The sequence below is a fragment of the Streptomyces hundungensis genome (genome assembly GCF_003627815.1).
Classification (GTDB): Bacteria; Actinomycetota; Actinomycetes; order Streptomycetales; family Streptomycetaceae; genus Streptomyces; species Streptomyces hundungensis_A.
In genome coordinates this window covers 7,819,544-7,875,619 of record NZ_CP032698.1, presented here as the reverse complement: position 1 = coordinate 7,875,619, position 56,076 = coordinate 7,819,544, and the positions used below count along the sequence as shown (strand labels likewise).

The window sequence follows — 56,076 nt, the reverse complement described above, 5'->3', positions numbered from 1 at the left end:
GGCGGGCCGACCGCCCGCAACGGCGAGCGAGGAGAGATCGTGGACGGCATCGTGCTGCTGAAGGAAGACCACAAGACGGTGGAAAAGCTCTTCAAGGAGTTCGAGAAGGCCGGCGACAACGCCCACGCCGAAAAGCGGAAGATCGCGGACCGGGTGATCGAGGAACTCACCACCCACACCTGGATCGAGGAGAAGATCTTCTACCCGGCGGCCCGCGAGGCCGCCCCCGACACCAAGGACCAGGCTCTGGAGAGCGTCGAAGAGCACCACGTCGTGCTGTGGATGCTCTCCGAACTCAAGGACCTCGACCCGAGCGACGAGCGTTTCGACGCCAAGATGACCGTCCTCATGGAGAACGTCCGTCATCACGTCGAGGAGGAGGAGAAGGACTGGTTCCCCGAACTGCGCAAGGCCATGGGCCGCAACCGCCTGACGGAGCTCGGCGAGGAGATGGAAGCGGCCAAGAAGAAGGCCCCGGCGAGCCCGCTCGCCGTCCCCAGCGCCGAGCACTGAGCCGGCGTCTGGTCGGGGGCTCGCCCGGTGGCCGTGCGGCCCGACGCCGCGCGGCCCGGCGGCCCGTACGCCCGCGCCCTCGACGCGAGGGCCCGAGCGGAAGAACCGCTCAGTCGGTCACGGTGTCCCCATGACGGTGGGCCACCAGCCACCGGCCGTCTTCCCGGCGGTACGTCTGCGTGGCCCGCAACGTGTAGGTGCGCGGCGCTCCGCCGACGGAGGTGGAGGTGTGCTCCAGGCCCGCCGTATAGGCCATGTCTCCCACCACGTCGTACGACAACAGCTCGAACTCGTACGACGTGCAGTGGGAGAAGGTCTTCCCCAACGCGGTGAACAGCTCCGTGACCTCCCGCTGACCGAAGGCGTTGCGCCATGCCCCGAGCACGCTGACGGGCTCCGTGCGTGACCACAGCGCACGGCGGGGGGCCGCGTCGCCGTTGTGCAGGGCGAGCTCCGCCTCGTACAGGTCGGTCTTGATCCACGCCAGGAAGTCGTCGCGCTCGGTCATGTCTTCAGAATGCGCCCGCCCATCGGCGGACGCACACGCATCGGCGCGTACATCCCGCCTCTGATCGACCACGCCCGAGCCCTTCCCTGCGGTGCTGATGGACTGGGGCAGCCGCTTCCGGTCCGGGTCAGAACCAGTGCAGGCAGTGCGGGGAGCGGTCGGTGCGGAACAGGGCGTCGGCCAGGGCGATCGCGCCCGGCCGGTGGGCCCGGATGTGTCCGGCGCGTACGAGCGTGCTCGGGGCGGTGCCCCCCAGGTAGAGCGAGCCCAGGTCGCTCACGTCCAGGGAAAGGTCGGGCTCGCGGTCCGTCGGGACGCAGTCGCCCTTGCCGTCCCGGACGGTCAGCAGGTAGCGGCCGCGTTCGTCGAGGAACGGGTCGTCGACCTCCAGGACGAGCTCGCCGTCCGTGAACCAGCCGCGGGCGGCCAGCGCCCGCGGAACATCCAGCAGCCGCACCCACAGCCAGTCGGTGTCGCCGCCCACCTCGCCGGCCCGGAAGTCCGTCAACTGCCAGCGCAGCGGGTGGTCGGGGGCGATGTGCTTGAACACCACCGTGCTGATCAGGTCGTGTCCGAAGAGGAACCGGGCCAGGGCCGTGAAGACGGCGTCGTCGGTGGCGATCGTCTCGTCGACCGTCAACGTGTGGTCCTCGCCGTGCACGTAGCTGGCGTACCCGTCCGGGACCCCGTCGGCGTCCCGGTGCACCGCGACATAGCGCGGCGCGGCCGAGATCGGGGGCTGCCCGGCTCCCGTGGCCCACCAGGAGTGCGGCCGCGACAGCGCGCCGGGCTGAGTGCGGCGGTACCGGTCGTAGACGTCCTCCAGGATCGCGCCGCATTCGGCGCGACGCAGCAGCTCCACCGAGCCGGTCTCCCCGGTCGTCGTGGCGCCGCTCGCTCCGGGCGCGCGGGGCGGAGCGAGGAGGGCACGGTGGCGGGGCACGGTCAGGCGCCGCGTGTAGGTGGCCGGACCGTAGCCGAACCTGCGGTAGATGAGGGCTTCGGACGCCAGCAGTACGGAGAGGAACTCGCCCCGGTCCCGCAGCTCGCCGAGCTGATGCCGCATCATCGCGCTGAGCACGCCTCGGCGTCGGTGCGAGGGCAGGACGCCGACGCAGGTGATCCCGGACGCCGGGGCGAGGCTCCCCCCGGGCAGGGTGAGTTCGAAGGAGTACGCGCCGGCCGTGCCGACGGGTTTGCCCTCCGCCGTCACGGCGAACAGGTTGCGGTCCATTTCGAGCGCCCCCACCAGGGGCCACCCCCGGCCAGGGTGTCCGGGAAGCGCCCGAACGCGGCGTGGAGCGTGTCGACGAAGACGTCGAGGTCCTGCTCGGTCGTGGAACGGATCTCCATCGCGGCCCTCACCCTCCTGGCATACCGACACCACGCCCTGCGATGTCCCGCCACAGTGCAGTCCCGACTCGGCACCGGGTCAAGCGAATTAGGGCCGCGAGTGGCGGGCGGCGGGGCGCGCGGTGACTGACACGTTCGGGTGGTCCTTCTGTCCGGGCGGGACGCGAAGTGCCGCCATTCATGGGCCATTTGGATCACGGTGGGTGCGCGGGTGCGCGTGGCCGGTCCGATGAGCGGACGCAAAGGCGGCATGGTGACGCCATGCACTCACCTCGAACGTCGCGGCCCTCCGCCACGCCCAACTCCCTGTCCCGGCGCGGCTTTGCCCTCGGTACCGCGGCGGCCGCGGCCGCGGTCGCGGCGACCTCGGCCGCACCCGCTGCCGCCGCCGGAGCCGAAACCGAAACCGTCACGCTCGCGCCTGCCGCTGCGGCGCCCCTGTCCGAGCGCTGCCTCCAGGTCGCGCGAGCCCTGTTGGTGCGCGGCCCCGACGGCCAGGACCTGGTGCCGGGCTACCGCGAGATCCTGGTGGGCGGCGGCCTTCCCCGGTCGGCTGCCCGGCCGAAGAAGGTGCTGGTCGTGGGGGCGGGACCGGCGGGTCTTGTCGCGGCGCTGTTGTTGCGGCGGGCCGGTCACACGGTCACGCTCGTCGAGGCCAACGGCAATCGCGCGGGCGGCAGGATCAAGACGTTCAGGTCCGGCGGTCACGAGCGGGCCAAGCAGCCGTTCGCCGACCCGCGGCAGTACGCGGAGGCCGGCGCCATGCGGATCCCGCAGAGCCACCCCCTGGTCATGGCCCTCATCGACCATCTCGGAGTGCGGCGGCAGAAGTTCCGCCTGGTCGACGAGAACCCGGACGGAACCGCCGCCCAGCAGACCTGGATCCATGTCAACGGCGTTCGCGTGCGCCGCGCCGACTACGCGCGCAGCCCGCGGCGGGTGAACCAGTCCTTCGGTGTGCCGCGCGCGCTCTGGGACGTGCCCGCCGGCAAGATCCTGAGCGACGCCCTGGACCCGGCCCGGGACGAGTTCAGTACGCGGGGCTCCGACGGACAGCGCACCGACAAGCCCGCCGCGGAGCTGCTGGCCGGATGGGCGCGGGTCATCGAGCGTTTCGGCGACTGGTCGATGCGCCGCTATCTGACGGAGTTCGCCAAGCTCGACGAGGCAACCATCGACCTGGTCGGCTGCCTGGAGAACGTCACCTCACGCCTTCCGCTGTCCTTCCTGCACAGCTTCCTCGACGCGGCCCTCATCAGCCCGCGCACCACGTTCTGGGAGCTGACCGGGGGGACCGCGGCGCTGCCCGACGCGCTCCTCAAGGAAGTCCAGCCGTGCATCCGCTTCGACCGCCGCGTCACCCGGATCGAGTACTGGGACCCGCACCGCCCGCACACAGACACCTCCCATGTGAAGGCCGACGGGCCCCATGTGTGGGTCGACACCGTCTCCGAGGGGCGTGAGGGGAAGCCGGTGCGCGAGCAGTTCACGGCGGACCTGGCCGTCATCACCGTGCCGTTCTCCGGGCTGCGCCACATCCAGGTCAACCCCCTCATGTCGTACGGAAAGCGCCGCGCCGTCACCGAGCTCCACTACGACAGCGCGACCAAGGTGGTCCTCGAATTCAGCCGCCGCTGGTGGGAGTTCACCGAGGCGGACTGGAAGCGGGAACTCGCCACGATCGCACCGGGCCTGTACGACTCCTACCGCAAGAGCCTGGCCCCCGACGACGGCAGCCTCCTGGGCCGGCACGACTCCGTCACGGGTGAGCGCCTCTCCGAGAACCAGCGCGCCTACTACGCCGCGTACCGCTCCGTCACCCGCGACCAGCCCGGTGCGGTCGCCGCGCTGGGCGGTGGGTCCGTGAGCGACAACCCGAACCGCTTCACCTTCAACCCCTCCCATCCCGTACCCGGCAGCGCCGGCGGGGTCGTCCTGGCCGCCTACACCTGGGCCGACGACGCCATGCGCTGGGACGCCTTCGACGACGAAGCCCGCTACCCGCACGCCCTGTCCGGACTCCAGGACATCTACGGCCAGCGCATCGAGGTCTTCTACACCGGGGCGGGACAGACCCAGAGCTGGGCCCGCGACCCCTACGCCTACGGCGAGGCGTCGGTCCTCCTGCCCGGCCAGCACACCGAACTGTTCCCCGAGATCGGCACCCCCGAAGGGCCCCTGCACTTCGCGGGGGACCACACCTCCCTCAAGCCCGCCTGGATCGAGGGCGCCGTCGAATCCGGCGTACGCGCCGCACTGGAAGTCCATCGGGCGCACTGATCCGAACAGCGACGGCCCGGGCGTGGCGAGAGGGCCGTTCGGCCCCGCCGTCCGGGTCGTTTCGTCAGGGCCCCCGGCCGCGCCTCCTCGGCGGGGTGGCGCGGACGACGGGGCCCGACGGCGCTGGCGGGGTCGGCTCCGTGCGAAGGATGGGGTCCTCGCCGGGGCCCTTCCGACCGATGCGTACGGGTTTGCCGCGGGGCGGGGCGGGCTACACGCGTAGTGCCACGGTTCCTCTTCCGGGTCGTGGCTGAGCAGCGTTGCACCCCGCACCGTATGACGGAGGGCAGACCGATGACCGACACTCCACGCCCCGCCACCACGTCCGATTCCGGTGCTCCGGTGGAGAGCGATGAACACTCCCTCACGGTCGGCCCGGGTGGGCCGATCCTGTTGCAGGACGCCTATCTCATCGAGCAGATGGCGCAGTTCAACCGGGAGCGCATCCCCGAGCGCCAGCCGCACGCCAAGGGCAGCGGTGCCTTCGGGCACTTCGAAGTGACCCATGACGTCAGTGCCTACACCAAGGCCGCGCTCTTCCAGCCCGGCACCAGGACCGAACTGGTCGCCCGGTTCTCGACCGTCGCCGGGGAGCGCGGCAGCCCGGACACCTGGCGGGACCCCCGGGGCTTCGCGCTGAAGTTCTACACCAGCGAAGGCAATTACGACATGGTGGGCAACAACACCCCCGTGTTCTTCGTCAAGGACCCGATGAAGTTCCAGCACTTCATCCGCTCCCAGAAGCGCCGCGCGGACAACAATCTGCGCGACCACGACATGCAGTGGGACTTCTGGACCCTCTCCCCCGAGTCGGCCCACCAGGTCACCTGGCTGATGGGTGATCGGGGCATTCCGCGCACCTGGCGCCACATGAACGGCTACACCTCGCACACCTACATGTGGATCAACGCGCAGGGTGAGCGCTTCTGGGTGAAGTACCACTTCAAGACCGACCAGGGCATCGAATACTTCACCCAGCACGAGGCCGACCAGATGGCCGCGGCGGACACGGACTACCACACACGGGACCTCTTCGAGCACATCCGCGACGGGGACTACCCGAGCTGGACGCTGCACGTGCAGATCATGCCGTACGAGGAGGCGTCGACCTACCGGTTCAACCCGTTCGACCTGACCAAGGTGTGGCCGCACGGCGACTACCCGCTGATCCAGGTCGGCCGGATGACCCTGGACCGCAACCCCACCGACAACCACGCCGAGATCGAGCAGGCCGCCTTCCAGCCCAACAACCTGGTCCCCGGCATCGGCCCGAGCCCGGACCGGATGCTGCTGGCCCGGCTGTTCTCGTACGCCGACGCGCACCGCCACCGCATCGGGGGCAACTACCAGCAGCTGCCCGTCAACGCCCCGGTGGTCCCGGTGAACACCTACTCCAAGGACGGGGCGATGGCGTACCGCAAGACCACCGACCCGGTCTACGCCCCGAACTCCAAGGGCGGCCCGGCGGCAGACACCGAGCGGTACGGCAACCCGCCGAGCTGGTACGCCGACGGTGAGATCACCCGGGCGGCATACGTCGATCACGCCGAGGACGACGACTGGGGCCAGCCGGGCACGATGGTGCGCGAGGTCTTCGACGACGCGGCCCGTGACCGGCTGGTGGACAACGTGGTCGGCCATCTCCTGAACGGGGTCACCGAGCCCGTGCTGCAACGGGCCTTCCAGTACTGGTCCAACATCGACAAGACGATCGGTCAGCGCATCGAGCAGGGGGTGCGCGCCAAGGCGCACGAAAAGGACCCCAAGGCCGAGGAGCAGGGCAACCCCGCACGGCGGGACATGCAGGCCAAGGCCTGACCCCCGCCCTCCCCGAGGGCGTTCAGGACGCCGGGCGCGCATGAGCCCGGCGTCCTTGGGCACCCGGCGACAAGGGCGCGTCCTCGCGCCCCAGGGACCGGGGAAGGCGAGAGCAGCGTGACGTCGTCACACATACAGAGAAGCCGCGGCGGGGCGGGGAACCGACTGTCGGGAACGGACACGGTGAGCGCCGCGGGCCGGGCCGGATTCGTGGCCCGGGGCGTCGTGTACGTCCTGATCGGCGTATTGGCCATCCGTATCGCCGTCGGAAGCGGCGGCGGCCAGGCGGACCGTGAGGGAGCCCTCGCCGAGGTCTCCACGCGGCCCTTCGGCGCGGCGGTGCTGTGGGCGCTGGCCGTCGGCTTCGGCTGCATGGCCCTGTGGCGCGGGATCCGGGCGGTCCGGGCGCGCGGCGGCAACCGCAAGCTCGCCTCGCGGCTGATGGACGGCGGCCGAGCGGTGTTCTACGCCACGGTGTGCTGGGGAACGGTCACCTTCGCCGCCGGCACCGACCGCGGCTCCAACGGCAACGCCAAGTCCCGTGACTGGACCCGCACGGCACTCCAACTCCCTTACGGGCAGCCCTTGGTGGGCGCGGCGGGCTGTGTGCTCGCCGGTATCGGCGTGGTGCTCGCCGTCCGCGCGGCGATGCGCCGCTTCCTGCGCCGCCTCGACCTCGCGGCCACGCCCACCGGAACCCGGCAGGTCGTCACCGCCCTCGGAGTGGGTGGCGGAGTGGCCCGTGGCATGGTCGCGACGGCGGCCGGAATCTTCGTTCTGGTGGCGGCCATCCGTTTCGACCCCGAGCAGGCCAAGGGGGTGGACGCCACCTTGCGCAGCCTGGCCGGCACACCGGCCGGACCGTGGCTGCTGGTGGCCGTCGCGATCGGACTGATGTTGTTCGGCGCCTTCTCGTTCGCCTCGGCACGGTGGCGTCGTATGTGAGACCGCGTCATGGGTGGCCCCGTCGGACCGCAGCGGATCCAAGGTCCCGGGCGCCGTGACCAACGGCCTTGAAGCGTGCGGAACACGGACGGGACCGTTTACGGACAGGGGTCGAGGGCAAACGGACGTTGTGCTTCGGACCGGAGGCGCATCCGCAGGACAGGTCTTCCCTGCGCGGGTCCCTTCCGGCTGTGCCCCGTGCGCGTGTCTCGACGCGGCGGCCACCACAGGCCCGCCCGTCGGAGCGCGTGCGTACCGCCCGGCCCGCGTCAGTGGGCCACGACGCGGGCCGGCCCCGGAACGGACCACGGCGGAACCCCGAGTACACCCCTTCTCGCAGAACGGCGGAGCGTCCATGAACACGACCAGTCACTTCGGCAGAAGCGTCCAGCACTTCCGCGCCCAGATCCGGGAGCTCGGCAAGGCGGCGGAGCGCGCCCGCGACCCCGAGCTGCGTCGGCGTCTTCAGGACAAGGCGCGCCGTCTCCAGGAACGGTGCGAACAGGAGGCGGAGCCGGCCCTCCCGTCGGCCGGCTAGCCCCCACCGGGCGGCAGGGGGGCACCCGTGAGCGGACCGCAGTGCGGTCCGCTCACGCCTGTCCGCGCGCGTCGCCCGGCGGCACACAGGACATGACAGGACATGCCCGCTCCGATCGCAGCGGGCACGGGAGCGGCGCAAGATGGGCGCATGGGTAGTCGCATGGGAAACACGGCGCTGATCGTCATCGACATGATCAACACCTATGAGCACGAAGACGCCCACCTGCTCGTTCCCTCCGTGAAGTCCATCCTGCCCACCGTGGCGGAGCTCCTGGCCGCCGCCCGCCGGAGCGATGTCCCGGTGATCTACGCCAACGACAACTTCGGCGAATGGCGATCCCACCACGGGGAGCTGCTCGACACCGCGCTGCGCGGGCCGCACGCCGATCTGGTGCGGCCGATCGCGCCGGAGAAGGAGTCGTTGTTCGTCGTCAAGGCCCGCCATTCGATCTTCTTCGAGACGCCGCTCGAATACCTGCTGGGCCAGCAGGGCGTCGACCATGTGGTGCTGTGCGGCCAGGTCACCGAGCAGTGCGTCCTCTACTCGGCGCTGGACGCGCACATCCGGCATCTGAAGGTGACGGTGCCGCGCGACGCCGTCGCCCACATCCATGAGGACCTCGCCGAGGCCGCCCTGCGCATGATGGAACGCAACATGGGGGCGCGGATCACGGCCGCCGCCGACCTCCCCTTCTGAGGCCGAGGAGCCCGGAGCGCAGCGGGCCCGTCGGGCCACGGGGCGCCCACCGCCTCCGGTCGCCGTAGCGCGCTCGGCGGGTGAGCCTGGGAGAGGCGCCGACCACGGTCGCGGACGGCGGGCGCAGAGAGGAAGCTCCCATGGGTGTGCGCAAGCGGGCCAGAAGCTGGCCCCTCTACCGTCAGCTCACCGGAGCCGATCCGCTGGGCCGGGGCGTCGCGGCGAAGTCGGAGCACACCGAGCGGCTCAGGCCCCGTACCGAAACCGCCGACCGGGTGGTGCGCTCCATCTGCCCGTACTGCGCGGTCGGCTGCGGCCAGCAGATCTACGTCAAGGACGACAAGGTCGTCCAGATCGAGGGCGATCCCGACTCTCCGATCAGTCGCGGACGGCTCTGCCCCAAGGGGTCGGCCACCCTCCAGCTGACCACGGGCTCCTCCCGCGGGCACCAGGTGCTGTACCGCAGGCCGTATGGCACCGACTGGGAGCCGCTGGATCTGGAGACCGCCATGGACATGGTGGCCGACCGTGTCGTCGAGACCCGGCGGCGCACCTGGGAGTGGGAGCACGAGGGCAAGCGGACCGCGCGCACCCTCGGCATCGCGAGCCTGGGCGGAGCGACGCTGGACAACGAGGAGAACTACCTGATCAAGAAGCTCCTCACGGGCCTCGGCGTGGTCCAGGTGGAGAACCAGGCGCGGGTGTGTCACAGCTCCACGGTCACCGGCCTCGGCACCTCGTTCGGGCGCGGCGGAGCCACCACGTTCATGCAGGACCTCCAGCACGCCGACTGCATCGTCATCCAGGGTTCCAACTTCGCCGAGGCGCACCCGGTCGGCTTCCAGTGGGTGATGGAGGCCAAAGCGCGCGGCGCCCGGGTCATCCATGTGGATCCGCGTTTCACCCGGACCAGCGCCCTGGCCGATCTGCATGTGCCGATCCGGGCGGGCAGCGACATCGCGTTCCTGGGCGGGATCATCAACTACGTCCTGACCGAGGAGAAGGACTTCCGCGAGTACGTCCTCGCCTACACCAACGCGGCGACGCTGGTCGGCGAGGACTTCCGCGACACCGAGGACCTCGACGGGGTCTTCTCCGGCCTCGACGAGGACGGCCACCGCTACGACCCGTCGAGCTGGCAGTACGAGGGCGTCGGGGTGCAGGCGCCGGCCGGCGCCGTGGACGAGCAGTACGAGGAGCGGACCCGCCACATGGGCGGGCCCGAGGCGCACGGTTCGGGCGGCGCCCAGACCGGCCACGACACGCCACGCGACGAGACCCTCAGGCATCCGCGCTGCGTGTACCAGGTCCTCAAACGCCACTACGCGCGCTACACACCGGAGTTGGTGGAGCAGACGTGCGGGGTGGAGCGCGCGGCGTTCCTGCGGGTGTGCGAGGACCTCACCGCGAACTCGGGCCGCGAGCGGACGAGCGCGTTCGTGTACGCGGTGGGCTGGACCCAGCACTCGGTCGGCTCCCAGTACATCCGTGCCGCGTGCGTGCTCCAGTTGCTGCTGGGCAACATCGGCCGTCCCGGCGGCGGAATCCAGGCGCTGCGCGGCCACGCCTCGATCCAGGGCTCCAGCGACATCCCCACCCTGTACAACCTGCTGCCCGGTTATCTGCCGATGCCGCACGCACACGAGCACGAGACGCTGGACGACTTCATCAGGGCCAGTCGCACCGAGAAGGGCTTCTGGGGCAACATGCGGGCGTACTTCGTCAGCCTCCTGCGGGCGTACTACGGCGAGGCGGCGACCGCGGACAACGACTTCTGCTTCGATCACCTGCCGCGGCTGACCGGTTCGCACTCAACGTACGACACGGTGATGGCGCAGCTCGACGGGGTGTGCAAGGGGTACTTCCTGCTGGGCGAGAACCCTGCCGTGGGTTCGGCCAACACGCGGTTGCAGCGGCTCGGAATGGCTGAGCTGGAGTGGCTGGTGGTCAGGGACTTCTCGCTCATCGAGTCGGCGACCTGGTGGCAGGACGGCCCCGAGATCGAGACGGGCGAGCTGCGCACCCGGTCCATCGCCACCGAGGTGTTCTTCTTCCCGGCCGCGGCGCACACGGAGAAGTCGGGTTCCTTCACCAACACCAACCGGTGGCTCCAGTGGCATCACGCGGCGGTCGAGCCCGAGGGCGATGCGCGCAGCGATCTGTGGTTCATGTACCACCTGGGCCGGCGCATCAAGGCCAAGCTGGCCGCGTCAAACGACCCGATGGATCGGCCCGTACAGGATCTGACCTGGGACTATCCGGTGGACGGCCCGCTGGACGAACCGGTCGCGGCGGCCGTGCTCGCCGAGATCAACGGCCATGGTCCCGATGGTGCGCCGCTGTCCGCCTACACCGAGCTCAAGGACGACGGCTCGACGCGGTGCGGTTGCTGGATCTATTGCGGGGTGTACGCGGACGGCGTCAACCAGGCCGCCCGTCGCACACCGGGCGCCGAGCAGGACTGGGTCGCCGCCGAGTGGGCCTGGGCATGGCCCGCCAACCGGCGCATCCTGTACAACCGCGCCTCGGCCGCGCCGGACGGAACGCCCTGGAGCGAACGCAAGGCGTATGTGTGGTGGGACGGTGCCGGCGCCAAGTGGACCGGCCACGACGTCCCCGACTTCATTCCCGACCTGGCCCCCGACCACGTCCCCGCCGCCGACGCCACGGGGCCGGACGCGCTGCGCGGTGACGACCCGTTCATCATGCAGGCCGACGGGAAGGGCTGGCTGTACGCGCCCGCCGGCCTGGAGGACGGGCCGCTGCCCACCCACTACGAGCCGCAGGACTCGCCGTTCGGCAACCACCTCCACCCCTCGACGCCCCGCTCCCCGGTGCGTCAACTGCTCCCGAGGGAAGGCAACCGTTACCACCCCAGCGGCGACGAGCCGGGCGCCGACGTCTTCCCGTACATCGTCACCACCCATCGCCTCACCGAGCACTTCACGGCGGGTGGCATGAGCCGCTGGTCGTCCCATCTGGCCGAGCTCCAGCCGGAGTTGTTCTGCGAGGTCTCCCCCCAACTGGCCGCCGAGCGCGGGCTTGAGCACACCGGCTGGGCCACCATCGTCACGGCCCGCAACGCGATCGAGGCCCGTGTGCTCGTCACTGAGCGGATCAGGCCCCTGACGGTGCACGGCCGCACCGTGCACCAGATCGGTCTGCCCTTCCACTGGGGACCCAACGGGATGGTCACGGGGGACGCCGCCAACGAACTGCTCGCGATCGCCCTGGACCCCAACTCGCACATCCAGGAGGACAAGGCGCTCACCGCGGACATCCGCCCCGGCCGCCGACCGCGCGGGCCCGATCTGCCGAAACTGGTGGCGGAGTACCGCAAGCGGGCGGGCATCACCGGTACGACGGGGACGGAGGTACGGAAATGACGGGTCGTCACCCGCTGAGCGGGCCCGAGCCCGATCCGGCGCGCGACGCGGGCCACGCCGAACCGCCGCCGCGCGTGGGGTTCTTCACCGACACCTCGGTGTGCATCGGCTGCAAGGCCTGCGAGGTGGCGTGCAAGGAGTGGAACGCGATCCCCGAGGACGGGCTCTCGCTCACCGGCATGAGCTACGACAACACCCAGGGTCTCGGCGCCTCGACCTGGCGCCACGTCGCGTTCATCGAGCAACAGAGCCCCGCACCCGAAGGACGCACTCAACTCCCTTTGCTGGACGGCCAGTTCACGACCCCGACCCCTCCCGACGGCGTCGCGGGACAGTCCGCCGCCTCGGGTGCGGCCGGCGAACTGCGGTGGCTGATGTCGTCCGACGTGTGCAAGCACTGCACCCACGCCGCCTGCCTGGACGTGTGCCCCACCGGCTCGCTGTTCCGCACCGAGTTCGGCACGGTCGTCGTACAGGAGGACATCTGCAACGGCTGCGGCTACTGCGTGCCCGCCTGCCCGTACGGCGTGATCGAGCAACGGCCGGGCGACGGGCGGGCGTTCAAGTGCACCCTGTGCTACGACCGTCTCGGCGCGGGGCAGGAGCCGGCCTGTGCGAAGGCCTGCCCGACGCAGTCCATCCAGTTCGGGCCGCTGGAGGAGCTGCGCGAGCGGGCCGCGCTGCGGGTCGGCCAGTTGCGGGACTCGGGTGTGGCGGGGGCGCGTCTGTACGGCCATGAGGACCACGACGGCGTCGGCGGGGACGGGGCGTTCTTCCTGCTGCTCGACGAGCCGGAGGTCTATGGGCTGCCGCCCGCGCCCGTGGTCACCACCCGCGATCTGCCCGCCATGTGGAAGCACGCGGGCGCGGCAGCGCTCGCTCTGCTGGGCGGGATGGCCGCGTCCTTCGCGCTGCCCGCGGTCGTACGACGGAGGGACTCACGATGAGCGAGGCAGGCACGGCGCGGGCGTCCGACGGGAAGGGCGCCGGGCGACGACGGGGTCGGCGGGGCGAGCAACTCATGGTGCCGCGCGCCGAGTTCGCGTCGTACTACGGCAGGCCCATCATCAAGGCGCCGTCGTGGGCGCCCCAGGACATCGCCGGGTACTTCTTCCTCGGCGGGCTGGCCGGCGCGGGCTCGGTCCTCGCCGCGGGGGCCCAGCTGACAGGGCGTCCGACTACGGCGTCCGCCATGAAGCTGTCCTCGCTGGCGGCCGTGTCGCTGTCCGCGGCGGCCCTCGTCCACGACCTCGGCCGGCCGGGCCGGTTCGCGAACATGCTGCGGGTGTTCAAGCCGACCTCGCCGATGAGCGTGGGGTCGTGGCTGCTCGCGGTCTACGGGCCGGCCGCCGGCGCGGCCGCCCTGACGAGCGTGACCGGACGGCTGCCCCGCGCCGGCGCGGCCGCCACGGCGGGGGCGGCCCTGCTCGGGCCGGCCGTCGCCTCGTACACGGCGGTCCTCGCGGCCGACACGGCGGTGCCGGCCTGGCACGGCGCCCACCGTGAACTGCCCTATCTCTTCGCGGCGTCGGCGACCGCGGCGGCCGCCGGGATGGCTCTGGTCGTCGGGCCGTCGCACGAGAACACCCCGGCGCGCTGCGCCGCTCCGCTCGCCGCGCTCGCCGAGGCGGCCGCGACCCGGTGTGCCCGGCGCCGTCTGGGCATGGTGGCCGAGACCTACGAAGAGGGCCGGGCGGGGGCTCTGCTCAAGGCGGCCGAGGTCCTGTCCGCGGTCGGCGCGTTGGCGGGCGCGCTGGCCGGCCACCGCCGCCCGGTCGCCGTCGCGAGCGGGGTCGCGCTGCTTGCGGGCTCGGTCTGTACCCGCTTCGGCATCTTCGCCGCGGGCGTCGCATCGGCCGAGGACCCCCGGTACACCGTCGTTCCCCAGCGGGCCGGGCTCGACGCCGCCCCCTGAGGAACACGCGCCCCGCCCGATCCGGGGAACGCCCACGCCGGACGGAACGCCGGGCCCCCGTAGCGGGGCCCACGGCCAGGAGGTCACGATGCTGCTGCCCGACAAGGCGGCCCTCGCCCGCTTGCTCACCCGCTATCGCGCGGAGGAACGCTCGGTGCTGGCGCAACCGCACCGGGCGGAGCTGCACCGCGCCCTCGAGGACACCGCCTACACGCTGTGCGTCCTGATGGACGAGCGGACCGCGCAGGCGGCCGTCCGCGCCGCCGAACGGTATCTGGGCCGAGCGGGGCACGGCCCGGCCCCCGAACGTTCCCCGGCCCGGACCGAATCGGGAGGCGACAGACGCTACTCCCCCGGCGGCCAGACGCGGTGATCGATCGGTGACCCGGCGGTCCAGCCCGTCGTAGCGGGGGTCGCTCGCGATGACGGTCCGGGAGGACTGCTCCCCACCCGGTCGTCGACGCCACCCCCGCGTGCGCGCCCCAACTGCCGCCACGGCGGGGCGAACCGCAGCCGGCTCGCGCCGCCGCGTCACCGGGTCAGGCGAGGCCTGCGGCGATGGCGCGGCGTACCGCGTCGGCGCGGTCCCGCAGGTCCGCTTTGGCGAACAGGTTGTTGATGTGGGTCTTGACCGTGGCCTCGCTGATGAAGAGCTTCTCGGCGATCGCCCGGTTCGGCAGACCCTGGCCGATCAGGGTCAACACCTCGCGTTCTCGCGGGGTGACGTCCGCGGGCAGGGGCTGCTGGGGCGCCGGGGCCTTGGTGCGGATCGTGGCCAGGAGCCGGTCCTGGACCTCTCGGTCGAGCACCGACTGTCCCGCCGCGGCCGCCCGGATCGCCCGTGCGATGTCCTGGCGGCCCGCGTTCTTGGTCAGGTATCCGCGGGCCCCGGCACTGAGCGCGGCCAGGATCGAGTCGTCGTCGGCGAAGGTGGTCAGGACGACCACGGCCACCTCAGGGTGCTCCTCGGTCAGCCGACGCGTCGCGTCGATGCCGTCCATGACGGGCATCCGCAGGTCCATCAGGACCACGTCCACCGGGCCGGCCGCGGCGGCGGCGAGCACTTCCGTTCCGTCGGCGGCGGCCGCTACGACCTCGATGTCCTCGGCAAGCCCGAGGACCGCGGCCAGCGGCTCCCGTACGGCGGCCTGGTCGTCCGCCACCACCACCCTCAACCGCCGTGTGCTGCCTGCCGGTTCACTCATCCCGGGATCACCGCCTCCACCTTCCAGCCGCCCTCGTCCGCGCCGGCCACCACCGGTCCCGCCGTGATCGTCCCGCCCAGCAGGGCGACCCGTTCACGCATGCCGATCAGTCCCATTCCGCTGCCCGCACCCGGGCTCACCCTACGGGCCGCCGGACCGTTGCGTACCACCAGCGTCATGGTCCGGGCGGCGTAGGTGAGCTCCACGCGGACTTCGCCACCGGGCGCGTGCCGGGCCGCGTTGGTCAGGGCTTCCTGAGCGATGCGGAGGAGGTTCTGGGTCACGGGGGACGGCACGTCGCGGGCGCTTCCCGTCACGGTCAGCGCGTCGCGGTGGCCGGACGACTCCAGCATCGCGGTCAGGCTCTCCACCAGCGGCAGCGCGTCCTCACGCAACGCGTGCACGGTCCACTGGGCCTGTTTCAGGCTCTCCTTGACCATGCTGTGTGCCTTCTGGTTCGCCTCGCGGACCTTGTCCAGGTCGCCGGTGTCGATGAGTGCGTCCGCCAGCTCCAGCTGCATGTTGATGCCCGCAAGGGAGTGCGCCAGGACGTCGTGCACATCGCGGGCGATCCGGCCGCGCTCGGTCAGCACGGAGGTGCGGGCCTCGGCCCGGGCGGCCCGCTCGGCGGACTCGGCCGCCGAGATCGCCGCCCGCACGGCGCGCAGGCGACTGCGGTTGAGCATGCCGATCAGCACGGGGGCGCCGGTGGTGAGACCGAGCGTCCAGGGCAGCAGATCGTGGTTCGGACCGAGGCGGAAGTACAGCACCCCGCCGCACAGCAGACTGGACAGGGCCGCGAGGGCGAGGGCCGGCCGGGTCTCCAGGCGGACGCCGATGTGCCCGACGAGGAAGTACGCGAACAGATAGCTCGCTCCACTGCTGCTCACCCCGAGCAGGGCCGCCGCAGCGACGACGCCCCCGGTCAGCCAGACCAGGGCCACCCTCGGGGGGACCCTGGACCCGGGCAGATGCCGGGCCGCCAGGGTGACGCAGTTGATCAGGAGCAGGACGGCGACCGCCAGGCCCCGGCCGCCGAGGCCGAGCGGCCGGACCGTCCAGAGCGCGGACACGACGACGAGCAGGGTCGGCAGCCACTGCACCCACGGGGCTTGACCGGGCTCGGCCCACGGGCCTGCCTCGTGGTGCGAGGCGGGCCCGTGGTCCTGGGCGTTCTGGGCTTCTGGCACGGCGTGACCATAGCCCACGGTCAGACCGTACGGTCGAGTGTCCGGGCGGTGGGCGCCGCCACCGGGGCGAGCCCCTGGCGGGCGGTGACCATGCGGCCGCGGATGAAGATCGTGGCGACCCGCGTGATCACCTCGGTGAGCGCCATCAGGACGAAGGCGGCCACCCAGGCCTGGCCGCTGGTGATGTGGTGGTCGGCGCTGAACCGGGCGACGTGGCCGGCGCCGCCGTGGTCGACCCACACCTGGAAGCCCATCCTGGCGCCCATGCCGAGCACCCACAGGGCCGCGGAGACCGCGCCCGCCTTGATCAGCAGGTGCTCCCCCGCCGCGCGGATCCGGGTGTAGACGCCGCCCGCTATGCCGAGCGCGGCACCCACCGCCATCAGCGCTCCGATGAGCACCAGGTCGTTGCCGGCGGTGGGAATGCCGTCGAGATACGAGGTGGCCACGAAGGTCACGATCCCCAGCGGGATCAGGAAGGACTTGAGGTCGAGGCGGCCTTCCCGCAACTGCCGGAAGACGACGAGGACGAGCGCGATGTCGGTGATCCAGTCGGTCGTTGTCATGCCTCAAGACTGCTGTGGCCGGGTCTCACGCACCTGGACCCACGGGTGGAACAAGGGGTGGAGATGGGCGGACACGGGTGTCCACCGTCGCGCGCCGGCCGCCTCGGCCCCCGTCGTGCGAGGGAACACGTGGGTCGTGCACGGCCAAGGCCTGAGCTCCCTCTGGGCCGACCCGTCGATGGGCCAACGGGGCAGGTGTCCCGCGCCGGGCGGTACGCGCCGTGACGCCGGATCGTTCACGAGGAATGACACGAGGAATGAAACGAGCCCATGGTGTGCGCCTGATGGTGTCCGCTGCCGCGGTCCTGCTCACCGCCGCGCCCGCGTTCGGGGCGGTCGATCCGCCCGTCGGCCCCGCCCCACACCGGACGACGTCGGCCTCCTCCACGGAGATGCCGGCCGTCGGCACCGAAGTGCCGTCGAACATGACCGGCCCCAACAGCGTCATCGAGGTGCCCCAGGGGGTGATCACGGCCGACCTCACCGGCGGCATCAAGCAGAAGGCGGAGATCAACCCGCATCAGCCGAACCCCACCAGGAGCCTGCTGCTGCGCACCACGGGCTTCCACCTCGAAGGCACCTCGCCCGACCGGGAGTTCCTGGTGACGATCGCCCTCAAGGGCACCGACACCCTCGCCGAGAGCAGCCTGCGGATGACGTCCGCGCACCCGCCGCGGTTCGTCGAGCACGACGTCATCCTGGTGACGGTCACCGTCGAGCGCCGCGACGAGCCGCCCCTCACCCTCGAAGCCCACGCCCCGCTGAGTCTGACGTGCACCGGTCTGACCCGTTTCCCGCCCGCCGCCAACCGCTTCGATCTGACGCAGCCGGTGGACCTGTTCGCCCCCGGATCCACGGTGCCCGTCGGCCGCATCCGGGCGCTTCCCACCGTGCGCGGCGCAGGCCCGATCACCCCGTAGTCACCGCCGACCCGATCATCCCGTAGTCACCACGGGGCCGATCATTCCGTAGTCACCGCCGGGCCCTCGCGGCCTTCCGGGACTCGGCACCCCTGCCCCGTGCCGAGCCCAACAGCCTTGCCGTGGAAGGCCGTTGAGGGACGAGCGTGTCAGACCCTGGTGCGGTGGCGGTCGAGGAGCGGCCGTAGGCGCTCGGCGGTCGCCTCGTCCGGGGCGCCGCGCTTGGGCAGGATCGTCAGGCAGGTGGCGTTCTTGTCCGCGCTCAGCAGGACGAACAGCCGGGGCGTCTCGACGTATCGGGGCGCCGCCTGCCAGGTCATGGTCGCGGTTGCCTGCTGGTGGGCGATGGTGACGTCGGAGTCGGTGACGGTGGTTCGGTAATCGCCGTGCTCCTGCGACAACTTGCCGAACTGTCGGGACTGGAGGCGGGGCGTGCCCCACACAAGCAGCCCGAAGACCACCGGCATCACATAAACCGGCACCGGGATGTCGGAGTCCGTCGCCACCATGAGCACCACGAGGACCACCCCCAGGACACAGCAGGCGATGCTCAGCCGGCGCGAACGGCGGGCCGAGGCCGAGCCTTTCGTCCGGGCGACGAGCGCCTCCTTGTAGTCCGCGACCGTCAACCGGTACCGCAGTACGACGCCGTCGACCGTCAGGTCGTCCACGCTGATCCCCCACCACTCCCCTTGCACCGCACTTTTGCGCGGCGGGCCATCCTAACCGCTGGTCACGGCGTGTCCGCCGGTGCCGGGGGTGCCCGGGAAGCACCCCCGGTACCGGCCCGCCACGGGAGGGGGTCAGGCCTGGCAGACGCCGCGTTCGTAGTCGACCGTCGCGGTCGCGCGCGAGTACTGCCACTGCGGGGAGAGCAGTTGCTCGTCGAGTTGCCGGGCGGCCGCGGGGCTCTCCACCACGTATCCGAAGTCCTGGAGCCAGGCCGGGTAGAGGTTCTTGGAGCCGATGGAGAACGCCGAGCCGTCCACGGAGATCAGCTTGTGGTGCTGGGCGTAGGGGTGGCCGTCCGCCCACGTCGGGTTCGCCGAGCCACGGAACGTGGCCAGTTGCAGGTTCGAGCAGAGGGCGGTGCGCGCCGAGGCCTGGTCGCCGGTGAGCAGGGCGAGTCGGGCGCGCAGGACGTCGCTGATCTCCGAGAGCGACTTGATCTGCGAGTAGCCTCCGCTGCCCACCGCGCCACGGTTGGCAGGATCACTGACGACGATGCGCACCTTGACTCCGGCGGCCAGTTTGGCCGCGAGGGCGTCGTAGGTGCGGATGTCGTAGCGCGGCAGCGGCGGGCACGTCGCGTTGAGGTCCTGCTGCGAGATCTCGATGTGCCGACCGGCGCTGGAGATCAGGGCCCGCAGGGCGCTCTCCTCCGGGTTGACCGTGTCGTAGTCCCGGTCCGCGTTGGTGTTGTCGTGCAGTCCCACGACGCACCGGGTGTCCGAGGCGGTGGGCAGCGTGGGCCTGAACGCCGAGGCGGGATCGCTCTGTTGGATGCCCACGCCGAGCCCGCCGACCGCGATCACCGGCACGCCCGCGCCGGGCGTTTCGGGGGCTGCGGCGCGCGGCATGGAGGGCATGCATCCGGCGCCGTCGGAGGAGGCGAACCAGACGGAGGCGAAGTTGTTCTTGTTCCGGCAGGTCCAGGACCACAGCTCGTCCAGGTACTTCCCCGCGGAGGCGGCGGCCGGCCCGCTCAGGGCGAGGTCGACGTCGGCGACCGGGTGGGTGGTCTCCAGGTAGTCGTCCTTCCAGCTGTTGACGCCTCCGGTGATCACGGACCTGCCGTCGACCACGAGCAGCTTGGAGTGGTTCCAAGAGAACGCGGTCTTGGACGTCGTCATCGACGCGACGTTGAGGGTGACACCGGCCGCGTCCTTGCCGAGCCGCTCGACGAGGTCGTCGCGGTACTTCGACGGCAGCACATTGAGGTGGTAGAGCGGTGCGGCGCCCACGAGGACGCGCACCTTGAGGTGGTGTCCGGCCGCGACGGAGGCCTTGAGGCCGGTCACGACGGCATCCTGGAACGCGCCGTTGGGGAAGGGCGCCAGGGTGGATATGTCGACCGTTCCGGTCGCCCGGGAGATGTTCTCCGTCATCTTCGCGAGCAGCCGCCTGCTCCCGGGACGGTCGGCACAGGTGGCATCGCCCCAGCACCCAGGGGTCTGCAACAACCAGTCGCCACCGCCGGCCACGGAGGCGTCGAGCGTGTTCCCTTCACTGCGCTCCCAGACGCGCCCTTCGAGGCCCGGAGAGACCTGACGGAGCGTCTGCTCGATGGCGTCGAGGTGTGGGGTGGGCGCCGGAGCACCTCCCGTGTCGGCCACGGCGGGGCCCACGGGCAGCAGCGCGGTCAGGAGGGTCGGGACGGCGACACGGAGGACGAAGGCGGAGCGGCGCCTGCGCGGATGACGAGCCAATTCGGGGTTCCTTGTTCGGGCGTACGCGGTCGCCTCCCCGGGCGACCAGCAAGATCAACTCGCGGAAGCTATCAGCCGCACCACGGCAGCACGGATCCGTGCGGGCACGATCCGGCCAAGCACCCCCAAGACGCCGACTCCGCGCGCACGGAACGCGGAATCCGTCAACTCCCGCCTCCCTGTTGGACATTGGCGTCGACGATGTCACGTAGCGTGAGCCACCCGAAGAACTTCGTTAGACACACGAAGGTTATCCGCGCATAATCCTTAGGCATGGGAAAGACTTACGAACGCATCGACGGTCGGCTGCGCACGTTCATAGAGCGGCAGCCCGTCCTCTTCACGGCCACCGCCCCGCTGGTCGCCGACGGCACGGTCAACCTCTCCCCAAGGGCCTCAAGGGCTCCTTCGCGGTGCTGGACGAGCAGCGGATCGCCTACCTCGACTTCGCGGGCAGCACGGCGGAAACCATCGCCCACCTGCGGGAGAACGGCCGGATCACGGTGATGTGGTGCGCCTTCGAGGGACCGCCCACCATCGTCCGGGTGCACGGCCGGGGCGAGCCCGTCTTCCGTGACGATGCGCGCTTCAAGGAACTGCTCGGCCACTTCCCCGCGATCGACCCGTCCCGGCACGGGCTGCGCGCCATCATCGTGGTGACGGCCGAGCTGGTCCGCGACTCCTGCGGATACGGGGTGCCGTTCATGTCCTACGACGAGGATCGCGATCTGCACGGCAGGCGCTTCGCCCGTGAGGACGACACCTCGCTGAGCGCGTACTTCAGCAAGAAGGACCACATCGCGCAGAGCCTCGACGGCCTGCCCGGTCTGCCCCTTCCGCTGCCGCCCGCCAACTTCTGAGAAGCCGCGCCGCTCCCGTCACCGGTCACCTCCTCGCGCCCCTAAACCCCTTGCCGTCTGCGGGCCGTGGTCACTTCTCGCGCAGTTCCCCGCGCCCCCAAAAAACCCGCTTTCACCTGCGGGCCGCAGGTGGCTGGTCGCGCAGTTCCCCGCGCCCCTAACTACTCGATGCTGGCCCGCATCGGCCACCTCAGCCCGTCCGGCGATTGAGGACGAGCGCCCTTAAGGCGCGAACGGGGTCTGGGGCGGAGCCCCAGGAGGGCCGGGGCCATCCAACCCTGCGCTTACGGGCGGGTGGGTGGGAAGGCGCCCCCCACCAACACCAGCGTGCCGTCCGCGTTCCGCGCCGCGAGGACACCCGTACGGAAGTGCCCCTGGCCAGTGAAGGAGCGGGCGTTCTGGTCGGGCGCCCGATAGTAGCCCCGCACCGCGTACGGACCCCGCACGAGGAGCTCGCCCGGTTCACCGTCGGGCACCTCCGTGCCCTCCGCGTCGACGACACGAATCTCGTCGTCGGGCGACAGCGCGCGGCCGTGAGTATGAAGCACGGTGCGCCTCGGATCATCGGGCCGGGTGAGCAGAAGCAGCCCCTCGGGCAGGTCGACGACCCGCTGAAGGCGACAACCCAGCTCGACGCCCAACCGCCCGGCGGATTCCGGCGACAGGTCCACGCCGACGACTTGCACGAGTCGCAGGTCCCTCAACTCGGCCTGGACCGCGGGGAGTACGTCGAGCCAAGTCCCCACGCCGAGGGCCGGCACCGCTGCGACGGTCACGCGCTCCCGCTCGATGAGCGCGAGACAGGCGGCGGGTTCCGGGCCGTCGACCAGGACCACGGTGGCTCCGGCCGACAGCGCGCCGACGATCCCCGGGCCTCCGAAGGCGACAGGGCCGTCGGGTGGCAACGCGGCGAGATACACGTCCTGCGCGGTGAGCGACACCGACTCGGCGGCGGCCCGCGCCTGGTAGGCGTAGTCGTTGTGGGTGCGCGGAACGATCCGGGGCGCCTCGCTGACGTCCCCGGAGAGCAGGAACAGCGCCACTTGGTCCGCGCTCAGCGCGAGCGCCGGACCGGGCGGCGAGTCGAGCGAGCCGAGCGACGAGTACTGACACCCCGACGGATCGGTCGTGAGACCCCCGTACGGGGAGGACGCGCCCGGCTCCTCCAGGGTGAACACCCGCCGTAGGAAAGGCCATTGGGCCGCGATGCTCTCCGCCATGGCCATGTGGTCGAAGCCCTGGTGCGTCGCCGGGCCGACGTATCCGATGGCCTGGGTGATCCGCACGATCTCCGGCACCTGCGGCTCACGGTGCGAGAGCGCGCAGAGGACCGGGACCACTCCGGCGCGCATCAGGGCGAAGACGGTGATGACGCGTTCGGGAACGTTCGGCAGCTGGACGACGACCCGTTGCCCGGGCCGCAGTCCCCGCATCCGGAACGCGGCCGCCATCCGGTTCACGCTCCGGTTCAGGTTCGCGTAGGTGATGCGGGTGTCCCCGTGCACCAGTGCGGTCCGTGGACCGTACTCCAACGCCCAGTCGCGCAGCAGGCTGTCCAGCGTGGTGCCGCGCCAGTGCCCGGCCGCCCAGTACCGGTCGACGAATTCTTCCGGCCACGGTGTGCAGCCCTTGAGCAGGGAGGTCATACGCATCCTTTTCGCTCGGCATGCCGACGCGCACCGCTCACGGTGTGCAGCGTGGTGGCCTCCGGCCTTCCTGTGTGGTGCGGCCCCATGGTGGAGGCCTCGGCAATCCAACCGCTCAACCCCACGGCGCTCAATGCGCGTTCTTCACCATGGGCACACGACGCCCTCGGCCGATAGTCCAACGGGCGCCCCTGACCAGCGACAACGGCACTGTTCGGCGCACCTCGGCCGCACCTGTCGAAGGATCCGCTCGGCCGAACGCGCCGTATCCAAACTCCTTTGACGACACCGTTCCTCGCCATGGAGGCGCCCTATCGGCGTCGGGCTCCGGTGTGGCAGGCTCCCCACTGGCCGGAACATGCGGTCGCGTACGGCGGCACTACAGGCGCGGCGGGCCGTGCCGTTCAGCCCCTTGGGCGGAGAGCTCGCGGCTTTGACGCCCAGCACGAGCAAGTGCCGTTACACGGCCATCCGTGCGGGTGTGGCACACGTCCGCCGCTGGTCCCGCGAACGCGTTCATGAGGCAAGTCCAGGTGACAGGAGGCTGATGAACATGCGCATCTTCGACCGGAGCAGAGTGCGGACGGCCGCGCTCGCGTTCATAGCGGCTGCGGCACTGGTGGGCGGAGGAACGGTGTCCACCCATGCGGCGGTGGCGCCCGCCAAGAAGGGACCGACCTCGGTGGCCTATATCGAGGTGAACAGCAACAGCATGCTCAACGCCGGCAAGTACAAGCTGGCCAACGGCGGCGGCAACGTGTTCGACGTGGCCGTCATCTTCGCGGCCAACATCAACTACGACACGACCAAGAAGTCGGCTTACCTGTACTTCAACGACAACGTGCAGCGGGTCCTCGACAACGTCCAGACCCAGATCCGCCCGCTCCAGGCCAAGGGCATCAAGGTGATGTTGTCGATCCTCGGCAACCATCAGGGCGCCGGCTTCGCCAACTTCTCCTCCAAGACCGCGGCCACGGCGTTCGCCAAGCAACTGTCGGACGCCGTGAGCAAGTACGGCCTCGACGGCATCGACTTCGACGACGAATACGCCGAGTACGGCAACAACGGCACCGGCCAGCCCAACAGCAGCTCGTTCGTGTACTTGGTGTCCGCACTGCGCGCGAACATGCCCGGCAAGCTGATCTCGCTCTACAACATCGGGCCCGCGGCATCGCGGCTGTCCTACGGTGGCGTGAACATCTCGTCCATGTTCAACTACGCCTGGAACCCGTACTACGGCACCTGGGGCGTCCCGGGCATCGCGCTGCCCAAGTCCGCCCTGTCACCGGCGGCCATCGACTTCGCGGCCACCTCGTCGAGCACCGCCGCCGCCCTGGCCAAGCGGACGGTCGGCGAAGGATACGGCGTGTACCTCACGTACAACCTCGACGGTCTTGACCGACACACCTATGTCTCGGCCTTCACCCAGCAGTTGTACGGAAGCGACGCCGTCTACACCCCGTAAGAGCCCGGCCTTGGCCCGTTCGCCTCGCCCGGCCCGGCCTGGTCCGGTCCCGTCCGGCGGCGAAGGGGTCAGCGCGTCAGAAAGGCGCGCAGGGCCGGGATCAGGGCGGCCGGGTTGTCCTCCTGCACGTTGTGTCCCGCGTCCGGCACCACCACGAGTTCGCCGTCCGGAAGCTGCTCGACCAGGCGTTCCGCGGTGGACTGCGCGAGCACTTTGCTGCGTCCGCCGCGCACGAGCAGCACCGGCACCCGGGCGAGCCGGGTGGGGAGCTGCTCGATGGCGGCGAGGATCGCGGGGAAGTCGGGCGGGCGCGGGTCGCCCTTCGGCACCCAGACACCGTCGGGGGCACGGCGGAACAGGGTGCTCATCCGATGGGCGACGCTTGCCCGGTCGGCCTTCGGGTTGACCAGCAGCGCGGCGTCCACCACCGCGTCGAGTCCGGCTACCGGGCGGAGGCCCGCCATGAATGCCCGCATCCGTCCGGTGCTCTCGAAGTCGACTCCGGGGGCGACGTCGATCAGCGCCACCCGCTCGACGCGGCCGGGATGGGTATCGGCCACATGGGCGGCCACCACACCACCGAGCGACATGCCGACAAGGCCCACACGAGCCAAGCCCAAGTGGTCGGCCGCGGCGATGACGTCGTCGGCCATCGTGGCGACGCGGTAGTCGTCGGACCAGTCGCTGTCGCCGTGGCCGCGCAGGTCCAGAGCCACCAGGCGCGCCACCCCACGCAGACCCAGGCACACGAAGTCCCAGGTGTGTGCGCTCAGTCCGCCCCCGTGCAGCAGCAGAACACCGGGGCCCGTCCCGCCCCAGTCCAGTCCGTGCAGCCGGCGGCCCGCCCGGGTGTAGAAAATCTCGGTCGGCGGCTCCGGCGCATGGATCTTCACCCCCAGCGCCGCAGCCAGCTCGGCCGTCGACAGAACCGTACGCCCGCCACCCATGCCCGACACCCCTTACCTTGAGCCTCCAAGGTAAGCCGCCTACCTTGATGCGTCAAGGTAGGGCGGTAGGGTGGCTGCATGGCTACCCGAGTACGACGCACACCCGAAGAGGCCAGGCGGCAGATCCTGGAGGCGGCCGCCAAGCTGCTCGCCGCGGGCGGCCCGGCGGCCGTGCGGGTACGCGCCGTGGCCGCCGAGGTCGGCGTCTCCGACGCCGCGGTCAACCACCATTTCGGCACCCGTGAGCAGTTGCTGTCGGCCCTGCTGCGGTTCGGCGGGGCGACCCTCAAGTCCGAGCTGCACGCGGCCCTCGAAGGGTGGTCCGAGGGTGCGGCCGACCCGGCCGAGCTGGTCCGGGTACTGGCCGCCCTCTACGCCGGCGGCTACGCCGAACTCGCCCTGGCGCTGCGCCAGTTGGGCTGGCGCGACACCGGGAGCGGGCTGCTCGACGAGGTCGTCGACCGCCTGCACGCCCAGGCCCTGGCCAACTGCGCGGCGCGCGACCGCACGGCCCCGACCCGCGAGGCGGTCCAGCTCGCGGTTGCCGCGGTGCATCAAGCGGTCGCCACCGAGCCCCTGTTCGGCGACGAGTTCCGCAGGAGCGTGGGCCTCGACGCGGACGCGCGCGACCGCGTGCTCGACTGGTGGGTCGAGACCCTGCGCGCGGTGGTCGCCGGATGAGACGCCCCGCCCCCGCGAGGACACATGGCCGCCCGCCGCCAGGTCTCGTAGACGAGAAGGCCTGACGGCGGGCGGGGTCCTGTGGCGGGGTCCTGCGCGGGGCCCCTATGCGCACGGGCATGTGGAGCGCAGGCCCATGTGGGGCACATGTGCCTGTGGCGCGGGGACACGTGGCGCAGGTACACGTGGCGCAGGTACACCAGGCGCCGGGATCCTCGTCCGGACGGACGACGGTCAGGAGGCGAAGGACCTTTCCAGCCTCGGGATCAGGTCGCGGAGGTCCTGGTCCCAGCAGCCGCCGTTGTGGCCGCCGTTGCACTGCGTACCCCAGGCGGCTCCGTCGCCGTAGTCGACGTAGTGGTACGACATCCCCAGGGCGTCCATGCGGTCCTTGACGTGCTTCGACGCCCCTTCGAGCCAGAACTCCGGGTCGGTCACCGAGCCATGTCCGTTGCCCACATAGATCGAGACACCGACATTGGCGAGCTTGTCCATGTGCTGGGACGGGTCGACCTGGTTCCACACCCGGTCGGCGTTGAAGATCGGGTAGGGCGAGCCGAACAGTGCGTCACTGTCCACGCCCGGCTTGTACGGGTCGACGTTCGGGTCACAGATGCCGGACGACGAACCGCACACCGTGCCCTGGGCGTCGATCAGCGAGGCGACGACGGCCAGTCGCAGGTCCATGGAGTCGACCGACAGATCGATGTCGCCGGACAAGGACGCCGTCTGGCTGAACAGGTCGGGACGGTCCTGGGCGTAGTGGAGTGCTCCGAAGCCGCCCATGGAGACGCCGGCGATGGCCCGTGTCTTCTTGGAGGCGATGGTCCGCAGGTTGGCGTCGATGAACGGAATGACCTGCTTGAGGTGGAAGTTCTCCCAGTTCTGGGCCCCGGCCGCGGTCCGCTGGTTCAGCCAGTTGGCATACCAGCCGCGGGCGCCGCCGTCCGGGATGACCGTGATCATCTTGTCGGTGGTGCCGAACGCCGGATAGTTCTGCTGTACGGGGTCGTCGGGAGAGCCGTGCAGGAAGTACAGCACCGGGTAGCGCCGGGTCGGGTCGTCGTAGTACCCGCTCGGCAGAATGATCTTGATGTGGTGCTTGCCCGCGACCTCGGGCGTGGTCACGGTCAGGTTGAAGTTGGTGGGAGTGCCGGTCGACGTGTCGACCTGGGTCAGGCCGAACCCGTCCGTCAACGGTGGCGGCGCGGTGGGGCCGGCCGCCTGTGCCGTACCGACCGGCAGGGCCATTCCCACCAGGGTGGCCGCCAGGGCCACCATCATTCGCCATCGACTCGATTTCTTCATCACAGCGTTGCCCCCTCATGAGCCTTGTCGTCGTTGCGCGGCGCGGAACCTACCGGGACGCGATGACATCCCGATGAAACAGCACGCCGGGGACCTGCTCGGAGCCCCGGCGTGCCCGTCCGTCGTTCTCAGTCCAGCACCTTGACCTCCAGGGCCGGCGAGGCGGAGATCTGGTCCTCGGTGAACCGTTCGGTCACCCATTGGCCGGCCGAGAACAGTTTGGTCTGATCGGCATAGTGCGGCGAAGTCGGGTCCGCCGACTGGGAGTAGGTCAGGACCGAGGATGCCTGCGGCGGCCCGTCGGCGGTGAACTTCACCTGCTGGACAAAACTGGATCCGAAGACGATGTCCAGCTTGCCGTCCACCATGCCGGGAGTGACCACGTTGAGCACGCCCAGCTCACTGATCGAGCCGTGGATCGGGATCTGCTCTCCGTTGCGGGTGACCTTCTGGACGTCCGACAGACGCGCGTTGAGCGGAACACCCGCCTTGCGGAGCGCGATCACCGCCCGCCCGAACGCGTCGCGTACGGCGGAGCTGCCGGAGTCCAGCGAATTGGGCGTGTGGACCGGGTCCTTGGGGTCGAAGGGGACCCGCCACGGCAGCTTCTCGATGGCGTCCCGCCCGACGAGGAGGGCCCAGTAGGTCTCGAACAGCCATGAACCCCGACTGTCCGACGTGTAGTTGTGGTCCTTCCACGCGGCCAGGATCGGACATGCCTCGCTGACGTTGACGAGGGTGCCGTCCACCAGGATGAAGCCGAAGGGGGCGCTCTGGCACATCGACACCGTCGCGTTGAGAGCCAGATCCGCGGCCCTGCTGTTGTCGGCGAAGAGCAACTGCCGCATGTTCTCCGGTGTGAAGCCTCTGCCCGGCAGGCCGTCGGTGCCGTCGATGCGGTTCTGCGCGGTCAGGATCAGCTCCTGGGTGCGCAGCGACCGGGGCGCCGCGGTGTCCCCCATGACCCGGGGGAAGGACAGGGGTTGCTCCGGGTTGGCGAGCCAGGCGCTGTCGTTGGCGTTGCCCACGAAGTCGGACCGGATCAGGCGTGGTTGTTTGTGCGGGTCGAGGAGGCCCGGCGCGACCGCGTTCGGGTCGTCGGGCCAGTCACACGCACTGCGCTTGCCGTCGAAGATGGAGATCGGCGGCACGTTCGGCAGCCGCAGTTGCTGGCTGAACAGGATCTTCCCGGTCAGGGTGAGGCATGACGCCGCGTGTTCGTCGGTGATGTTCGGAGTGGCCTGGATGTCCGCGTACAGGGCGTTGCCCTTGCGGTCGGTGGCGACCGTGTTGAAGAACGGGACGCCTTCCGTGGACTCCAGGGTGTGCACCACGTCGTGGACATCGGTGGCCTGGTCAAGGTGGAACCAGGTGTTGAGCGCCCGCAGGTTGTCCATGTTCACGTCGCGGACCGCGTGTGCGCTCACCACCCAGGGCAGCGCCTGTCCCTGGATCGAGGTGGTGATCGGGCCGTAGCGGGTGGACCAGAGCGTTCTGGTGACCTTGCCCAGGGAGCCGTCCGCGTTCCGTATGTCGACGGTGACCTGCTGCGAGGTCATTTTCTGCCAGGCGCCGTCGACCAGGTAGTTGGTCGGGTTCAGCGGATCCACCTGCACGTCGAACAGGCCGAACGGGGCCACCGTGGCGATGGTGTGGCTCCAGGCGACGTCGTCGTTGTGACCGATGTTGATCGCCGGGAATCCGAGCAGACTGGCCCCGGACACATTGGCCACGCCCGGAATCGTCAGTTGGCTCTGCCACATCCGGTTCTTCCCCTGCCAGGGGAAGTGCGGGTTGGCGAGCAGCATGCCGGTGCCGCCGGACACGCCCTGTGAGCCCACCGCCAACGCGTTGCTGCCCATGCTCTGCTGTCGGGCGGCGGCCATCGCGTCGCGGATCCTCTTCGCGGTCTCCTCCGGCGAGAGGGGCGCGCCCGCCGGGGGGGTTTTCGGTGCGGCCGACGACGGCTTCGGTGCGGCGGACGACGGCTTCGGTGCGGCCGAAGTCGGCACGGCCGGCTGGGCGTTGACCTCGCCCTCCAGCAGGGGGTCGGCGCTGCCCATGATGATCTCGGCGTGCGCGTGCCGGTAGACGTCGAGCTCCGTGATCGGCCGCACCCAGGCCGCGCCGCGGCAGGCCGGGTCGGTGATGTTGTTGACGCCCGTCTCGGCCAGGTACCGGTTGTATCCCTGGACGTAGCCGCGAATGGCCTCCTTGACCTGCGGCTCCGGTCCGTTGGGGGCGGGCTGGTCGAGCAGCCGCTCCACCACGCGGTTGTCGTTGATCCGCTGGAAGTACAGGTCACTGTTGAGGTTGGTGGTGCTCTGGTTCTCGCCGGGACTCGCCTTGCCGTCGGCACCCAGGTAGCGGGACCTCTGGGCGTTGACCATCAGATAGGTGTCGGCCAGGGTGCAGATGTTGTCCTTGGCCACGGCGTACCCGTAGCCCGTTCCCAGACCCTCCCAGTTCGAGGCGATGATGTGCGGGATCCCGTATTCGGTGTAGCGGATCGTCGGCTTGTCCGGCCCCGGCCCGCCGGCCGGTACGGCGCCGGACGTCCCGGTGGCCGCAGCGGAGCCGGAGGCTCCCGCGGCCGTCATCGTGCTGATCACCGCCACCACGGCCATGACTGCCATCGGCAGCCTCGCTGTCCATCTCCTCCGCGCCATCGAGCCCGTCCTTCCCCTGTGGTCCAGACCCTCGTCCGAACGCTGACACGCTAGGGAGGGCCGATGAAATCGCGATGGAGTCAGTGGAGTCGCCGGGTTTCACGGCGGGGACCGCGGCGGGCACGCGGCAGAAGGCGTAGGCGGGACCGTCCGCCGAGGACGCGTGACGCGCACACCCCGTCGGCTGTCGCCCTACCGACCCGACCCGGGGTGGTCGGGCGCCGTGTTCCACGCGAGGGCGGGGCCGAGCCCGGCGTCGTCCCCGCGCAGAATCATCTGGTACGTCTGCCGCAGCGCCCGGCTCGGCGGGACCCCCAGCTCGTCGGCCAGGTGACCGCGCGTGCGATCGAACACGGCCACCGCGTCGACCTGACGCCCAGTCAGATAGAGGGCGCGCATCAGCATGGCCGCGACCTGCTCGTTCAGAGGGTGGGCCGCGGCCAGCGCGGCCAACTCGGCGACAGCTTCGCCGAGTTGGCTGCATCGAAGCTGCCACTCCAGCTTCCGCTGCACAAGGGCCGTCCTGCGCTCGGTGAGCCGCATGCGCTCCAGCTCCGCGAACGGCCCGGGCAGGCCGGCCAGCGGCTCCCCGCCGAACAGGTCAAGGGCCTGGGAACACAGCCGGATCGCCTCGGGCGCCTCGCCCGCACGATCGGCCGTCGCGGCCTCGGCGACCAGATGCTCCATGCGCATCACGTCCACGTCGACGGCGCCGGGCGTCAGCCGGTAGCCGCACCGGTCATGCTCGATCACCGAGTCCGCGCTGTCCCCGCTGCGCAGGGCCTTGCGCAAACGGTAGACGTACACCGGCACGACATTGGTGAGCGGCGGCTCCGTCCCCCATACGCCGTCCAGCAGTTCCTGCTGGCTGACGGTCCGCCCCGCGCCGAGCGCGAGGGCCGCCAGGACCGCTTGCTGGCGAAGGTGCCCCAGGTTCACAGGGCGCCCGTCCTGCCAGGCCCGCAATGGGCCGAGCACGGAGATCCGCACCCCCGGCCCGGCCGCATGGCCGACGGCGAGGCGCGGCACCGAGCTCTCCGCCCGGGCCCGGGGCCCGCGGCCGGGAACGACCAGACCGCAGTCGAAGGCGTGCACAACGGCGGCGGCCCGATCACGCAGCCCGAGCTTGGTCAGAACCCGCGCGAGATGTCCGGCCACGACGCCCTCGGGGATGGCGAGTTCGGCGGCGATCTCGTCGTCCCGCAGCCCGCACCCGACGCCCTGGAGCACCCTGCGCTCCTGGTGCCTGAGCGGGGCGGGTGTCGCCCGGACGGTGGTGACGGTCGTCGGCATCGTTGCTCCCCGGGCTGTTCGGTCTGATGGCGGCGGTCGACAAAGTAGCGGCGGCGGCGCCTCGCTGGGCATCCGGAACGATCCGGGGTGACCCGGCGCCCGACCCCGACCCGGCCGGCGGGCGGGCGCTTGCCTATCAGGCTGAACAGCCTTGCCGTGCAAGGGGGTTGACGAGGAGCGTAATTAGTTCTGATGCTAATCAAAATAATGGAGGAGGGTGACGGCCATGAGACGGTGGGGATCACGCTGGGGCGCGAGGGGCCGGCGTGTCGGGGTCGGTGCCGTCATGGGCCTGGCGTTCGCGGGGTTGCCTCTGGCGTCCGCGACGGCCGCTCCGGTGGGCCCGGCGAGCGGCGCGGGCGCGGTGAGCGATACGGGCGCGGTGAGCGATACGGGCGCGACGAGCCGTACGGGCACGAACGCCGCCACGAGCATGGGCACGATCACAGGCACAGGCTCAGGCACGATCACGGTGGGCGGCTGGTGTCTGGACGACGCCGACGCCGCAACCGCCAACGGCAATCCCATCCGGCTCTACGGGTGCAACGGCACAGCGGCCCAGCAGTTCACCTGGCGTGACGACGGCGCGGTGACGGTGCTCGGCAAGTGTCTGGACGTCACGGGTGCCTCCAACGCCACAGGCACACTCGTCGAGTTGTACGACTGTGCGCCCGAAGCGTCACACCAGCGGTTCAAGTACCTTCCGGACAGGACCCTTTACAGCGTCAAGTCGGGCAAGTGCCTCGCCGTACAGGGCGCGGCCGCGTCGACGGCTCGCGTGGGGCTGGCCTCCTGCGACCCGTCCAAGGCGTCGCAACAGTGGAGCGCGGCGGGCGCGCCGTCCGCCCGGTACGGCCTGTCGGCCGGGGCGGCGACCGAGTTCGACAACCCCGACGACATCCCCGCGGTCCCGTTCACCGACCGCGACGGGCGGTTCTACTACCAGCAGTCCCACGCCCTGTACGGCGCCAAGGACAGTCGGCAGTGGAACTTCTTCACCGGTCAGAACTTCGACAACGTCACCCTCGCGCCGGTCAGCAACGCCTCCGATCCCGCCAACCCCGCGGACAGCAACGCCGACACCACCTGGCGGTGCAACAACAGCCCCACCGGCCGCACCGCCACCAACGCCCCCGCCTCCTCCGGGTATACGCAGCGCAATTTCTGTGATCTGAGCGGGGTGTGGGTCGATCCGGACACCGGCTGGTGGTACGGCCTGGTGCACAACGAGTTCACGCCGCAGCCCTTCGGCGACGGCCTGCACTACGACGCGATCGACTACGCGCTCTCCAAGGACCGGGGGGCGACCTGGTCGATCCAGGGCCACGCGATCACCTCGCCCTTCAGCACCGCACGCGCCGACACCACGGCCTTCCCCCACGAGACGTACTACTACGGCGACGGGGACCAGCGGCTCTTCGTCGACTACGCCTCGGGCTACTTCTACGCCTTCTACGCCACGCGCGTCCTGGACAAGTCCGGCGGCGGCACCATCTGGCTCCAGCACGTCGCGCGGGCCCCCATGTCGAGGAAGATGGCGTCCTCGTCCTGGACCAAGTGGTACGACGGCGCGTGGCGGACCCCGGGTGTCGGCGGCGCCGAGAGCGACATCATCCCGTCGGAGGGCCTCGGCTCCGGCTATCTCACGCCCGGCGAGGACTACCGGCCGGACAGCACGGGCACCGTCGCCGACCAGGTGGCCCGCGGCGCCATGCCGGACCACTCGCAGCTGGCGGTGATGAACGTCGCCTGGAGCGCGTACCTCGGCAAGTACATCGGCACCCCCCAGAACAACATCGCGCAGGCCACCGACACCAAGACACCTCTGCACTTCTACGTCACCGACGACCTGGCCACGCAGAAGTGGACCGACATGGGCCTGGTCGCCAACCAGCCGAACGCCGCCTGGTACCGCTGGATGCTGGACCCGGCCAGCCTGACCGGGTCCACCGTAGTCGGCAAGACGTTCCGCTCGTACTGCGCCTTCTACTGCTCGACCTACACGAGCGAGTACGCGAACGTCACCATCACGCCGAACGCGGCGTCGGACCTTCCGGCCCCCGTGGTGCCGGGCGCCTCCTACCAGATCGGCGCGGGCAGCGGTCACTACCTCGCGCAGAGCGGTTCCGGTCTGGGGACGGCCGCCCCGGACGCCTCCTCCCCCGCTCAGCGCTGGCGCTTCGATGCCACGGGTGACGGCTTCTACACGGTCACCAACTCCGCTTCGGGGCAAGGGCTTTCGGTCGGCTCGGGCGATGCGGGGCGCGCCTGGGGCGCGGGCGTCACACTGACGCGGTCCGCCACACAGCCGGCGGTCGCACAGCAGTGGTCCCTGCAACCGGTGGTGCACGCGCCCGCCCCCGGCGGCCCGTCCGTTCCCACGGGCGCGTACCGGTTGATCAACCGGTACAGCGGTCTGGTCCTCAGCCTGGGGGCGGGGGCTCAGCCCGTGAGCACGGCGCCGGTGCGCGACTGGGACAACCCCGGCACGCAGGGCGACACCCGGCCTTCCGCCGACCAGCTGCTGACTCTGGTCGCCGCAGCTCACACCGACCTGGCCTTGAACCGGCCCGCGACCGCGTCGAGCGTCCAGTCCGCCGCAACCCCGGCGAGCTCCGCCGTCGACGGGGACGGGGCCACGCGCTGGTCCAGCCAGTTCTCCGACGCGCAGTGGATCCAGGTGGACCTCGGGGCCGACCGGGCGGTCGCGGAGGTGAAGCTCACCTGGGAAGCCGCGTACGGCAAGGCCTACCAGGTCCAGGTCTCCGACGACGCGAAGTCCTGGACCACGCTGCGCACCACGACGTCCGGCGACGGGGACATTGACGATCTCACCGGCCTCTCCGGCCACGGACGCTATCTGCGCCTCTACGGCACGAAGCGCGGGACGGGTTACGGCTATTCACTCTGGTCGCTCCAGGTGTACGGGCCATGAGGGGCGGTGTACGGGCCACGAGCGGTGCTGAACGGGCCAGGAGCGGTGGTGTACGGGCTATGAGGGGCGCGCGCCGCGCCGCAGGCCTCCGGCGGCGGTGCCGCTCGGGTCCTCGTAGACGGCGTCCAGGGCGAGTTGGGCCCCGCCGCGGGCCGGGGCTTCGAGGCCGAGCGTCGAGGGGAGGATCTCGCAGCCGCCCGAGTCCGGGGCCATGACGCGTCGCGCGACGCCCTCGCGCACACGGTCCAGCACATGGTCGGCGAAGACCGGGAAATAGCCGCCGAGTACGACCGCGCGGGGGTTGAGCACATCGACCAGGAGCGCGATGCCGAGGCTGAGGTCGTCGGCGAGGCGGTCGAGCGCGCCGAGCGTGCGGGCGTCGCCCGCCTCGGCGCGTCGGCGCAGGTCGTCGAGGCGGGAGGCGACGTCCAGGGACGCGTCGTGGACGGGGTCGTCCGGGTCCGCGGCGTGGCGCAGCAGCGCGCCGAGGCCGACCAGGGTCTCCCAGCAGCCGCGTCGACCGCAGTTGCAGAGCCGGCCGCCGGGGGCCAGCTGCATGTGGCCGATCTCGCCGGCGAAGCCGCGGGCTCCGCGCAGGAGCCTGCCACCGCTGATGATGCCGCCGCCGACGCCGGTCTCGCCCGTGAGGGAGATGAGGTCGTGGATGTCGGCTGCGGAAGCGATCACGTACTCGGCGATGGCGGCCAACTTCGCGTCGTTCTCCAGATGGAGCGCGGGCGCGTCGCGGCCCAGACGGCGCCGCAGTTCGGCCAGAGCCGCGACGCCGCGCCAGCCGATGTTCGGGGCGTAGACGACGTGACCGGTGCCGATGTCCACATTGCCGGGCGCGCCCAGGGCCGCGCCCACGAGCCGTGCGTCGGCGGCGGTAACGGCGGCGTCGGCCGCGCGGATCAACTCCGCCGTCGCGTCCAGCACCGCGTCGGGCCCGGCCGCCGGGACGTCGAGGGGAATCCGGCGCTCGAAGACGCGCTCGCCGCCCAGGGACTGCGCGACGGCGCTGACGTAATCGGCGTTGATCTCCACGCCCAGGCCGCAGACCGCTCGCCCGTCGATCTCGACGCTCACCCCCGGCCGTCCCACCGCGCCTTCGCGCTGCGAGTTCCCCTCGCGCACGAGGCGCAGCTCGACCAGTTCGGCGACGAGATTGGTGACGGTCGGGCGTGGCAGCCCCGTGTCCGCCGCGATCTGTGCGCGCGAGCGCGGGCCGGTGTCGCGCAGGAGCCGCAGCACGAGACCGAGGTTGGTCCGCCGGATCGACGCGCGGTCACTCGGCCGGGCCGTACCCCCCATGACCACTCCACGCACCACGCCGCCCCGCACCTCTGCCACCGTGCTCTCCCCCGCCCACCGCGTGTCCCGCGCGCCACCCCAAGTCTGCCGAAGCGTCCCGGCTTCCACCAGGCCGATCCGGACGGTCCGGGACGCGCCGGTCCGCGCGAAAGACTTCAGCCGCTGCGACGGGCCAAGACACGGACGCAACTCCTTTAATCGGCAAGACAGTTGGGAGACCTGGACCATCTCCGTACGCCCGCACATTCCTTGGCGGACGCCTGCGGTCATGGCGGAAACCGTGCGGCCGGCCGGGGCCTCTCGGGAAACTCTCGTGCCCGCAGGGCCGCCCGCGCCGTTGAACGGGCGTGACCTCTCCCGGCGCCCACGGCCGCACCCCCGTGCCCTTCGCTTCCCTGTCCGACGCCTACTGGCTCGACACACCGCTCCTCACGCGCCCGGCCGACCAGTGCGTGTTGTGCGACCTGCTGCGCACCGCCGGGGACGGGCACGCCCCGGCCGAACCCGAACCGGCCCCCGCGGTCGACAGGCTCGCGAGCCGGGCCCGCACGCTTCTGCTCTGCATCGCCCTCGCCGCCATCACCACCGCTTTGCTCGTCACCCTGCGCCGCCACTGAAATCCCCGTCTACCCGGGCCGCAGCGGCGGGAGCCCCATCGCATTGGGAAACGGCACGCCGCCCTCCGCGACGATCCGTCGCGCGAGCGGGTCGAGGCACGCGGCGAGCCTGTCCCTGCCGTCCGGGCCCAGTACGTCCACGAGAGGCTCGGCCAGGCGGTCCGTGGTGGCCTCGATCGCGGCCCGCTCCCGGCGCCCTCGGGCCGTGGGCGTACCGTCGGCGGCGAGTACGCCACGCGCGCGCAGGCGCTCGTGCGCGGCACGCCACTCCGTCTCGCTCCAGCCGCGGTTGAGGCGCTGCTCCGGCGGTGCGAGGCCCCACGCCACGCTGATCACGTTCGCCTCGCAGCCGTCGACCCCGGCCGCGAGCAGGGCCGCCACATGCCCGTCGCCACGGAATTCACGGAGCGCGGTGGCGGCCCACCACACCATGAGGTGGGGCTCGTCGGGCATCGACACCGCGGCATGCGCGGCGAACAACACCCGCCCAGCGGTGGGTAGTTCACGTACGGCGCGGCGTCCGAGCTCGGCGGCCTCGGCGATCTCGGGAGCGTCGACGAGCTCCCCGAGCAGGCGGCGCAGGCACCGGTCGGCCACGTCACGTCGCGCCGCCAGTACGGTCGCGGGCGGACAGCGGTGCCAGGCGTCGGGAAGGGCGCGGGCGATACGCGCCGGGGCGAAGTTGTAGAACGCGGCCGTCACCACCTCCGGTGCGGCCGCGCCGAGCGCCGCCGCGCGCGAGGCGACGTACCCCATCCAGAAGCCCTTGAGTCCCGCCCCGGCAGCGGTGTAGGCGGGGCCCGTTTCCGGCGCGAAGTAGACGGGAGCGTGGACGCACTCCAGAAGGTGCCAGATGTCTTCCATGGGCCGAGGGTAGGAGGTGGATGGCCCGCGCGGCCCTGGTGTACGCGGCCGACTCGTCGAGGCCGAGTCAGCCGCGTGGGCCGGGGTACGCGGTGCGGAACGAAGCGCCGACGGAAAGGGAGTACCCCATCGTGAGCGACCGCAGGCCCGAAGGACCCGGAGACGCCGGAGCACCCGTGCCCGAGCCGATACCGAGGGATCTGCCCGATCAAGAGGCCGGCGCGGACGGCGACCCGTGGGAGGCGGAGGACGACTCCCCACAACACTCCGACAATGACCGCCCCGATCCCGATCCCGAGATCCCGGACACCGACGAGGCGGGCACGGGCCGTCGAGGAGCCGCGCACTCCGGCAGCAAGCGCCCGGAGCAGCCCGTGCCGGACGAACCGACGGGCTGAGTCCCACGGCCCGCCGGTTCACCCACCACCATTGATCCATCAACCGTGTGGCGGGAAGCCACCCCGGAATGGCGTAGGGTGGTGTTCACCGACGCGGGGTGGAGCAGCTCGGTAGCTCGCTGGGCTCATAACCCAGAGGTCGCAGGTTCAAATCCTGTCCCCGCTACTGAACGAAGAGGCCCGGATCCAGTACTGGATCCGGGCCTCTTCGCATGTCGCCGGTGGTGTCGGATCGAGGTGCTCCATCGGGCCCGAGCATCACCCATTCGCGTTGTTTAGGGCCGGGGTTCGGGGGCAAGCGCGGGTTGTGCTTCGGACCGGAGGCACGTCTGCGGAAGTCCCACCGTGGGTGTGCTCTGTCCACACGTGGCGCGTGGCTTCCGTGGTCAATCCCCCGACCACGCGGCCCTAGGAGCAACACCATGGCCACTCCCTCATCCACGAACATCGTCCGCTCCCATGCGGACGCGCCCGACACGGCCGACGCCTTCGAGCGCCTGCGGGTTCTGCGCGAGGGACCCGAACGCGAGATGCTGCGCGGCCAGTTGGTGAAGGCGTGGCTGCCGATGTCGCAGCGTCTTGCGGGCAAGTACCGCAACCGTGGCGAGGACAGCGATGATCTGCGTCAGGTCGCCGCCCTCGGCCTCGTCAAGGCGATCGACCGGTACGAGGTGGCGCGAGGGGCCTTCGAGGCGTTCGCGATTCCGACGATCAACGGCGAGATCAAGCGGCACTTCCGCGACCACGCGTGGGCCATGCACGTTCCGCGCCGCGTCCAGGAACTCCGTAACCGGGTACGCGTCGCACGTCGCGAGCTCCAGGCCTGCCAGGCCGGTGAACCCACCCTGGCCCAACTCGCCGTGCAGTGCGGGCTGAGCGAGGACGACGTCCATGACGGGCTGGAGGCTCTCAACTCGTACTCCGCGCTCTCGCTCGACGCGGAGCTCCAGTCCGCGCCCGGCGACGACGGCCGCAACCTGGCCGACACCCTCGGCGCCACCGACGACAACTTCGACACCGTCGAGGCGCGCGAGGCGGTGAAGCCCGCGCTCCAGGCCCTGCCCGAACGCGAGAGCCGCATCCTCTATATGCGGTTCTTCCAGGACAAGACGCAGAATGCCATCGCGGAAGAACTCGGGCTCTCGCAGATGCATGTGTCCCGCCTCATCACCCGCACCTGCGCCCGCATTCGCGAACAGGCCCTGTATGAGCCGGGCCACCAGATCGCGGCCTGACGTCGAACCGGAATCATCGAGCAGGTTCCCACCAGTGCCGATAAGAAACACGTAAATCTAAGCGCATGCCTAGCCCGGCCGAGGGCAGATGAATCCCTGGAGGTTGATAACTATGGTTCCCCTGCTTCTCGTTCTTCTGCTCGCCCTGATTCTGTTCGGTGCCGGATTCGCACTCAAGGTCCTTTGGTGGGTCGCGATCGCGGTTCTGGTGATCTGGCTGATCGGGTTCGTGGCCCGCCCGAAGGGTGGTAGTGGCCGCTGGTATCGCTGGTAGACGGGTTTTCCGTCAGCTTGGCCCGTAGGTGGGCCCGCCCTGGTCAGGGCGGGGCCCACTTTCTTTTTTCGCCCCGTCCTGATGGTGTGGGGCGCACCTTTGAGGGCATACGCCGTTTCAGCGGAACCGCACCTCTCCCATCCCGTACCGACCGGGAGACGAGAAAAGGCGGCCGTCCCTATCACCGCTGACACAGTTGACTGAGGAGTTGTTTTCATGTCCGACAACATGTGGGGCTACCGCGAGAACTCCGGCCGTCTGACCGACGTCGATCTGACGGGTTACAAGGTCGAGGCGACCGACGGGTCCATCGGCAAGGTCGACAAGCATTCGGACGAGGCCGGCTCCGCCTACATCGTGGTCGACACCGGCCCCTGGATCTTCGGCAAGGAAGTTCTCCTGCCTGCCGGGACCGTCGAGCGAATCGACGCGGACGAGCAGAAGATCTATGTTGACCGCACCAAGGAACAGATCAAGAACGCCCCCGAGTTCATCCGGGACGAGCACCTCAACAACGCGGGCTACAACAAGGAACTCGACACCTACTACGGCAGCGGCGCCCCCTTCGGCGGCAGGCCCGCCTGATCGCCCCGTTACCAGCGAGGGGGTGGCCGCCCGGTACATCGGGTGACCACCCCCTCGCCGGTGTGCGGCCGCGCCCGTGGCTGGTGTGTGATCGCGCCCTCCGTGCGTTCGCGAGGCATACGCGAGGAGGCAGTTGCAGCAGCCCGCGCTCCCTCACGGGTGACACCGCGTGTAGGCCGCCGACGCACGGGCACGCGTCTTTCATGATGTTCACGACGCTCATCCTCGTGCCCGTCGTCCTCGCCGTCGCTCTCACGTGGCACCACCCCCACCACAATCGCCATCGGCGCTGAGCGGTCGCTTCTTCTCCCCAACCCCCGGTCGGGACCCGAATCCCGGCCCGGAAAAGCACTCTCCCGCCGCCCTGTTCATGGGGCGGCGGGAGAGTGCTTTCAGTGGGGCAGCCGGTTCAGCGACGCCTGTCGCCCCGGCCCTCGCCGCGACGGCGCTCGTCCTTGCCGGTGGCGTCGTCGTACTGGATCTGCTCCTTGCGGACGGTGTCGGACACCTCGCGCTGCTCGGTGACCTTCTCCGTCTCCAGACGCACCCGCTCCACCGGAACGGCTTCCTTGCGCACGACCGGACGCTCGGCGTGGAGCGTCACCTCGGACTCCGCCTCGCCGATGTCGGCACGGGCGCGGTCGCCCTCGCGGATGGGCTCGCGCACCACCCTGACCTCTTCGTGGCTGACCGGGACGGTCGTGGTCACGTCTTCGGTGACGACGACCTTGCGCAGCCGTGCCCGGCCCACTTCCTGGTTCTCCGTGCCGACGTGCAGCCGCTCCTCGGAGCGTACGAGGGCGTCCTCGTCCTTGCCGTACCGGGCGTGGACGTCGGTGCCGGTGGCGTTGCCGGGGACGTCGACGCTGCCGGCGGCTCCGCCGGGACCCGGGTTGGTGGTGTGGTGGCCGTTGACGCCGTAGTGCCGGTACAGCTCGCGCTCCTGGTCGACGCCCAGGTGCTCCTCGGCGTCGAGACGCGGCGCGTCCTTCACCATGCTCTTGGCGTACCCGACGTGCAGGGCGTCACCGTCACGACGGGCGCCCGCCAGAGGTACGAACGACTCCTTGGTGCCGAAGAGCCCCGTCTTGACCGTGACCCATTCCGGGCGGCCCGAGGCATCGTCCAGGTAGACCTGTTCGACACCGCCGATCTTCTCTCCATCGGGGTCATAGGCCACCAGGCCCTTCAGACCCTCGGGGCGGTTGAACATGTCACCGGTGTTCATGCGGATCACTCCTGACCTGTCGGGAAGGCGAGGGACGAAACGGCATCCGGACACGGAGCCGTGACTCTCCCTCCCACCCCGCCACACCCCACGCGGCGCTGCGACCGGAATCACTTCCGCACGACGACCCCGCTCCCCAGTCCACGTACGGCCAGACCCGCCGTCGGCGTGCGCCGGGAAGTTGGGCCACCCGAGTGAACGCGCCACCGCCGCGCCCGTCGCACATCGGTGTGATGATCACGGTTTTCACCCTCAGGTGTGAAGCGCCCTCTGCCCAGCTCGACTTCGGCCGTGCGGCCCCGCTACGAAGAGCCTTCGACCTGGGAGAGCTTGAGCAAGGGGTGCTGATGCGCTGGGACCGCCTGTTGTGCGTGATGTGCGCCGGGATGCTCGCGTCGGGCTGTGTCACCGTCGCCCCCGGAACCGGCCCGGCGGGAAGCGGGCTCGAACCCGACGCACGTCGCATCGTCACGGTGGCACCCGATCCTGCGCAGCCTCTCGCCCGCGAGAGCCTGACGCCCGTGGACGACCCGACGCCCGCCCCGCCCGACACCGGCGGCGCCCACCCCACCGACCGGACCGTCCACACCCGCCAGGCCCCCGAAGCCGCCGCCCCCGCCCACCGCTCCCCCCGGCACGCCCACTCCGCCACCCCGCATCCCGAACCCGCACCACCGCACTCCCGGGCCCATGGTCCCCGCCCCCACTACGATCCCGGAATGGTGTGTGCCTGGGCCAAGGGCAGCGGCCTGGACCCGTCGGTCGTACGCGCCTGTCAGCAGCAACTGGGCCGCTGAGTCCGCCGGACCGGCCGGAGCCTTCGCCCCACCGGGCACCCCAACTCCCGTGCTGTAACAGCTTGATAACGTCGTGTCAGTTCCCTAGCTGTAAAATTTCACATATCACATCATGCACTCCATGAGAAAAGTCATCGCGCTCCTCTCGGCCGTCACGGCCGTGGCGGCCCTCAGCGGAACGACCGCCGCCAGCGCCTCACCCGACACCTTCGCCGCCCAGGACACCGGCCAGGGCAAGCTCGTCTGGAGCTCCTGCGGCGACACCGCCACCCCCGCGCTCCAGTGCGCGATGCTCGACGTACCGGTGGACTACGCCGACCCGCACGGCCGGAAGATCAAGATCAAGGTGAACCGGCTCCCGGCCACCGCGCCCAAGAGCGGGCAGCAGGGCCCGATCCTGCTCAACCCCGGCGGCCCCGGTGACTCCGGGCTCTGGATGCCCGCATACATCGCCGGGCAGATCCCGCAGGACGTCGCCTCGACCTACGACTGGATCGGCTTCGACCCGCGCGGAACCAATGCGAGCGAGCCCCATGTCCTGTGCGACGCCCACTACTTCGACGGCCCGCGACCCGACTACCAGGTGAGCCAGGGCACTTCGAAGGCGTGGCTGGCGAAGGCCGCCGGATACGCGGCCGACTGCGCCGCCGACTGGTCCTGGCTGATGCCCCACATGACCACCGTGGACAACGCCCGTGACATGGACAGCATCCGGCGGGCACTCGGAGCACCCAAGATCAATTTCTATGGCGGCTCCTGGGGCACCTCACTGGGCTCCACCTACGGCCAGCTCTTCCCCTCGCGCGTGCGCCGGATGGTGCTGGACAGCATCGTCGGACCCACCATCACCTGGTACGACCACAACGTCCTCCAGGACAAGGAGCACCAGCGCCGCTTCGACGCCTTCGCCGACTGGGCGGCCAAGGCCGACTCGGTGTACCACCTGGGTACGGACGGCGCCTCGGTCGAGAAGGCCTACCAGCAGGTCGAGGCGGACCTTCGGACCCACCCGGTCGACGCCGCCCCGGCGGCCGGCAGGATCGGACCCGCCGAGTTCGAGGACACCTTCTACGGGGGCGGGTACAACTTCCTGCGCTGGCCCAGGATGGCGACGGTGCTCTCCGCCTACGTCACCCACCACGACACCCAGCCCCTGAACATCGCCTACAACCGCTATGCGGCGCCGGGCGCCGACGACGGCACCTTCCCCGCGTACAACGCGGCGCAGTGCACCGAGAACGCCTGGCCCCGGGACTGGGAGTTCTGGAAGGAGGACCAGGCCAAGGTCAACGCCTCGGCGCCCTTCTACACGTACAACAACATGTGGTTCAACGCGGCCTGTATGTTCTGGCCCCACCAGGGCAACACCGCGGGCCGTCTGAAGATCACCGGCAAGGGCCTGCCGCCCGTGCTGCTCTTCCAGGCCACCGAGGACGCCGCCACCCCGTACGAGGGCGGGCTCGCCATGCATGACGCACTGCCGGGTTCGAAACTGGTCGTCCAGAACGGCGGCAGCTTCCACGAGATCCTCTTCCACGGCAACGCCTGCCTGGACGACACCTTCACCGCCTACCTCCGCGACGGCAGCCTCCCCGAGGGGCGCGGCCGCATCGCCAAGACCTGCGCACCCGAGGCCGCTCCGGACCCCGTCTATGTGACGCCGACCCCGGCTTTCGCCGGCAAGGCCGCCGCCAAGCCCCTCGCGCCGACCGACCCCGAAGCCGTCCACGGCGTCCACCGGTAGACCGACGCGACGCATCACCCGAGGGCCGCCGGCCTCCAACCGGCGGCCCTTGCACGGCACTTGGAGCCGTACCGGGCAGCTGCGGGCTGATGGACACTCAGTGCGTCGGCTCAACGAGCCCGCGGAACCGGAACCATGCCCGACGCTATTCGCTTGCGTGCCTTCGTCGCTCGGGTGATCGTCAGGGGGACATCGCACGAAGGAAGAGAAGATGAACACGCTGCCCCGCCCCGTAGACCACGAGCTCGTCCGGGCCGCCGCGCAGGTCGCGGCCACCCGTTGTCGCGGCGACAACCACACCATGGCGGCCGCGGGACGTGCGCGGGACGGCCGGATCATCACCGCGGTGAATGCCTACCACTTCACCGGCGGCCCCTGCGCCGAGCTGGTCCTGATCGGCACGGCCGCCGCCCAAGGGGCGTACGAGCTGGAGACCATCGTCGCGGTGGGCGACCGCGACCGCGGGGTCGTACCGCCCTGCGGCCGCTGCCGCCAGGTCCTCCTCGACTACTACCCGGCCACGCACGTCATCGTCGGCTCGGGCGACCGGCTCGGCACCGTGTCCATCGGCGAGTTGCTCCCCGAGAGCTACGTCTGGGCCGACCACCAACTCGACGGCGAGTAGCCCCTCCCCCTCACCACCGTACGGCGGTGAAGTCGACCGGGCGGGGCCTGAGCAGCCGGGTCCGCTCCGTCAGGGCTCGCAGCCTGCGGGACATCTCGTCGGCGGGCCGGTGGCGGCGGTCCCCGTGGCCGGGCAGGACCCATTCGAAGCGCAGCCGGTCGGCCGTCCTGGCCAGCGATTGGGCCAGTTCCTCGATGGAGTACCAGGTCACGCTGTCGGCCACCTCCAGGTCCCGCGTCGCGCGTGACCAGTAGAAGCTGTCGCCGCTGAAGCAGTACCGGTCGTCCGCGAGGTAGAGCACGCTCCCCCGGGTGTGCCCGGGCAGGGGATGGGCCGTGACCCCCTCGCCGATCTCCACGGGATCGAGGCCCCGGATCACCTGGTCGGCGTCGGGGGCCGCCTCGATGTCCCCCTCGTGGATCCAGAGGCGGGCCCCGAAGTGGTCCGCGTAGCTGCGGCCGTGGGCCGCGTGGTCCCGGTGGGTGAGCAGGACGTCGGTCACCGGGCCCAACGCGGCGTAGCGGTCGGCGAGTTGAGGACTCCAGCGGGGTGTGTCGATCATCATCACCGCGCCGGAGGGCCGCGGTAAGAGGTAGGAGTTGGCGCCGGCGGTGTGCCGCGAGTTGTGGCCGCAGATCAGTACGCCGTCGTCCAGCGCCATCGGAAACGGGTCGAGGGCTTGGTTCGGGCGCCCGGTGGTCGGGCGGATCGAGCGGGTGGGACAGGCGAAGACCGCGGCGTGGAACCGACGCGTCTCCGCCTCGCCGTCGGGGGAGCGCAGTATCCGCGACTTCCCGTCGGCCTCGTCTATCAGCTCGGGCGCGAACTGTCGGGCGACATCGCAGTTGGTGCAGCGGTCGTCCACGTACCAGTCGTCCATGACGGGCTCCTTCCAGAGGGCGTACCGGACCGGCCTCGCCACCGTCCGCCAAGTCCCTTGAGGAGACGGGCGGATACAACGACGATGCCACCAAGTACCTTATTCCGAGCGTCAGTTGGCGGCCGTCGGAGCACCCGCGCGGGACATGCGGTCGGCGTCGGGAACCACTGCGCCTGATCGACGGGCTGAATACCACATGGTGTGGAGTTCGGCGAGATACGACGCGAAGATCCGGTCCACGGGGCGGACGAATTCACCCGAACAGACCGCCCGGGCAGGCACCCGCCCCGCAGCGGTGATGGTGTTGAGTGCTCTCCCCTGTAGGAGGACCGCCATGTACGAAATGCACGTCGGCACGGCCGCCACCGGCACCCGCCGGGTGTGGCACGTCGTCGCCCATGACCACCGCGCCACCCTGTGCGGCCAGCCCCTCGACCCCGACGAGAACACGCAAACCGACCACCACTGCCTGCCCTGCATGTCGGCCTTTCAGCGGCTCATGCAGGCGGCTGAACACGTCTGACTTCGAGGAGGCCGCTCCAGCGAAGTCCCCGAGCCGATCTTGCCCGTGTCCCTGGGTGCCGTCCGGGACCGTGCGGAGGGGCCTCGTGAATGCCGAGGGCGTACTGCCACGATCGGCGGGATCGGGGCCCTCTCAGGGCTCTTCGACGCGCGGGTCTCCGGCAGAGGCCGCCATACGGTTCCTGGGGCGACGGTTCCTAGGCCGGAGGCGTCCACCAGGTCCTCGGCCAGGGGCTCGGCTCCTGGAGGTCCTTTGTCATGAACGTACTGTTCCGGTCCTGCCGATAGCCGGCGAACGGCTCGCACGGCGTGAACCCGAACTTCTCGTACAGCTTCCTCGCCGGCAGGAAGAAGTCGGCCGTGCCGGTCTCCAGGCTCAGTCTCGTGAAACCCATGCGCCTGGCTTCCGTGATGATGTGCCCCAGCAGCCGGGAGGCGATTCCGCTCCTGGTGAGCGCCGGGGCGGTACGCATCGACTTCAGCTCGGCGTGCACCGCGTCGATCCTCTTGATCGCGCCGCAGGCGAGCACCGTGTCACCGTCCCGCGCCGACCAGAACGTGATTCCAGGCTCGCGCAGGGCACCAAGATCGAGGGCGTGTTTGCTCTCCGGAGGCGTGATGGACTGCATCTGTCGAACGTGTTCATCGAGAAACCTGGCGACCTCGGGTCCCGAGAGGTCGTCCACCGCGATATGCACCCTGCTCGTCCTTCTCCCGCTCGCGTGGGGCCGCAGATGCCGCCTGGCGCTTCAGAGGTCGCGCTGGGTCAGGAAGCGGCGCTTGAGACATTCCACGAGTCTGCCAGGTGCGAACTGGGCGCCCTAGGCATTTACGGCCCCCTCGGCCGACGGGGGGTGGGCGCCACGAACGCGAGCTGGACGATACGAACGTGGGGCGGGGCCGACCGGAAACTTCCGGTCGGCCCCGCCCCACGTTCTGACCGCGCTGGTCAGTGCTTGAAGACGTCCTTGACCTTCTCCTTGGCCTGACGGGCGTCGCCCTTGGCCTGCTCGGCGCGACCCTCGGCCTCCAGGCGCTCGTTGCCCACCGCCCGGCCGGCCGTCTCCTTGACCTTGCCCTTGGCCTGCTCGACCTTCGACTTGCCCTTTTCGTCACCGGACACAGAAATCACTCCCACATGTCGATTGTCGATGTAAAACCGCGACAGCGTACGTCTCGCCGGATTCGGCAGATCTAAACCGTGCGGGCGGGAACTACGTCCACGGTACTCCTTGACCCTATGGATTCACGCCACGAGTTCGGCCCCGCTTCCCCGACCCGACACGGGGGCCGATACATCCCCGGGAGGGCCGCTACAGGAGAAGGGGAATCCGTGCGCTCGGGGTGCGTGGGAGATGCCTTTCGGGGCACACGGCGGACTGGAGGTTGATAACTATGGTTCCCCTGCTTCTCGTTCTTCTGCTCGCCCTGATCCTTTTCGGTGCGGGCTTCGCCCTCAAGGCCCTGTGGTGGATCGCCATTGTGGTCCTGGTCGTGTGGCTCATCGGGTTCGTCGCGCGTCCGCGCGGCGGAAGCGCCCGCTGGTATCGCTGGTAGAGGCAGCACTGGCGGACGGACATCCACAGCAGGGGCCGGGCCCGATGGGTCCGGCCCCTGCTGCATGGCACCCGCACCACCCCGCTGCACACACGTCCACTCGGAGACGGCCGATACGACGGCTGACAACCGCCCCCATGCCGGGCGGAAAACCGGGTAGGAGCCCGTCATGGCCGGGTTCGCGCCTGCGAGCGCAGGAACCAGCGCACCTCCATTGCGGGCTCGGACCCGGTCTCCTCATTCCTGGCGTCTTTACGCGATCTTCGTCGCGTCCTTTCGGAACGCTCGGTCACATGCGACGAATGGAATTGGCAACACGCACACAGTCCACAAAACAATGCGGGGCCGACCGAAACCAACCGGCCGACCCCGCATCCCACCCATGGGGAATGAACTTCAACAAAGAGCGTTGAGCGAAAACGTTGAGCAAAGAGTCTTGCGGGCCTTGTGGCTGACCGCTCGGTCAGGCGGTGACGTTGATGCTGGGCTCCAGCATGCCCTCGCGCAGCTTGGCGACGGTGCGGGTGAGGAGTCGGGAGACCTGCATCTGGGAGACGCCGAGGTGCTCGCCGATCTGGCTCTGGGTGAGTTCCTCACCGAAGCGGAGCTGGAGCAACAGGCGCTCGCGGTCGGTGAGTTGGGCGACCAGAGGGGCCAGCGCCTGGAAGTCCTCGACGAGGTTCATGGCCGGGTCCTCGGCACCGATGAAGTCGGCCAGGGCCGCCTCGCCGTTCTCGGCGTCGCTGGAGAGCGCGGCGTCCAGGGAGGCGGAGTTGTAGCCGTTGGCGGCGACCTGCGCCTCGACGACCTCGTCCTCGCTCAGGTCCATCAGCGCCGCGAGTTCCTTCACCGTGGGCGAGCGGTCCAGCCGGCTTTCGAGCTCCTCACGGGCCCGGGCCAGCTCACTACGGCGTTCCTGAAGCCGGCGCGGCACATGCACCGCCCACGTGGTGTCCCGGAAGAACCGCTTCATCTCACCCACGATGTACGGCACGGCGAACGTCGCGAACTCCGTCTCCCGCGACAGCTCGAACCGGTCGATCGCCTTGATCAGACCGATCATGCCGACCTGGACCACGTCCTCCATCTCGTCCGCGAAATTACGGAAGCGACGCGCGGCGAACCGCACCAGGGACATGTTCATCTCAATCAGCGTGTTCCGCGCGTACTGGTACTCGGCCGTGCCTTCCTCCAACACGGCCAGACGCTCGAAGAACTGGCGCGACAACGCCCGCGCATCACGGGGAGCCACCCGGGTCGGCGCCTCGATCGACGGAAGAACCCGCACCTCGTGCCCGGTCTCCGGCTCGGTGATCCTCGTCCCGGTTGCTACGGCAGTCACAGCCACTCCCCTCCTCGCCCCCCGTACAGATAACAGTCCTCCTGCGCTTGCCCCTAACTATGCGATCCATTCACGGGTTCTCCAAAAAATTTGTCGCCGCGATCCCTGGAGGCACTTCCGCCCCTCTGGGCACACGGTTCGGAGGGGCCGCGGCGCGGGCGAAAGGGCCGCAGCGGATCGGCCGAGACCGTTCGCCGACGGTCCCAACGGGGGTTTCCGACGCGCGGGACCGGTCACCCTTGCGAGAGGCTCGTGCGAAGAAGCACCGTACGAAGAAGCACGGTACGAAGATCCGCAAGACGTCCGCGACGAGAAGGGCCCCCATGCCGACTCCCTCCGCTTCCGCCGCCGCAGTCCTGCCGGCCCGTGCCTGGATCCGCTGGCGCAAGGGGCGCGACCTGCCGATCTCCTCGGCGGCCTCCGGCGTCGAGGACGCCGACAGGCGGTTCCTGCTGTACGGCCTGCTGCCGCTGTGGGTCGTTCCGGGTGTGGCCGACTGGTGGATGCACCGGCGCACCCGCATCGAGGACACGTCGGGCGCCCGGGAGTCGGCGGTGCACGCGCTGATGATGACCGAGGCCGGCATTCCCGTGGCCGTGGGGCTTCTGGCGAAGATCAACCCGCTGGTCCTGTCGATCATGGGCGGTGCGGCGGTCGCCCACGGCGCCACGGCGCTGTACGACGTGAGCTACGCGACGGGCAAACGTGAGGTCCGGCCGATCGAGCAGCACATCCACAGCTTCCTGGAGGTGCTGCCGCTCACCGCGATGGCCTTCACCGCGTGTCTGCACCCCGAAGCGGTGCGGGCGGCCCTGCGGGGCGGGCCCGGGGCCGAGGACTGGAAGCTGCTGCCCAAGGAGCGGCCGCTGCCCGCCGGCTATCTGGCGGTGCTCGCCGCGACGATCGGCGTCGGCGTGGCCCTCCCCTACGCCGAGGAGATGAAGCGCTGCCTCGGCGCTCGCCGTCGTCGGCGCGGCGCGTGAACGCCGGACGAGGCTCTCGACCGGATCCGTTACCGCCCCTGCGGCTCGTCGGCCTCGACGCCGCCGGCCCCGAGGATGTCGTCTTCGACGCGGCCGGACGTGTGCTGACCGGGCTCGGCGACGGCCGTCTGGTACGGATCGCACTCCCTGAGCGCCCCGGCGATCGGGCCGACATACGCGAGGTGGGACGCACCGGAGGGCGGCCGCTCGGGCTCGACGTCCTGCCCGATGGGCGGCTGTTGGTGTGCGACGCGGAACGTGGGCTGCTGCGGCTCGATCCCGAGGACGCGTCCCGCGTGGAAGTGCTGGCCGATTCGATCGGCGGGCGGCCGCTGCGGTTCTGTAGCAACGTGGTGGCGGCCTCGGACGGCACCCTCTATTTCACGGTGTCCAGTCTGCGGTACGGACTCGGCGACTGGCCCAGCGACATCGTGGAGCACCGGGGCACCGGGCTCCTCGTGCGACTGGCAGCGGCGGGTGAGCCCGAAGTCCTGCTGGAGGGGCTCCAGTTCGCGAACGGTGTGGCACTCGCGCCCGATGAGTCGTTCGTCGTGGTGGCCGAGACCGGCGCGCGCAGGCTCACCCGGTGGTGGCTGACCGGTCCGGAAGCGGGGCGCCGCGACACGTTCGCCGACGATCTGCCTGGCCATCCCGACAACATGTCCCGCAGCGCGGGCGGCGGATTCTGGGTCGCGCTCGCGGCGCCGCGCACACCCCCGCTGGACTGGCTGCACCGAACCGCGCCGTCGGTGCGCCGGGCGGCCGCCGCCGCGACCCGGCGCCTGCCGACCCCGCCGGCCCGAGCCGCCCGTGCGATGGAGGTCGACGCCCAGGGCCGAATCCTGCGCCATCTCAAGGACACCGGCCGCCGGTACCGGATGGCCACGGGCGTGGCCGAGCGGGACGGGCGGCTGATTCTGGGCAGCCTGGCGCAGGACGCGGTCGCCTGGTGCGAACTGCGGTAGCGGCGGCCCCGCGTCATACGCCCCCAGCGGAGCTGCCGGGGGCACCGGCTCACACCGTGGCGGCGGGCGGGGTCCATCGGTGGGTGCGGGACACGGCGTCCGTGATGCCGTACTCCTTCTTGAGCTGCTCGGGAATGGCGTAGTGCATGACGCGGCCGCGCGTGAGGGAGGACAGTTCCAGGACCGAGGTGAGATGGCCGAGACGGTCCAGTGCCCAGGCGCCGAGGGGGGAGCGGTCCTCGATGGTCTCCAGGACGCCGAGGAGATGGGGCACGGCCTTGACGACGGTGTCCCACCGGGTGCGCGGCACTTGAAGCCAGTCGGCGCAGGTGTCGCCGACGAGGTGGCGGATGAGCGCGGAGACGATGGGGTCGAAGAGGGTGCCCGGCACGATCTCCTCGTAGAGGTCGATGAGTTGACGGGTCAGCTGGGTGCCTTCGTCGGACGGTCCCATGAACCGGACCATGTACAGGTCGAGGAACTGGCGTGCGTCCTCAAGGGACTTGGGCACGGCGTCCTGGTCGATGCCGAGCATGGCTCCGACCACGCGCCAGGCGTAGTAGTACGCCTCCGCGCCCTCCGTCGACATGTGGATGCCGAGGCGGTGCAGGCTGTCCAGGACGAGCAGGGAGAAGAACATCTGACCGCCGATCATGTCCTCCTGGCAGATCGGCGTGCCGAGCGTCTCCGCGTCCCAGAGGCCCTCCCGTTTGAGGTGGTGGCGGATGGAGGCGTGCAGCAGGCGGACCTTCTGGGCGGCCGGGATGAAACGACTGCCGGCCTCGAAGGCGTCGGGCTGCATGAGGTAGACGGTGAACTGGCCGGTCTCCGCCATCCGCTTGGACGGGTACTTCAGCCCATGGGTGGCCGACAGCAGCTTCGCCACGTGCGGGACGACGTAGCAGGCGGGCATGGAGGCGAAGGACAGGGCGGTGGAGATGTGTACGTTGTTGTCGATGAAGAACAGCCGGGCCTTCTCCATCTCCTCCCAGTCCACCCACGCGGGCGGCACGCTGGTGGCCCGGAGGTACTCCTGGGCCACCTCGGGCAGCCCCTCGGGCAGGGGGGCGCCCACAGTGGATACGTACCGCATCAGGGTGTTGAACTTGCCGACCTCTCCGCGTTCGAAGAGCGTGGCGACGGTGGCGTCGGCGAGTTCGTCACCGGCCTGCCGCAGGGCGTCCATTGATGCCTCGGTGTAGGTCACGACGGGGCTCCTTGTCAGTGCGGGTCGGCCACAGGGCGCGGGTGTCGGCCACCGCCGTGCCCGGCCTCGCGGTACGGGGTACGGGGTACGCGGTACGCGGTACGGGGTCAGGACAGGCGGACCGCGGCCGAACGGGCCAGCGCGGTCAGCGCGGCGCTGGCCGGCGCGGGGGCGTTCAGCTCGCGCAGGGCGCCCAGGGCCTCCTCGACCCGTTCGGTGATCATGGTTTCGACACGGTCGGGAGCCTTCAGGCGGCACATCAGCGAGCGGACCTCGTCCAGGGCGTCCGGGTCCGGATCGTGCTTGCCGAGGAGCGCGTCAAGGCGCTCACGCTCCTCGTCGCCTGCCAGGCGCCAGGTCTCCGCGAGGAGCGCTGTGGGCCGGTGGCCGCGTACGTCGTCGGCGTTGGCCTTGCCGGTGCGTTCCGGTTCACCGAACAGGCCGAGGAGGTCGTCCCGGAGCTGGAACGCCTCGCCGAGCGGCAGCCCGTACGCGGAGTATCCCGCGCGCAGCCGCTCGCCGGCGCCGGCCAGGGCGCCCCCGATCAACAGGGGTTGTTCGACGGTGTACTTGGCGGTCTTGTACCGGATCACCTTGAGCGACGCCGTGGTGTCCGGCCGGGCTCCGGTGCGCAGGATCTCCAGGCACTCCCCCGCGATCAGCTCCCTGGCCAGGAGCGACCACAGCGGTCGGGCCCGCGCCAGATATGCGGCGGGCAGGCCGCTGGTGGCGAAGAGTTGCCCGGCCAGCGACATGAGCAGATCTCCGACGAGCATCGCCAGTGATCTCGCGTCGGCGGCAGCGTGCGGACGACGCCGTACGACGCCGCGCAGCGCGATGTGGGCCGTGGGTCGGCCGTGCCTCAGCGGGCTGTCGTCGATGAGGTCGTCGTGGACGACGGCCGCCGCGTGCACGAGCTCCATCGAGGCCGCCGCGCGCAGCAGCGCGTCGCTGTCCGGCTGTCCTCCGGCGCGCCAGCCCCAGTAGCAGAACGCCGCGCGCAGCCGTTTGCCGTCGGCGACGGCCGCCTCGACCTGGTCGGCGACCGGACCGAGGAGGGGGTCGATCGCCGCCAACTGCTCGGCCTCCTGCGCCACGAAGTGGTGCACGACCTCGTCGACGCGGGCCTTGAACGCGGCCGGCTCCCACCGGTCAGGCATCGCCGGCCGCCCGCCGGGCCAGGGCGTGTCGGGCGAGGACTTCCAGGTGGGCCGGCGGGGCCGAGGCGTACCGGTCCAGCACCAGGCGCCCACGCGCCAGTAGCTCGCTCTCGGCCTCCGCCGCGAGGTCGGCCGCGTCCGAGCGGCGCAGGAGCCCCCGCACCGTCCCGAGCGCCGACCCCAGGGTGCTCACCGCCAGATCGGCGAGCCCCGCCGCCAATAACACCGCCTGCTCGTCCAGGCCCCCACGTCGTCCCGCTTCCCGCGCCATCCGCTTCTCCACCCACCGCATCGGGCGGCGCCCGTCGCACGCCGTCCGGTTCAGCATCGCGGGGTGTCGTCGCAGGGGCCGGTGGAACTCACGATTGAGTGATCACATCGCTCGTCCGTGCGGGGCGCATTGGGAGCGGAAGTCTCGGCGCGGGTGGTTTTCCTAGTACGGGCCGCCTCGGAAGATCAGGCTGCCGTGGTGACGCGGGCGGTCGCCGCGTTCGTACGCCGCGTCCGAACGGTCGGCGGGGCCCGAGCGTGAGGCGAGGGACCGCAGGGTGCCCAGGCCCGCCAGCACCTCCTCGCGGTGGGCCGCCGACTTCAAACACGCCGGGAGCCGGGCGAACATGCCCAGCGTCGGGGAGGCGTGACGCACCCGCAGCCGGGCACCCACGAACGCGGCGAGGGCGTCGATGTGTTCCTCGTTGTAGGCCCACAGGATCTGTCCCGCGCAACGGGTCTGGAGCCACAACGGCCGCCGGAAGAAGGGATCCTCAGTACCTCCCGGCACCACACCGACCAAGGCCCTGCCCCGTTCCTCGGCCGTCCAGTCGGCGGTCGCGCCGCACTGGGCACAGCTCAGACGGCGGGGCCGGCACAGCAGGGAGCTGGAGTACCGCGGCGTGCCGAGGCCGGGGTGAAGGACGACGAGCGCGCGGCCACCGCACTTCGGGCAGACCATGAGCACATGGTCGGTGAACCGCACGAGCCACATGCCGTAGTCGTGGTGACGGAGCGGCGGGGAGTGCGGGGGCTCGGAGCTCATACGAACACCCTGCCATGCGGTATCCGTCTTGGCCGAGCCCGATTCGGGTCCGGGGCCAACTCCGTACGCCGTGAGCGTGTCCCGCTCGAGGACCCGCCCCACCCTCTACCTCCGCCGCAACGGGATACGCCGGGCTCCCGAGCACCGAGCACGACCCCGGGGCCCGAACGGCGCCGCACCGCGCGAGCGGTCGGAACCGATCGGGCCCCGGACAGGCCATCTCGACTGTCAGGGAGCCATCTCGTAGGCGCCCGCCAGCGCCTCGACACGTGCCCAGACCCGCGCCGAGCGGGCGTCGTCGACGACTGGGCGGCGGACCGCGCCGAGCGCCCAGTCCTGCTGCTCGGCGGTGGCGGAGTCCTTGCCGTGGAGTTCGACGGCGTGCGCGGAGAAGTCGCGTACGAGGACGGCGAAGAGTTCGTCGAGCACATCCTGCTCCAGCCCCGTCAGACGGGCCTGCTCCAGGATCAGCTGGCCGTGCACGACCAGCGCGAACAGCTGGCCGACGGCGAGCAGCAGGTCGAGGTCGCGGCTCTGCTCCTCGTCGGGGGCGGCCGTGGTGACGAACTCGCAGAGCGCGTCGGCCTGTTCGCGGAAGCGGGCGACGTTGGGGACCTCGGCGTACGCGTCGTACGCGGTGCGCCAGTCGTGGAAGCGGACGGAGCCCAGGCCGCGCGCCGGGCCCTGCTGGAAGAGGAAGGCGTCGTCGGCCGCGTCGAGACGGGTCGGCACGGGCGCGTATTCGGCCGGGTTCAGCAGGTGGTTGCGCAGGAACTTGAGGATCAGCGCGAGGTTGACGTGGACCGTGCCCTCCAGCTTGGGCAGGCCGCGGATCTCGACGGCGGCCTGGGCGAAGTAGGTGTCCTTCTCGAAGCCCTTGGCCGCGATCACGTCCCACATCAGGTCGATGACCTTCTCGCCCTCCGTGGTCACCTTCATCTTCGTCATCGGGTTGAAGAGCAGGTACCGGCGGTCGTCGGGGCCGGCCGAGCGGAAGTAGTCCACGGCGCGGTCGCTGAACAGCTTCATGCCGACGAGGCGTACGTACGCGTCGGTCAACTCGCGCCGCACGTGCGGGAAGGCGGTGACGGGGCGGCCGTAGAGGATGCGGTTCTGGGCATGGGTGACGGCCTCGTACATGGCGTGTTCGCAGATGCCGATCGAGGCGGTGCACAGGTTGAACTTGCCGACGTTGACCGTGTTGAGGGCGGCGTCGAAGGCGGCACGACCGGTGTGCAGGACGTCCTCGGCGGCGACGGGGTAGTCCGCCAGCCGGAACTCGCTGACGTACTTCGAGGAGTCGACGACGTTCTTCACCAGGTGGTACGCCTCGTGACGGCTGTCGGCGGCGAAGAACACATAGCCGTCGGGGCCTTCGATGTCGGTGCGGCGGCCGAACACGGAGACCAGCCCGGCGGCGTTGCCGTTGCCGATGTAGTACTTGCTGCCGGTGGCCCGGAACCCGCCGTTGCCGTCGGGCTCCAGGAGCATGTCGGTGGAGTAGATGTCCGCGCCGTGGGTCTTCTCGGACAGGCCGAACGCGAACACCTCGCCCTGGGCGAGGAGTTCGGCGGCGCGGGCGCGCGCGGTGGCGTTGTCGCTCTGCCAGACCGGGCCGAGACCCAGGATGGTCACCTGCCACGCGTACCAGTAGTCGAGGCCGTAGAACCCGAAGATCTCGTTCAGGGCGGCGATCCGGGCGGTGTCCCAGCGTTTGTCCTCCTCGCCCGGCGCCGCCGCGGCGGCCGGCGTCAGGAAGGTCGCGAACAGGCCTTCCTTGGCGGAGAACGCGAGGAAGTCGGCGAGCCAGGCGCGGGAACGGTAGTCCTCGATCAGCTTGCGCTTGCCGCGCTGCTCGAACCAGTCGACGGTCGCGCGCAGCAGCCTGCGGGTCTCGGGGTCGAAGTGCGTCGGGTCGTAGGTGCTCGGGTTGAACAGCAGCGCGTCGGCCATGGCTATTCGCCTTTCCGGACAAGGGAGTTGATGAGGGGGTGAAAGCGGAAGCCCGGGGTCGCGGATACGGCGCCCCGGTCTCGGGCCTAGCGTTTTTCGGCGCCGAGCCGGTGGAGCGTGGCGATCACGTCGTCGAGCCAGGCGAGCGTCATCTGTTCGTACGCGATGCCGCCGCGCAGCACGACGTGCTGAAGCTCGCGGCCGACGTCGGGCGCGGGGGCGTCGGGGCCGGTGAAGTCGCGCAGCTCTCCCGCCCGGTAGTGGGCGAGACGGTCGGCGTGGGCCCTGCGGTGTCGTTCCACCTCGTGCAGGAGGGCTGCGGGGTCGTCGAAGGCCGCGCCGCGGATCTTGACGGCGAGCTCGTGGCGCACGCTCTCCGGTTCGATCGGCTCGTGCAGCCACTGCGCGAGCGCGGCCCGGCCGGGAGCGGCGACCGAGTACTCCTTCTTGTCCGGCCGGCTCTGCTGCGCCACCTCCCGCGGCTCGACCCAGCCGTCGTTCTCCATCCGTTTGAGGATCCGGTAGATCTGCTGGTGCGTGGCCGCCCAGAAGTAGCCGATGGACCGGTCGAAGCGTCGGGCCAGCTCATAACCGGAGCCCGGCTTCTCCAGGAGGGAGACGAGAATCGCGTGCTCAAGCGCCATACCCGAATCCTTCTATGCAATTCGTTGCATAGACAAGCGGCACCGGCCAGGTGAGACACGGCTCACCCGAAGGAGACGGC

The 56,076-nt window shown here is 70.4% G+C and carries 50 protein-coding genes, 1 tRNA gene and 2 pseudogenes; 28 read left to right on the top strand and 25 right to left on the bottom strand.

The window, feature by feature from the left end; genetic code table 11:
• Positions 1–39 precede the first annotated feature (39 nt).
• Complete coding sequence (locus DWB77_RS34980) at positions 40–513, top strand: hemerythrin domain-containing protein (RefSeq protein ID WP_120726491.1); 474 nt, start codon at positions 40–42, stop codon at positions 511–513.
• Positions 514–622: 109 nt separating this feature from the next.
• Here DWB77_RS34980 and DWB77_RS34975 read toward each other — a convergent pair whose 3' ends face one another.
• A complete protein-coding gene (locus tag DWB77_RS34975; protein WP_120726490.1) occupies positions 623–1,021 on the bottom strand; it encodes a nuclear transport factor 2 family protein in 399 nt (132 codons plus the stop codon).
• 127 nt (positions 1,022–1,148) lie between these two features.
• Positions 1,149–2,374 (bottom strand): annotated as a pseudogene (locus tag DWB77_RS34970) (GNAT family N-acetyltransferase).
• Between the two features lie 261 nt (positions 2,375–2,635).
• Between DWB77_RS34970 and DWB77_RS34965 the strand changes: the two are divergent.
• The 9 genes from DWB77_RS34965 (at position 2,636) to DWB77_RS34925 (ending at position 14,328) form a co-directional block, all read left to right on the top strand.
• Positions 2,636–4,654 carry a flavin monoamine oxidase family protein gene (locus tag DWB77_RS34965; protein WP_120726488.1) on the top strand — a complete coding sequence of 673 codons (2,019 nt, stop codon included), beginning with the start codon at positions 2,636–2,638 and terminating at the stop codon, positions 4,652–4,654.
• A gap of 294 nt (positions 4,655–4,948) precedes the next feature.
• Positions 4,949–6,472 carry a catalase gene (locus tag DWB77_RS34960; protein ID WP_120726486.1) on the top strand — a complete coding sequence of 508 codons (1,524 nt, stop codon included), beginning with the start codon at positions 4,949–4,951 and terminating at the stop codon, positions 6,470–6,472.
• Between the two features lie 183 nt (positions 6,473–6,655).
• The gene (locus DWB77_RS34955) at positions 6,656–7,417 is read left to right on the top strand and encodes a DUF1206 domain-containing protein (protein ID WP_246033740.1); all 762 of its coding nucleotides are present in this window, start codon (positions 6,656–6,658) and stop codon (positions 7,415–7,417) included.
• 355 nt (positions 7,418–7,772) lie between these two features.
• Positions 7,773–7,955 carry a DUF6381 family protein gene (locus DWB77_RS34950; protein ID WP_120726482.1) on the top strand — a complete coding sequence of 61 codons (183 nt, stop codon included), beginning with the start codon at positions 7,773–7,775 and terminating at the stop codon, positions 7,953–7,955.
• Positions 7,956–8,117: 162 nt separating this feature from the next.
• Complete coding sequence (locus DWB77_RS34945; protein WP_120726480.1) at positions 8,118–8,654, top strand: isochorismatase family cysteine hydrolase; 537 nt, start codon at positions 8,118–8,120, stop codon at positions 8,652–8,654.
• Between the two features lie 140 nt (positions 8,655–8,794).
• A complete protein-coding gene (gene fdh, locus DWB77_RS34940) occupies positions 8,795–12,040 on the top strand; it encodes a formate dehydrogenase (RefSeq protein ID WP_120726478.1) in 3,246 nt (1,081 codons plus the stop codon).
• Positions 12,037–12,987: a 4Fe-4S dicluster domain-containing protein gene (locus DWB77_RS39355; RefSeq protein WP_120726476.1), complete on the top strand. Its 951-nt coding sequence runs from the start codon at positions 12,037–12,039 to the stop codon at positions 12,985–12,987. Before fdh ends, DWB77_RS39355 begins: the two co-directional genes overlap by 4 nt.
• A 74-nt stretch (positions 12,988–13,061) precedes the next feature.
• On the top strand, positions 13,062–13,955 hold the full coding sequence (nrfD, locus tag DWB77_RS34930; RefSeq protein ID WP_120726474.1) for an NrfD/PsrC family molybdoenzyme membrane anchor subunit: 894 nt from the start codon (positions 13,062–13,064) through the stop codon (positions 13,953–13,955).
• Between the two features lie 88 nt (positions 13,956–14,043).
• Positions 14,044–14,328, top strand: coding sequence for a DUF5133 domain-containing protein (locus DWB77_RS34925; RefSeq protein ID WP_120726471.1), 285 nt, complete (start codon positions 14,044–14,046; stop codon positions 14,326–14,328).
• A gap of 166 nt (positions 14,329–14,494) precedes the next feature.
• On the opposite strand, the gene DWB77_RS34920 is transcribed toward DWB77_RS34925, so the two are convergent.
• The 3 genes from DWB77_RS34920 to DWB77_RS34910 form a co-directional block, all read right to left on the bottom strand.
• Positions 14,495–15,160 carry a response regulator transcription factor gene (locus DWB77_RS34920; protein ID WP_120726470.1) on the bottom strand — a complete coding sequence of 222 codons (666 nt, stop codon included), beginning with the start codon at positions 15,158–15,160 and terminating at the stop codon, positions 14,495–14,497.
• Entirely contained in the window at positions 15,157–16,263 is a 1,107-nt protein-coding gene (locus DWB77_RS34915; RefSeq protein WP_120728599.1) for a sensor histidine kinase, read from the bottom strand. Before DWB77_RS34915 ends, DWB77_RS34920 begins: the two co-directional genes overlap by 4 nt.
• Before the next feature lie 107 nt (positions 16,264–16,370).
• On the bottom strand, positions 16,371–16,916 hold the full coding sequence (locus tag DWB77_RS34910) for a hypothetical protein (protein WP_120726468.1): 546 nt from the start codon (positions 16,914–16,916) through the stop codon (positions 16,371–16,373).
• A 257-nt stretch (positions 16,917–17,173) separates the two neighbouring features.
• On the opposite strand from DWB77_RS34910, the gene DWB77_RS34905 reads away from it, so the two are divergent.
• Complete coding sequence (locus tag DWB77_RS34905; RefSeq protein WP_162952676.1) at positions 17,174–17,836, top strand: hypothetical protein; 663 nt, start codon at positions 17,174–17,176, stop codon at positions 17,834–17,836.
• 149 nt (positions 17,837–17,985) lie between these two features.
• Here DWB77_RS34905 and DWB77_RS34900 read toward each other — a convergent pair whose 3' ends face one another.
• Positions 17,986–18,507 (bottom strand): hypothetical protein, encoded by a 522-nt coding sequence (locus DWB77_RS34900; protein WP_120726464.1) that lies wholly within the window; start codon positions 18,505–18,507, stop codon positions 17,986–17,988.
• A gap of 132 nt (positions 18,508–18,639) precedes the next feature.
• Entirely contained in the window at positions 18,640–20,265 is a 1,626-nt protein-coding gene (locus tag DWB77_RS34895; protein WP_120726462.1) for a phospholipase D-like domain-containing protein, read from the bottom strand.
• Positions 20,266–20,538: 273 nt separating this feature from the next.
• Here DWB77_RS34895 and DWB77_RS34890 point away from each other — a divergent pair.
• Positions 20,539–21,125: pseudogene (locus DWB77_RS34890) on the top strand (pyridoxamine 5'-phosphate oxidase family protein).
• A gap of 284 nt (positions 21,126–21,409) precedes the next feature.
• Here the strand turns inward: DWB77_RS34890 and DWB77_RS34885 are convergent.
• Entirely contained in the window at positions 21,410–22,771 is a 1,362-nt protein-coding gene (locus tag DWB77_RS34885) for an AMP-binding protein (RefSeq protein WP_120726460.1), read from the bottom strand.
• Between the two features lie 553 nt (positions 22,772–23,324).
• On the opposite strand from DWB77_RS34885, the gene DWB77_RS34880 reads away from it, so the two are divergent.
• A complete protein-coding gene (locus tag DWB77_RS34880; protein ID WP_120728597.1) occupies positions 23,325–24,236 on the top strand; it encodes an endo-beta-N-acetylglucosaminidase H in 912 nt (303 codons plus the stop codon).
• A gap of 68 nt (positions 24,237–24,304) precedes the next feature.
• Here the strand turns inward: DWB77_RS34880 and DWB77_RS34875 are convergent, their stop codons facing one another.
• Positions 24,305–25,183 carry an alpha/beta fold hydrolase gene (locus DWB77_RS34875; protein ID WP_120726458.1) on the bottom strand — a complete coding sequence of 293 codons (879 nt, stop codon included), beginning with the start codon at positions 25,181–25,183 and terminating at the stop codon, positions 24,305–24,307.
• A gap of 78 nt (positions 25,184–25,261) precedes the next feature.
• Here DWB77_RS34875 and DWB77_RS34870 point away from each other — a divergent pair, with 78 nt between their 5' ends.
• Positions 25,262–25,864: a TetR family transcriptional regulator gene (locus DWB77_RS34870; RefSeq protein ID WP_120726456.1), complete on the top strand. Its 603-nt coding sequence runs from the start codon at positions 25,262–25,264 to the stop codon at positions 25,862–25,864.
• Positions 25,865–26,098: 234 nt separating this feature from the next.
• On the opposite strand, the gene DWB77_RS34865 is transcribed toward DWB77_RS34870, so the two are convergent.
• From DWB77_RS34865 to DWB77_RS34855, 3 genes are all read right to left on the bottom strand, one after another.
• A complete protein-coding gene (locus DWB77_RS34865; RefSeq protein ID WP_428985174.1) occupies positions 26,099–27,172 on the bottom strand; it encodes an alpha/beta hydrolase in 1,074 nt (357 codons plus the stop codon).
• Positions 27,173–27,300: 128 nt separating this feature from the next.
• Positions 27,301–29,841, bottom strand: a complete 2,541-nt coding sequence (locus DWB77_RS34860; RefSeq protein ID WP_120726452.1) for a penicillin acylase family protein — start codon at positions 29,839–29,841, stop codon at positions 27,301–27,303.
• A gap of 192 nt (positions 29,842–30,033) precedes the next feature.
• A complete protein-coding gene (locus tag DWB77_RS34855; RefSeq protein WP_120726450.1) occupies positions 30,034–31,134 on the bottom strand; it encodes a BTAD domain-containing putative transcriptional regulator in 1,101 nt (366 codons plus the stop codon).
• A 286-nt stretch (positions 31,135–31,420) separates the two neighbouring features.
• Here DWB77_RS34855 and DWB77_RS38085 point away from each other — a divergent pair, with 286 nt between their 5' ends.
• Positions 31,421–34,069 (top strand): ricin-type beta-trefoil lectin domain protein, encoded by a 2,649-nt coding sequence (locus tag DWB77_RS38085; RefSeq protein WP_162952675.1) that lies wholly within the window; start codon positions 31,421–31,423, stop codon positions 34,067–34,069.
• 57 nt (positions 34,070–34,126) lie between these two features.
• Here DWB77_RS38085 and DWB77_RS34835 read toward each other — a convergent pair whose 3' ends face one another.
• A complete protein-coding gene (locus tag DWB77_RS34835) occupies positions 34,127–35,419 on the bottom strand; it encodes an ROK family transcriptional regulator (RefSeq protein ID WP_216826886.1) in 1,293 nt (430 codons plus the stop codon).
• A gap of 308 nt (positions 35,420–35,727) precedes the next feature.
• Here DWB77_RS34835 and DWB77_RS34830 point away from each other — a divergent pair, with 308 nt between their 5' ends.
• Complete coding sequence (locus DWB77_RS34830; protein ID WP_120726446.1) at positions 35,728–35,997, top strand: hypothetical protein; 270 nt, start codon at positions 35,728–35,730, stop codon at positions 35,995–35,997.
• Positions 35,998–36,006: 9 nt separating this feature from the next.
• Here DWB77_RS34830 and DWB77_RS34825 read toward each other — a convergent pair whose 3' ends face one another.
• Positions 36,007–36,861, bottom strand: a complete 855-nt coding sequence (locus DWB77_RS34825; protein ID WP_120726444.1) for an SCO6745 family protein — start codon at positions 36,859–36,861, stop codon at positions 36,007–36,009.
• A 131-nt stretch (positions 36,862–36,992) separates the two neighbouring features.
• Here DWB77_RS34825 and DWB77_RS34820 point away from each other — a divergent pair, with 131 nt between their 5' ends.
• From DWB77_RS34820 to DWB77_RS34800, 5 genes are all read left to right on the top strand, one after another.
• Complete coding sequence (locus tag DWB77_RS34820; protein WP_120728593.1) at positions 36,993–37,259, top strand: hypothetical protein; 267 nt, start codon at positions 36,993–36,995, stop codon at positions 37,257–37,259.
• 92 nt (positions 37,260–37,351) lie between these two features.
• Positions 37,352–37,425, top strand: a tRNA-Met gene (locus tag DWB77_RS34815).
• 256 nt (positions 37,426–37,681) lie between these two features.
• Positions 37,682–38,494 carry a SigB/SigF/SigG family RNA polymerase sigma factor gene (locus DWB77_RS34810; protein ID WP_120726442.1) on the top strand — a complete coding sequence of 271 codons (813 nt, stop codon included), beginning with the start codon at positions 37,682–37,684 and terminating at the stop codon, positions 38,492–38,494.
• Between the two features lie 112 nt (positions 38,495–38,606).
• Entirely contained in the window at positions 38,607–38,768 is a 162-nt protein-coding gene (locus tag DWB77_RS34805; RefSeq protein WP_120726440.1) for a hydrophobic protein, read from the top strand.
• Between the two features lie 216 nt (positions 38,769–38,984).
• Positions 38,985–39,353 (top strand): PRC-barrel domain-containing protein, encoded by a 369-nt coding sequence (locus DWB77_RS34800; RefSeq protein ID WP_120726438.1) that lies wholly within the window; start codon positions 38,985–38,987, stop codon positions 39,351–39,353.
• A gap of 409 nt (positions 39,354–39,762) precedes the next feature.
• Here DWB77_RS34800 and DWB77_RS34795 read toward each other — a convergent pair whose 3' ends face one another.
• Positions 39,763–40,581 carry a DUF2382 domain-containing protein gene (locus DWB77_RS34795; RefSeq protein WP_120726437.1) on the bottom strand — a complete coding sequence of 273 codons (819 nt, stop codon included), beginning with the start codon at positions 40,579–40,581 and terminating at the stop codon, positions 39,763–39,765.
• 233 nt (positions 40,582–40,814) lie between these two features.
• Here DWB77_RS34795 and DWB77_RS38080 point away from each other — a divergent pair, with 233 nt between their 5' ends.
• The 3 genes from DWB77_RS38080 (at position 40,815) to DWB77_RS34780 (ending at position 43,747) form a co-directional block, all read left to right on the top strand.
• Positions 40,815–41,378, top strand: a complete 564-nt coding sequence (locus tag DWB77_RS38080; protein ID WP_162952674.1) for a hypothetical protein — start codon at positions 40,815–40,817, stop codon at positions 41,376–41,378.
• A gap of 121 nt (positions 41,379–41,499) precedes the next feature.
• Positions 41,500–43,122 carry an alpha/beta hydrolase gene (locus DWB77_RS34785; RefSeq protein WP_120728591.1) on the top strand — a complete coding sequence of 541 codons (1,623 nt, stop codon included), beginning with the start codon at positions 41,500–41,502 and terminating at the stop codon, positions 43,120–43,122.
• Between the two features lie 211 nt (positions 43,123–43,333).
• Positions 43,334–43,747, top strand: coding sequence for a cytidine deaminase (locus tag DWB77_RS34780; protein WP_120726435.1), 414 nt, complete (start codon positions 43,334–43,336; stop codon positions 43,745–43,747).
• A gap of 10 nt (positions 43,748–43,757) precedes the next feature.
• On the opposite strand, the gene DWB77_RS34775 is transcribed toward DWB77_RS34780, so the two are convergent.
• Positions 43,758–44,627, bottom strand: coding sequence for an MBL fold metallo-hydrolase (locus DWB77_RS34775; protein ID WP_120726433.1), 870 nt, complete (start codon positions 44,625–44,627; stop codon positions 43,758–43,760).
• A 334-nt stretch (positions 44,628–44,961) separates the two neighbouring features.
• On the opposite strand from DWB77_RS34775, the gene DWB77_RS34770 reads away from it, so the two are divergent.
• Positions 44,962–45,150: a hypothetical protein gene (locus DWB77_RS34770; protein ID WP_120726431.1), complete on the top strand. Its 189-nt coding sequence runs from the start codon at positions 44,962–44,964 to the stop codon at positions 45,148–45,150.
• 196 nt (positions 45,151–45,346) lie between these two features.
• Here DWB77_RS34770 and DWB77_RS34765 read toward each other — a convergent pair whose 3' ends face one another.
• Both DWB77_RS34765 and DWB77_RS34760 read right to left on the bottom strand, forming a co-directional pair.
• A complete protein-coding gene (locus DWB77_RS34765; protein WP_120726429.1) occupies positions 45,347–45,847 on the bottom strand; it encodes a GNAT family N-acetyltransferase in 501 nt (166 codons plus the stop codon).
• Between the two features lie 251 nt (positions 45,848–46,098).
• The gene (locus DWB77_RS34760) at positions 46,099–46,272 is read right to left on the bottom strand and encodes a CsbD family protein (RefSeq protein ID WP_120726427.1); all 174 of its coding nucleotides are present in this window, start codon (positions 46,270–46,272) and stop codon (positions 46,099–46,101) included.
• 272 nt (positions 46,273–46,544) lie between these two features.
• On the opposite strand from DWB77_RS34760, the gene DWB77_RS34755 reads away from it, so the two are divergent.
• Complete coding sequence (locus tag DWB77_RS34755) at positions 46,545–46,706, top strand: hydrophobic protein (RefSeq protein WP_120726425.1); 162 nt, start codon at positions 46,545–46,547, stop codon at positions 46,704–46,706.
• A 463-nt stretch (positions 46,707–47,169) separates the two neighbouring features.
• Here DWB77_RS34755 and DWB77_RS34750 read toward each other — a convergent pair whose 3' ends face one another.
• Positions 47,170–48,021: a SigB/SigF/SigG family RNA polymerase sigma factor gene (locus DWB77_RS34750; RefSeq protein ID WP_428985205.1), complete on the bottom strand. Its 852-nt coding sequence runs from the start codon at positions 48,019–48,021 to the stop codon at positions 47,170–47,172.
• Between the two features lie 350 nt (positions 48,022–48,371).
• On the opposite strand from DWB77_RS34750, the gene DWB77_RS34745 reads away from it, so the two are divergent.
• Both DWB77_RS34745 and DWB77_RS34740 read left to right on the top strand, forming a co-directional pair.
• Complete coding sequence (locus DWB77_RS34745) at positions 48,372–49,031, top strand: diguanylate cyclase (RefSeq protein WP_246033738.1); 660 nt, start codon at positions 48,372–48,374, stop codon at positions 49,029–49,031.
• The gene (locus DWB77_RS34740) at positions 49,028–49,996 is read left to right on the top strand and encodes an SMP-30/gluconolactonase/LRE family protein (RefSeq protein ID WP_428985173.1); all 969 of its coding nucleotides are present in this window, start codon (positions 49,028–49,030) and stop codon (positions 49,994–49,996) included. Before DWB77_RS34745 ends, DWB77_RS34740 begins: the two co-directional genes overlap by 4 nt.
• A 49-nt stretch (positions 49,997–50,045) precedes the next feature.
• On the opposite strand, the gene DWB77_RS34735 is transcribed toward DWB77_RS34740, so the two are convergent.
• The 6 genes from DWB77_RS34735 to DWB77_RS34710 form a co-directional block, all read right to left on the bottom strand.
• The gene (locus tag DWB77_RS34735; protein WP_120726421.1) at positions 50,046–51,203 is read right to left on the bottom strand and encodes an oxygenase MpaB family protein; all 1,158 of its coding nucleotides are present in this window, start codon (positions 51,201–51,203) and stop codon (positions 50,046–50,048) included.
• A gap of 107 nt (positions 51,204–51,310) precedes the next feature.
• Positions 51,311–52,363: a polyprenyl synthetase family protein gene (locus tag DWB77_RS34730; RefSeq protein ID WP_120726419.1), complete on the bottom strand. Its 1,053-nt coding sequence runs from the start codon at positions 52,361–52,363 to the stop codon at positions 51,311–51,313.
• Positions 52,356–52,634, bottom strand: coding sequence for a polyprenyl synthetase (locus DWB77_RS34725; RefSeq protein WP_120728586.1), 279 nt, complete (start codon positions 52,632–52,634; stop codon positions 52,356–52,358). The genes DWB77_RS34730 and DWB77_RS34725 overlap by 8 nt, the downstream gene beginning before the upstream one ends.
• 162 nt (positions 52,635–52,796) lie before the next feature.
• A complete protein-coding gene (locus DWB77_RS34720) occupies positions 52,797–53,399 on the bottom strand; it encodes a hypothetical protein (protein ID WP_120726417.1) in 603 nt (200 codons plus the stop codon).
• Positions 53,400–53,627: 228 nt separating this feature from the next.
• Positions 53,628–55,352 carry an acyl-CoA dehydrogenase family protein gene (locus tag DWB77_RS34715; protein WP_120726415.1) on the bottom strand — a complete coding sequence of 575 codons (1,725 nt, stop codon included), beginning with the start codon at positions 55,350–55,352 and terminating at the stop codon, positions 53,628–53,630.
• Positions 55,353–55,438: 86 nt separating this feature from the next.
• Positions 55,439–55,996, bottom strand: a complete 558-nt coding sequence (locus DWB77_RS34710) for a PadR family transcriptional regulator (protein ID WP_120726413.1) — start codon at positions 55,994–55,996, stop codon at positions 55,439–55,441.
• Positions 55,997–56,076: the final 80 nt, after the last annotated feature.

What these genes read in the sequence shown, in the direction of transcription:
- DWB77_RS34925 (WP_120726471.1), top strand. Translation starts at nt 14,044, where the DNA reads ATGCTGCTGCCCGACAAGGCGGCCCTCGCCCGCTTGCTCACCCGCTAT.
- DWB77_RS34945 (WP_120726480.1), top strand. Translation starts at nt 8,118, where the DNA reads ATGGGAAACACGGCGCTGATCGTCATCGACATGATCAACACCTATGAG.
- DWB77_RS34975 (WP_120726490.1), bottom strand. Translation starts at nt 1,021, where the DNA reads ATGACCGAGCGCGACGACTTCCTGGCGTGGATCAAGACCGACCTGTAC.
- DWB77_RS34855 (WP_120726450.1), bottom strand. Translation starts at nt 31,134, where the DNA reads ATGCCGACGACCGTCACCACCGTCCGGGCGACACCCGCCCCGCTCAGG.
- nrfD (WP_120726474.1), top strand. Translation starts at nt 13,062, where the DNA reads ATGGTGCCGCGCGCCGAGTTCGCGTCGTACTACGGCAGGCCCATCATC.
- DWB77_RS34725 (WP_120728586.1), bottom strand. Translation starts at nt 52,634, where the DNA reads ATGGCGCGGGAAGCGGGACGACGTGGGGGCCTGGACGAGCAGGCGGTG.
- DWB77_RS34770 (WP_120726431.1), top strand. Translation starts at nt 44,962, where the DNA reads ATGTACGAAATGCACGTCGGCACGGCCGCCACCGGCACCCGCCGGGTG.
- DWB77_RS34825 (WP_120726444.1), bottom strand. Translation starts at nt 36,861, where the DNA reads ATGGAAGACATCTGGCACCTTCTGGAGTGCGTCCACGCTCCCGTCTAC.
- DWB77_RS34910 (WP_120726468.1), bottom strand. Translation starts at nt 16,916, where the DNA reads ATGACAACGACCGACTGGATCACCGACATCGCGCTCGTCCTCGTCGTC.
- DWB77_RS34785 (WP_120728591.1), top strand. Translation starts at nt 41,500, where the DNA reads ATGAGAAAAGTCATCGCGCTCCTCTCGGCCGTCACGGCCGTGGCGGCC.
- DWB77_RS34730 (WP_120726419.1), bottom strand. Translation starts at nt 52,363, where the DNA reads ATGCCTGACCGGTGGGAGCCGGCCGCGTTCAAGGCCCGCGTCGACGAG.
- DWB77_RS34810 (WP_120726442.1), top strand. Translation starts at nt 37,682, where the DNA reads ATGGCCACTCCCTCATCCACGAACATCGTCCGCTCCCATGCGGACGCG.
- DWB77_RS34865 (WP_428985174.1), bottom strand. Translation starts at nt 27,172, where the DNA reads ATGAAGAAATCGAGTCGATGGCGAATGATGGTGGCCCTGGCGGCCACC.
- DWB77_RS34755 (WP_120726425.1), top strand. Translation starts at nt 46,545, where the DNA reads ATGGTTCCCCTGCTTCTCGTTCTTCTGCTCGCCCTGATCCTTTTCGGT.
- DWB77_RS34715 (WP_120726415.1), bottom strand. Translation starts at nt 55,352, where the DNA reads ATGGCCGACGCGCTGCTGTTCAACCCGAGCACCTACGACCCGACGCAC.
- DWB77_RS34965 (WP_120726488.1), top strand. Translation starts at nt 2,636, where the DNA reads ATGCACTCACCTCGAACGTCGCGGCCCTCCGCCACGCCCAACTCCCTG.
- DWB77_RS34780 (WP_120726435.1), top strand. Translation starts at nt 43,334, where the DNA reads ATGAACACGCTGCCCCGCCCCGTAGACCACGAGCTCGTCCGGGCCGCC.
- DWB77_RS38085 (WP_162952675.1), top strand. Translation starts at nt 31,421, where the DNA reads ATGGGCCTGGCGTTCGCGGGGTTGCCTCTGGCGTCCGCGACGGCCGCT.
- DWB77_RS34950 (WP_120726482.1), top strand. Translation starts at nt 7,773, where the DNA reads ATGAACACGACCAGTCACTTCGGCAGAAGCGTCCAGCACTTCCGCGCC.
- DWB77_RS34870 (WP_120726456.1), top strand. Translation starts at nt 25,262, where the DNA reads ATGGCTACCCGAGTACGACGCACACCCGAAGAGGCCAGGCGGCAGATC.
- DWB77_RS34805 (WP_120726440.1), top strand. Translation starts at nt 38,607, where the DNA reads ATGGTTCCCCTGCTTCTCGTTCTTCTGCTCGCCCTGATTCTGTTCGGT.
- DWB77_RS34775 (WP_120726433.1), bottom strand. Translation starts at nt 44,627, where the DNA reads ATGGACGACTGGTACGTGGACGACCGCTGCACCAACTGCGATGTCGCC.
- DWB77_RS34795 (WP_120726437.1), bottom strand. Translation starts at nt 40,581, where the DNA reads ATGAACACCGGTGACATGTTCAACCGCCCCGAGGGTCTGAAGGGCCTG.
- DWB77_RS34880 (WP_120728597.1), top strand. Translation starts at nt 23,325, where the DNA reads ATGCGCATCTTCGACCGGAGCAGAGTGCGGACGGCCGCGCTCGCGTTC.
- DWB77_RS34885 (WP_120726460.1), bottom strand. Translation starts at nt 22,771, where the DNA reads ATGACCTCCCTGCTCAAGGGCTGCACACCGTGGCCGGAAGAATTCGTC.
- DWB77_RS34860 (WP_120726452.1), bottom strand. Translation starts at nt 29,841, where the DNA reads ATGGCGCGGAGGAGATGGACAGCGAGGCTGCCGATGGCAGTCATGGCC.
- DWB77_RS34875 (WP_120726458.1), bottom strand. Translation starts at nt 25,183, where the DNA reads ATGGGTGGCGGGCGTACGGTTCTGTCGACGGCCGAGCTGGCTGCGGCG.
- fdh (WP_120726478.1), top strand. Translation starts at nt 8,795, where the DNA reads ATGGGTGTGCGCAAGCGGGCCAGAAGCTGGCCCCTCTACCGTCAGCTC.
- DWB77_RS34920 (WP_120726470.1), bottom strand. Translation starts at nt 15,160, where the DNA reads ATGAGTGAACCGGCAGGCAGCACACGGCGGTTGAGGGTGGTGGTGGCG.
- DWB77_RS34905 (WP_162952676.1), top strand. Translation starts at nt 17,174, where the DNA reads ATGAAACGAGCCCATGGTGTGCGCCTGATGGTGTCCGCTGCCGCGGTC.
- DWB77_RS34960 (WP_120726486.1), top strand. Translation starts at nt 4,949, where the DNA reads ATGACCGACACTCCACGCCCCGCCACCACGTCCGATTCCGGTGCTCCG.
- DWB77_RS34720 (WP_120726417.1), bottom strand. Translation starts at nt 53,399, where the DNA reads ATGAGCTCCGAGCCCCCGCACTCCCCGCCGCTCCGTCACCACGACTAC.
- DWB77_RS39355 (WP_120726476.1), top strand. Translation starts at nt 12,037, where the DNA reads ATGACGGGTCGTCACCCGCTGAGCGGGCCCGAGCCCGATCCGGCGCGC.
- DWB77_RS34800 (WP_120726438.1), top strand. Translation starts at nt 38,985, where the DNA reads ATGTCCGACAACATGTGGGGCTACCGCGAGAACTCCGGCCGTCTGACC.
- DWB77_RS34710 (WP_120726413.1), bottom strand. Translation starts at nt 55,996, where the DNA reads ATGGCGCTTGAGCACGCGATTCTCGTCTCCCTCCTGGAGAAGCCGGGC.
- DWB77_RS38080 (WP_162952674.1), top strand. Translation starts at nt 40,815, where the DNA reads ATGATCACGGTTTTCACCCTCAGGTGTGAAGCGCCCTCTGCCCAGCTC.
- DWB77_RS34745 (WP_246033738.1), top strand. Translation starts at nt 48,372, where the DNA reads ATGCCGACTCCCTCCGCTTCCGCCGCCGCAGTCCTGCCGGCCCGTGCC.